This window comes from Flavobacterium flavipallidum (assembly GCF_038289905.1).
Taxonomy (GTDB): Bacteria; Bacteroidota; Bacteroidia; order Flavobacteriales; family Flavobacteriaceae; genus Flavobacterium; species Flavobacterium flavipallidum.
Window position 1 is genome coordinate 1 of sequence record NZ_JBBYHU010000035.1, and the last position, 43,350, is coordinate 43,350.

The 43,350-nt window shown below is 33.5% G+C and carries 43 protein-coding genes and 1 tRNA gene; 14 read left to right on the forward strand and 30 right to left on the reverse strand.

Annotated features, from left to right (window positions below):
• The first annotated feature begins 111 nt into the window (after positions 1-111).
• The 6 genes from AAEO59_RS13935 to AAEO59_RS13960 all read left to right on the forward strand — a co-directional run bounded on the left by AAEO59_RS13935 (position 112) and on the right by AAEO59_RS13960 (position 6,512).
• Complete coding sequence (locus AAEO59_RS13935) at positions 112-615, forward strand: energy transducer TonB (RefSeq protein ID WP_341701360.1); 504 nt, start codon at positions 112-114, stop codon at positions 613-615.
• 115 nt (positions 616-730) lie between these two features.
• The gene (gene rpsO, locus AAEO59_RS13940) at positions 731-1,000 is read left to right on the forward strand and encodes a 30S ribosomal protein S15 (protein WP_341701361.1); all 270 of its coding nucleotides are present in this window, start codon (positions 731-733) and stop codon (positions 998-1,000) included.
• Between the two features lie 261 nt (positions 1,001-1,261).
• Entirely contained in the window at positions 1,262-3,406 is a 2,145-nt protein-coding gene (locus tag AAEO59_RS13945) for a polyribonucleotide nucleotidyltransferase (protein WP_341701362.1), read from the forward strand.
• 151 nt (positions 3,407-3,557) lie between these two features.
• Positions 3,558-3,950: a hypothetical protein gene (locus AAEO59_RS13950; RefSeq protein ID WP_341701363.1), complete on the forward strand. Its 393-nt coding sequence runs from the start codon at positions 3,558-3,560 to the stop codon at positions 3,948-3,950.
• Between the two features lie 89 nt (positions 3,951-4,039).
• A complete protein-coding gene (locus AAEO59_RS13955; RefSeq protein ID WP_341701364.1) occupies positions 4,040-5,773 on the forward strand; it encodes a tetratricopeptide repeat-containing sensor histidine kinase in 1,734 nt (577 codons plus the stop codon).
• Positions 5,766-6,512 (forward strand): LytR/AlgR family response regulator transcription factor, encoded by a 747-nt coding sequence (locus AAEO59_RS13960; protein WP_341701365.1) that lies wholly within the window; start codon positions 5,766-5,768, stop codon positions 6,510-6,512. Before AAEO59_RS13955 ends, AAEO59_RS13960 begins: the two co-directional genes overlap by 8 nt.
• A 530-nt stretch (positions 6,513-7,042) precedes the next feature.
• On the opposite strand, the gene AAEO59_RS13965 is transcribed toward AAEO59_RS13960, so the two are convergent.
• A complete protein-coding gene (locus tag AAEO59_RS13965) occupies positions 7,043-7,528 on the reverse strand; it encodes a hypothetical protein (protein WP_341701366.1) in 486 nt (161 codons plus the stop codon).
• Positions 7,529-7,754: 226 nt separating this feature from the next.
• Here AAEO59_RS13965 and AAEO59_RS13970 point away from each other — a divergent pair, with 226 nt between their 5' ends.
• Positions 7,755-8,618, forward strand: a complete 864-nt coding sequence (locus AAEO59_RS13970) for a sigma-70 family RNA polymerase sigma factor (RefSeq protein ID WP_007804760.1) — start codon at positions 7,755-7,757, stop codon at positions 8,616-8,618.
• Positions 8,619-8,767: 149 nt separating this feature from the next.
• The gene (gene rpe, locus AAEO59_RS13975) at positions 8,768-9,430 is read left to right on the forward strand and encodes a ribulose-phosphate 3-epimerase (protein ID WP_341701367.1); all 663 of its coding nucleotides are present in this window, start codon (positions 8,768-8,770) and stop codon (positions 9,428-9,430) included.
• 60 nt (positions 9,431-9,490) lie between these two features.
• Here the strand turns inward: rpe and AAEO59_RS13980 are convergent, their stop codons facing one another.
• The 17 genes from AAEO59_RS13980 to mraZ form a co-directional block, all read right to left on the reverse strand.
• The gene (locus tag AAEO59_RS13980; RefSeq protein WP_341701368.1) at positions 9,491-10,309 is read right to left on the reverse strand and encodes a zinc-dependent peptidase; all 819 of its coding nucleotides are present in this window, start codon (positions 10,307-10,309) and stop codon (positions 9,491-9,493) included.
• An 88-nt stretch (positions 10,310-10,397) separates the two neighbouring features.
• Positions 10,398-10,471, reverse strand: a tRNA-Arg gene (locus AAEO59_RS13985).
• 1 nt (position 10,472) lies between these two features.
• The gene (locus AAEO59_RS13990) at positions 10,473-10,721 is read right to left on the reverse strand and encodes a GIY-YIG nuclease family protein (protein WP_341701369.1); all 249 of its coding nucleotides are present in this window, start codon (positions 10,719-10,721) and stop codon (positions 10,473-10,475) included.
• Positions 10,722-10,814: 93 nt separating this feature from the next.
• Positions 10,815-11,264, reverse strand: a complete 450-nt coding sequence (locus AAEO59_RS13995; RefSeq protein ID WP_341701370.1) for a GatB/YqeY domain-containing protein — start codon at positions 11,262-11,264, stop codon at positions 10,815-10,817.
• Positions 11,265-11,449: 185 nt separating this feature from the next.
• Positions 11,450-13,462 (reverse strand): cell division protein FtsZ, encoded by a 2,013-nt coding sequence (gene ftsZ / locus AAEO59_RS14000; RefSeq protein ID WP_341701371.1) that lies wholly within the window; start codon positions 13,460-13,462, stop codon positions 11,450-11,452.
• Between the two features lie 49 nt (positions 13,463-13,511).
• On the reverse strand, positions 13,512-14,906 hold the full coding sequence (gene ftsA, locus AAEO59_RS14005) for a cell division protein FtsA (protein WP_341701372.1): 1,395 nt from the start codon (positions 14,904-14,906) through the stop codon (positions 13,512-13,514).
• 6 nt (positions 14,907-14,912) lie between these two features.
• On the reverse strand, positions 14,913-15,638 hold the full coding sequence (locus AAEO59_RS14010) for a cell division protein FtsQ/DivIB (protein ID WP_341701373.1): 726 nt from the start codon (positions 15,636-15,638) through the stop codon (positions 14,913-14,915).
• A complete protein-coding gene (murC, locus tag AAEO59_RS14015; RefSeq protein WP_341701374.1) occupies positions 15,622-16,974 on the reverse strand; it encodes a UDP-N-acetylmuramate--L-alanine ligase in 1,353 nt (450 codons plus the stop codon). The genes AAEO59_RS14010 and murC overlap by 17 nt, the downstream gene beginning before the upstream one ends.
• 21 nt (positions 16,975-16,995) lie before the next feature.
• The gene (murG, locus tag AAEO59_RS14020; RefSeq protein ID WP_341701375.1) at positions 16,996-18,090 is read right to left on the reverse strand and encodes an undecaprenyldiphospho-muramoylpentapeptide beta-N-acetylglucosaminyltransferase; all 1,095 of its coding nucleotides are present in this window, start codon (positions 18,088-18,090) and stop codon (positions 16,996-16,998) included.
• Between the two features lie 11 nt (positions 18,091-18,101).
• Positions 18,102-19,394 (reverse strand): FtsW/RodA/SpoVE family cell cycle protein, encoded by a 1,293-nt coding sequence (locus tag AAEO59_RS14025; RefSeq protein WP_341701376.1) that lies wholly within the window; start codon positions 19,392-19,394, stop codon positions 18,102-18,104.
• Between the two features lie 104 nt (positions 19,395-19,498).
• Positions 19,499-20,830 carry a UDP-N-acetylmuramoyl-L-alanine--D-glutamate ligase gene (gene murD, locus AAEO59_RS14030; protein ID WP_341701377.1) on the reverse strand — a complete coding sequence of 444 codons (1,332 nt, stop codon included), beginning with the start codon at positions 20,828-20,830 and terminating at the stop codon, positions 19,499-19,501.
• Position 20,831: 1 nt separating this feature from the next.
• Positions 20,832-22,061: a phospho-N-acetylmuramoyl-pentapeptide-transferase gene (gene mraY / locus AAEO59_RS14035; protein ID WP_341701378.1), complete on the reverse strand. Its 1,230-nt coding sequence runs from the start codon at positions 22,059-22,061 to the stop codon at positions 20,832-20,834.
• Between the two features lie 7 nt (positions 22,062-22,068).
• On the reverse strand, positions 22,069-23,529 hold the full coding sequence (locus AAEO59_RS14040) for a UDP-N-acetylmuramoyl-L-alanyl-D-glutamate--2,6-diaminopimelate ligase (protein WP_407934937.1): 1,461 nt from the start codon (positions 23,527-23,529) through the stop codon (positions 22,069-22,071).
• A complete protein-coding gene (locus tag AAEO59_RS14045; protein WP_341701380.1) occupies positions 23,529-25,532 on the reverse strand; it encodes a penicillin-binding protein in 2,004 nt (667 codons plus the stop codon). Before AAEO59_RS14045 ends, AAEO59_RS14040 begins: the two co-directional genes overlap by 1 nt.
• Positions 25,523-25,864, reverse strand: coding sequence for an FtsL-like putative cell division protein (locus AAEO59_RS14050; RefSeq protein ID WP_407934936.1), 342 nt, complete (start codon positions 25,862-25,864; stop codon positions 25,523-25,525). Before AAEO59_RS14050 ends, AAEO59_RS14045 begins: the two co-directional genes overlap by 10 nt.
• A gap of 15 nt (positions 25,865-25,879) precedes the next feature.
• Positions 25,880-26,788, reverse strand: coding sequence for a 16S rRNA (cytosine(1402)-N(4))-methyltransferase RsmH (rsmH, locus tag AAEO59_RS14055; RefSeq protein WP_341701381.1), 909 nt, complete (start codon positions 26,786-26,788; stop codon positions 25,880-25,882).
• Complete coding sequence (gene mraZ, locus AAEO59_RS14060) at positions 26,763-27,233, reverse strand: division/cell wall cluster transcriptional repressor MraZ (RefSeq protein WP_341701382.1); 471 nt, start codon at positions 27,231-27,233, stop codon at positions 26,763-26,765. Before mraZ ends, rsmH begins: the two co-directional genes overlap by 26 nt.
• A gap of 380 nt (positions 27,234-27,613) precedes the next feature.
• Between mraZ and AAEO59_RS14065 the strand changes: the two genes are divergently transcribed.
• Positions 27,614-28,378, forward strand: coding sequence for an alpha/beta fold hydrolase (locus AAEO59_RS14065; protein WP_341701383.1), 765 nt, complete (start codon positions 27,614-27,616; stop codon positions 28,376-28,378).
• 23 nt (positions 28,379-28,401) lie between these two features.
• Entirely contained in the window at positions 28,402-29,022 is a 621-nt protein-coding gene (gene yihA / locus AAEO59_RS14070) for a ribosome biogenesis GTP-binding protein YihA/YsxC (protein WP_341701384.1), read from the forward strand.
• 119 nt (positions 29,023-29,141) lie between these two features.
• On the opposite strand, the gene gldC is transcribed toward yihA, so the two are convergent.
• Complete coding sequence (gldC, locus tag AAEO59_RS14075; RefSeq protein ID WP_341701385.1) at positions 29,142-29,477, reverse strand: gliding motility protein GldC; 336 nt, start codon at positions 29,475-29,477, stop codon at positions 29,142-29,144.
• Entirely contained in the window at positions 29,477-30,439 is a 963-nt protein-coding gene (gldB, locus tag AAEO59_RS14080) for a gliding motility lipoprotein GldB (RefSeq protein ID WP_341701386.1), read from the reverse strand. The genes gldC and gldB overlap by 1 nt, the downstream gene beginning before the upstream one ends.
• 101 nt (positions 30,440-30,540) lie before the next feature.
• On the opposite strand from gldB, the gene nadE reads away from it, so the two are divergent.
• Complete coding sequence (gene nadE / locus AAEO59_RS14085) at positions 30,541-31,341, forward strand: NAD(+) synthase (RefSeq protein WP_341701387.1); 801 nt, start codon at positions 30,541-30,543, stop codon at positions 31,339-31,341.
• Between the two features lie 96 nt (positions 31,342-31,437).
• Positions 31,438-32,067: a response regulator transcription factor gene (locus tag AAEO59_RS14090; protein WP_341701388.1), complete on the forward strand. Its 630-nt coding sequence runs from the start codon at positions 31,438-31,440 to the stop codon at positions 32,065-32,067.
• 1 nt (position 32,068) lies between these two features.
• On the opposite strand, the gene dnaG is transcribed toward AAEO59_RS14090, so the two are convergent.
• From dnaG to rlmN, 6 genes are all read right to left on the reverse strand, one after another.
• Positions 32,069-34,123 carry a DNA primase gene (dnaG, locus tag AAEO59_RS14095; protein ID WP_341701389.1) on the reverse strand — a complete coding sequence of 685 codons (2,055 nt, stop codon included), beginning with the start codon at positions 34,121-34,123 and terminating at the stop codon, positions 32,069-32,071.
• 118 nt (positions 34,124-34,241) lie between these two features.
• The gene (locus tag AAEO59_RS14100) at positions 34,242-35,291 is read right to left on the reverse strand and encodes a hypothetical protein (RefSeq protein WP_341701390.1); all 1,050 of its coding nucleotides are present in this window, start codon (positions 35,289-35,291) and stop codon (positions 34,242-34,244) included.
• 31 nt (positions 35,292-35,322) lie between these two features.
• Complete coding sequence (locus AAEO59_RS14105) at positions 35,323-36,006, reverse strand: hypothetical protein (protein WP_341701391.1); 684 nt, start codon at positions 36,004-36,006, stop codon at positions 35,323-35,325.
• On the reverse strand, positions 35,993-36,562 hold the full coding sequence (locus AAEO59_RS14110) for an RNA polymerase sigma factor (RefSeq protein ID WP_341701392.1): 570 nt from the start codon (positions 36,560-36,562) through the stop codon (positions 35,993-35,995). Before AAEO59_RS14110 ends, AAEO59_RS14105 begins: the two co-directional genes overlap by 14 nt.
• A gap of 138 nt (positions 36,563-36,700) precedes the next feature.
• On the reverse strand, positions 36,701-37,678 hold the full coding sequence (locus AAEO59_RS14115) for a polyprenyl synthetase family protein (RefSeq protein ID WP_341701393.1): 978 nt from the start codon (positions 37,676-37,678) through the stop codon (positions 36,701-36,703).
• 64 nt (positions 37,679-37,742) lie between these two features.
• Positions 37,743-38,786 carry a 23S rRNA (adenine(2503)-C(2))-methyltransferase RlmN gene (gene rlmN, locus AAEO59_RS14120; protein ID WP_341701394.1) on the reverse strand — a complete coding sequence of 348 codons (1,044 nt, stop codon included), beginning with the start codon at positions 38,784-38,786 and terminating at the stop codon, positions 37,743-37,745.
• A 109-nt stretch (positions 38,787-38,895) separates the two neighbouring features.
• Between rlmN and AAEO59_RS14125 the strand changes: the two genes are divergently transcribed.
• Entirely contained in the window at positions 38,896-39,537 is a 642-nt protein-coding gene (locus tag AAEO59_RS14125; RefSeq protein WP_341701395.1) for an O-methyltransferase, read from the forward strand.
• 79 nt (positions 39,538-39,616) lie between these two features.
• Here AAEO59_RS14125 and AAEO59_RS14130 read toward each other — a convergent pair whose 3' ends face one another.
• From AAEO59_RS14130 to AAEO59_RS14145, 4 genes are all read right to left on the reverse strand, one after another.
• Positions 39,617-40,180, reverse strand: a complete 564-nt coding sequence (locus tag AAEO59_RS14130; RefSeq protein WP_341701396.1) for a phosphatase PAP2 family protein — start codon at positions 40,178-40,180, stop codon at positions 39,617-39,619.
• A complete protein-coding gene (locus AAEO59_RS14135) occupies positions 40,180-40,506 on the reverse strand; it encodes a Sec-independent protein translocase subunit TatA/TatB (protein WP_341701397.1) in 327 nt (108 codons plus the stop codon). Before AAEO59_RS14135 ends, AAEO59_RS14130 begins: the two co-directional genes overlap by 1 nt.
• 114 nt (positions 40,507-40,620) lie before the next feature.
• The gene (locus AAEO59_RS14140; RefSeq protein WP_341701398.1) at positions 40,621-41,373 is read right to left on the reverse strand and encodes a peptidase associated/transthyretin-like domain-containing protein; all 753 of its coding nucleotides are present in this window, start codon (positions 41,371-41,373) and stop codon (positions 40,621-40,623) included.
• Between the two features lie 199 nt (positions 41,374-41,572).
• Positions 41,573-42,310 carry a hypothetical protein gene (locus AAEO59_RS14145; RefSeq protein ID WP_341701399.1) on the reverse strand — a complete coding sequence of 246 codons (738 nt, stop codon included), beginning with the start codon at positions 42,308-42,310 and terminating at the stop codon, positions 41,573-41,575.
• Between the two features lie 132 nt (positions 42,311-42,442).
• On the opposite strand from AAEO59_RS14145, the gene pepE reads away from it, so the two are divergent.
• Positions 42,443-43,150 carry a dipeptidase PepE gene (gene pepE, locus AAEO59_RS14150; RefSeq protein WP_341701400.1) on the forward strand — a complete coding sequence of 236 codons (708 nt, stop codon included), beginning with the start codon at positions 42,443-42,445 and terminating at the stop codon, positions 43,148-43,150.
• Positions 43,151-43,350 lie beyond the last annotated feature (200 nt).

Here is a 43,350-nt window from a genome sequence, read left to right on the forward strand (position 1 = left end):
GGTACAACAGAAAAAGGAGACATCGCGCTTTAAATTACAAAACAATCGAGGAATTTAATAATCAAAATATCATTTACAAAAATGTAGCTTAACTTAGACTGTAATTTTTATTTGCATATCCATTTTTATGAAGAAACTAAAGATGGACTAACTGAAAAAGGTGAAATAAAAAACAACAAAAGACATGGGGTCTGGACTGGAAGTTCAAAATTAACTAAATCCACATTCGCAGAAACCTACGAGAATGGCGAATTAGTTTCAGGTATTAGTATTGACAACAATAAAACAGAACATCCGTACACAGTTCTTTATAAAAAACCGGAATATAATGGAGGAATGATCGCTTTTTATCAATTCGTTGGCAAAAATTACAGGACTCCACGTGGCATAGAGGCCAAACCCGGCGAAAAACCAAAATTATATCTTGCCTTTAATGTGGATATAGATGGAAAATTAACAAACATAAAGGTTGTAAAAGACCTAGGATATGGAACTGGGGAAGAAGCTATCAGGGTATTAAATAAATGTCCAAATTGGATCCCTGGAATCTATCGAGGAATACCTGCCAAAGCAAAATATACTTTACCAATTGTGATTCAAGGCTCAACAAACTAAATAAAAAAAGATGACTTTTTCAAATCCTATTGCCAATTCAAAATAATGTATTACTTTTGCTGCCGTCTTACAATAACTGTTGGACATACATAATAATCATTAAAATAATATTAGCATGTACTTATCTAAAGAAGTAAAAGCAGACATCTTCGCTAAACACGGAGGAAAAGCAGAAAACACAGGATCTGCAGAAGGACAAATCGCTTTGTTCTCATTCAGAATCAACCACTTGACTGAACACTTAAAAAGAAATCGTCACGATTACAACACTGAGCGTTCACTAGTGAAATTAGTAGGTAAAAGAAGAGCTTTACTTGACTATTTGAAAAAGAAAGATATCAACAGATATCGTGAAATCATCAAAGTATTGGGTATCAGAAAATAATCAATACAAAAAAGAGGTGCGCAAGTACCTCTTTTTGTTTTTTAACAATATTGTATTGTAAACCATTAAGAAATTAAGAAAAGTTAAGCTTTAAAACCTTAATAAAACTAAATATCTTAATGGTAAATTTTAAAAAACCTTAATTTTCAATTCAACTTTTAAGGTTCAAACAATAAAAAAAAGTTTGGTTTTTCATTGGACACACAACTACAACAACACAACAACTATCGTCCGTAGTATAACCAAAACAAAAGGAAATTTATGATTCCACAAGTAAAACAAGAAATTATCGATTTAGGAGATGGAAGAAGCATCTCAATCGAAACTGGTAAATTAGCCAAACAAGCTGATGGTTCAGTGGTTGTTCGTTCAGGAAACTGTATGCTTTTAGCAACTGCAGTATCTGCAAGAACATCTAACCCAGGCGTTGACTTTTTACCATTAACGGTAGATTACCGTGAAAAATTTGCTGCCGCAGGTCGTTTCCCTGGAGGTTTCTTCAAGAGAGAAGCACGTCCAAGTGACAGCGAAGTATTAACAATGAGATTGGTTGACCGTGTATTACGTCCTCTTTTCCCGGATGATTACCACGCTGAAACTCAGGTAATGATTCAATTAATGTCTCATGACGACAACGTTATGCCAGATGCTTTAGCAGGTTTAGCTGCATCAGCAGCCTTAGCGGTTTCTGACATTCCATTTTACAATTTAATTTCAGAAGTACGTGTAGCACGTATCGACGGAAAATTAGTAATCAACCCAAGCAGAGAAGAATTAGAAAAATCAGACATCGATATGATGATTGGAGCTTCTATGGATTCTGTAGCAATGGTTGAAGGAGAGATGAAAGAAATCTCAGAAGCTGAAATGATCGAAGCGATCAAGTTTGCTCACGAGGCTATCAAAGTTCAAATCCTAGCTCAACAACGTTTAAGAGAAGCTTTAGGAAATCCTGAATACCGCACTTACGAAGGTGAAGTTGAAGATGCAGACGTATATGCAAAAGTAAAAGCGGCTGCTTATGACAAATGTTATGCAATTGCACAAGAAGCTTCAGGAAAAAGCGAAAGAGGTGAAAAATTTGCTGCTGTAAAAGAAGAAGCTAAAGCTTTATTTACAGAAGAAGAATATGCTGAAAATGCTGATTTAGCAGGATTAGTTGGAAAATATTTCTACAAAACCAATAAAGAAGCCGTTCGTAATGTAATCCTTGAAAAAGGAATTCGTCTTGACGGAAGAAAAACAACTGAAATCAGACCAATCTGGTGTGAAACGGATTATTTACCTTCTGTTCACGGTTCGTCATTATTTACACGTGGAGAAACTCAGGCTTTGGCTACTGTAACACTTGGAACTTCAAGAGAAGCTAACCAAATCGACTCTCCATCAGAACAAGGAGAAGAAAAATTCTATTTACACTATAACTTCCCTCCTTTCTCTACTGGAGAAGCAAAACCTTTAAGAGGAACTTCAAGAAGAGAAGTTGGTCACGGAAACTTAGCACAACGTGCTTTGAAAAACATGATTCCTGCTGATTGTCCTTATACAATCCGTGTGGTATCTGAAGTATTAGAATCTAATGGTTCTTCATCTATGGCTACTGTTTGTGCAGGAACTATGGCTTTGATGGATGCAGGAGTTCAAATGGTAAAACCGGTTTCCGGAATTGCTATGGGATTAATTACTGACGGTGAGAAATTTGCTGTACTTTCAGATATCTTAGGTGACGAAGATCACTTAGGAGATATGGATTTCAAAGTAACTGGTACGGCTGACGGAATCACTGCCTGTCAAATGGATATCAAAATCGAAGGATTGCGTTATGATATTATGGAACAAGCTTTATCTCAGGCTCGTGACGGACGTATGCACATTTTAGGAAAATTAACTGAAACTATTGCGACTCCAAGAGAAGATGTCAAAGCTCACGCTCCAAAAATCATCACTCGTACTATTCCTGGAAACTTTATTGGAGCCTTAATTGGTCCTGGTGGAAAAGTAATTCAGGATTTACAAAAAGCTACAGGTACTACAATTGTTATCAACGAGGTAGACGAACAAGGAGTAGTTGAAATTTTAGGAACTGATCCTGCCGGAATTAAAGCGGTATTAGCTAAAATTGACTCAATTACCTTTAAAGCACAGGTAGGTGAAGCTTATGAAGTTAAAGTAGTTAAAATGCTCGATTTTGGTGCTGTCGTAGAATATACAGCTGCTCCAGGAAACGAAGTTTTATTACACGTATCTGAATTAGCTTGGGAACGTACAGAAAATGTTGCTGATGTAGTAAAAATGGGAGATGTATTCCAAGTGAAATACTTAGGAATTGATCCAAAAACCAAAAAAGAGAAAGTGTCTAAAAAAGCACTTATCGCACGCCCTCCACGTGAGGCTAAACAAGAGTAATCAGATCTTAGTTTACTAAAGGTTTATTATAAAAAATCCCGTTTACATCTGTAGACGGGATTTTTGATTTATAAAAAAAGAGCACCTCCACCAAAGTACAATTCTGATAAAAAAACTTATCTTTATTGGCAATAATTTTAAACTTTCCTCTATGCCTTTAAACGTTATTCAAATATCTCAAATCAATCAGGAACCTTTTGTTATTACAAATTCAGATGACTCCATTTACCCTCTATCGCCTCAGGTTTCTACAACTTTATTAACTTCAACTAATGGCGAAGAAATTTTAAAAATCAGAGTAACGCTCTATATCGATGCTGCTGACAAGCAATTACCATGGGTAGAGCCAAACCCTGAAGAAATTGAAAATTCTTTGCAATTGTATTTTGACTACAATTATCAAGAAGAAAAACCAGTAAGTTTAAATGTTTGGTACATGGAGTTGGATTACACATCTGACACTTTAACAGAGATTACAAGTATTACTTCTTTCTTAAAAGATATTGATCCGGAAACTTCAAAAGGTACTAAAACTCAAGTTTAAGTTCTCTTAAAAATCTTTAACTATACCTCTTTTTAAACAACAAAAGAGGTATTTCAGTTTATTAATTCGGTTAAACATCTTCATAAAAAATGATCAAAATTAAGCTATTTTTAATTGTATTATATTTAGTTTTCTCTACAAACACCTATTCACAATATTCAGGATTAAAAGACATTATAGTCAATTCATTTCAGAAAAAAGCAACTCAATATAAGGATGAAATTAATTTCTCTAAAATGACTTCTTTTTTTGAAGAAGACAAATGGGACTCTACACTCGTATACAGTACAAAACAACTAGCAAGTAAAAAACCTGAACTAAATAATTATTGCCATTATATTAGAGGAATCATTTTTTTCAACAAAAAGTTATACAGGAAATCAAAATCAGAATTACTCTTGATTAATGAAAATTTCGACTTGAAACCAATGAAAAATTTGGCATTAGGTAATGCGTCATTAGAATTATTAGAATTTAAAAATGCACTTCATTATTATAAAGAAGTTGAAAAACTACCGGACAATATCAAAAAACCTATTTTGAAAAACGTAAATAATGGTATTGGAACCACATTTATTTTTTTAAAAGAATTTGACAATGCTGAAAAATATTTTCTGAAAAACATAGCTGTTGACGAAGCTGAAAAAAATTATATTTCCTTAAATATTAGCTATACAAATTTAGCCAATTGCTATTACGAAGAAGATAAAAATGATCTCGCTTTTAAATATTTTGAAAAAACTTATTATTTATCTCAAAAAATCAATGATTATAACGCAAAACAACTTGCCAGCTTCAACATGGCTGTTATTGAAGAAGACAGAGGAAACCTCAAAAAAGCTTTAACCTTCAGAAAAGAAGCTGAGCAATGGAATGACTCACTCAACAATCAAAACAAAGTATGGGCGGTTGCTGATTTTGAAAAAAAGTTTGCCGTAGCTCAAAAACAAAAACAAATTAAAGTGCTTGAAGTAGAAAATGAACTTAAAAACAATCAACGAAACTGGTCGTTTTTCTCAGCACTAAGCTTATTAATATTATTAACCATCGGTGTTTATTTGTATGCTCAAAAAGTAAAGAATACCAAAACAATCTTACTTCAAAAAAACAAACTCGACGAACTCAATACAACCAAAGACCAACTTTTCTCCATTGTCAGCCATGATTTACGTTCTTCTGTCAATGCACTAAAAAACAGCAATTCAAAACTATTAGCAACATTAGAATCCAAAAATTATGAGGAATTAAATCAATTAATTGTTCAAAACAGTGGTATTGCTAATGGAACTTACAGTCTTTTAGACAATTTATTACACTGGGCAATGCTGCAAACTAAGCAATTGTATTTCAGTCAGGAATCTGTGCATTTATTTTCTATCATACAGCAAATTGAATACAATTACAAACCATTGTTACTTGAAAAAAACATTCATTTTGAAAATCTTGTTGCTAAAAGTTTTTTCATATACGTTGATCTTGATTCACTTAAAATCGTACTTCGAAACTTATTAGATAATGCCATCAAATTTTCGAATGAAAATGGGGAAATAAGCTTTTCCACTGCAGAAACTCAAAACGGATATTGGGATTTAATCATAAAAGATACTGGTATTGGGATGACTCAAAACACCATTGACACATTAGTTTGTGACAGCGAATTATTAGCAAAAAAAAATAATTCCGAAATCATTGGTACTGGTTTAGGTTTTCAGCTATGCAAACAAATGATTCAAAAAAATAACGGTAAATTAGCCATCGAAAGCCAAATTAACATCGGAACTACAATAACAATTTCATTTCCTAAAACTGTACAAAATGGATAATATCAACGTATTAATCATAGAAGACACACCTGAACAAAGTGAAGCACTCAACACGGTTTTACTTGCTAACAATTACAATGTTGTTGGTATTGCCACTAATTATAATGAAGCGCTGACCTTGTTTTACCAAAACAAAGTAGACATAATTGTTATTGATGTTTTTCTTAACGGAAATCCCGAAGGAATTACCTTTGCAGAAACGATTAATATCACCCCAAATGCCGCCAGACCATTTGTATTTTTAACAAGTTCCCAAGACAGACAGATATTCGAAAGAGCCAAATTAACTAAGCCTTTCAGCTTTTTGATGAAACCATTCAATGAACTGGAAATTCTTTATGCACTGGAAATGGCAGTAGAGAAATTCTATGAACAAACTAATGTTTTTTTAAGCGAAGACCAAAATACAGTTATCAGCAATGACTTTCTTTTCATCAAAAAGAAGAACAGTCTTAAAAAAGTTGCTTTGGATGATATTATTTACATTGAAGTAGAAGATCGATATTGCAACATCATTACTGATAAAGAAAAGTTTGTAATCCTGATTTCATTATCCAAAATCAGTACTTTACTTGATATCAATACTTTTGTGAGAACACATCGTAATATCATGGTCAATTCAAATAAGATTGAAGAAATATCACTAACCGACAACTATGTTGTACTAAAAGGTGATTACAGAGTAAATCTAAGCAATACCTATAAAGATTTTATCAAAAACATAAAAATCCTTTCATAAAGGAATTTTAGATACTACTGAAAATAAACTCTATTTCTGCAAAGAAAAATTTCATACATAAAAAAAACACTTTCATACCATTAAAAACAAACTTCATGACATATTAAAATTCAGTACGGGAGAAACAAGTTACTTTTGAACAAAGCAAAACCTTCTATTATGGTAACAACAAATCTCTTAGTCATGAAAAATTCAAGATCCGTATTTAAGAAAATAATTTCAAATCAATATTTAGGAATTGCCATCTCTTTATTATTAATTATACCTAATTTATACATTATTCTAGAAGATGTAACCATACTTAGAAAAGAATATTTTTTTCTGGCAATAGGAATAATAATCTACTTGGTATCGCTCAATAAAATATTTGATAATGTGATAAAATTTAACCGAAACTTTTTCAATAAAAACGACTAAGTTGGAAATTTAAATTTTATAATTCCCTATTTATTAAAACCATAAATCCTGCCTTTTTCTAAAATAAGACAGGATTTATCATATTATCATTTACCAGCTAAAAGCAAAATTAATTATTTATCAAGATAGGTTTTATTTCCATTTTTATTGATATAATATTTCCCTCCTTTTGGTCCGGTATACACTTTATGCCCGTTATAAGTTCCTGTTACTTTATCTTTTGCAGCAACCGCCTTTTCTTTCATCTTAGCCTCTTTAGCCGAAGCATTATCTTTAGCCACCTGCGCTTTATTAGCCGACATATTAACTCCTGCATCTTTCTTAGCCTTCATATCCTTTTTAGCTTTAGCAGTCATTTCCTCTTTTTTAGCCATCGAAGCATCTTTTTTAACTTTAGTTTCTTCGGTTTTCATCTTAGCCTCATCAGCTATTTTCTTTTTCTTATCCACAGCCATGGCAGCCTTTTCCTTAGCTTCCTTATCAGCTTTTTTCTTTTCAGCAGCCATTTTTTCTTTCATAACACTACTGGTTGTAGCTTCCTGAGCATAAAATTGAGTTGAAAAAACCAACATCAAACAAAATAAAAACACTTTTTTCATGACATATAAATTTTAAGTTTCTTTTTTAAAGTTACTAAACTTAACAACACAAAAACTCTATTCACAAATAATTAACTACTTAAAACAGGTAGCTAATCCTTTACAAGCCAACAACGTAGTATTAATCGAATAAAAAATACTTCAAAATTTTAAATTATTTTCAAATTCCTGTAACTTTTTTATTAATCCCTACGTATAACAAAATAAAAATTAGGACAACAAAATCATGAGACAACTTAAAATCACCAAGCAGGTTACTAATCGTGAGACCGCTTCATTAGACAAATATTTACAAGAAATTGGAAAAGTTGACCTTATTACCGCTGACGAAGAAGTAGAATTAGCACAACGCATTAAAGCTGGAGACCAAAGAGCCCTTGAAAAATTAACAAAAGCCAATTTACGTTTCGTAGTTTCGGTTGCTAAACAATACCAAAATCAGGGATTAACATTACCTGATTTAATTAACGAAGGAAATTTAGGATTGATTAAAGCAGCACAACGTTTTGATGAAACACGTGGTTTTAAATTCATTTCGTATGCAGTTTGGTGGATTCGTCAATCTATTTTACAAGCTTTAGCAGAACAATCTCGTATTGTACGTTTGCCTTTAAATAAAATTGGTTCTATCAATAAAATCAACAAAATGTATGCGTTATTAGAGCAATCTAATGAGCGCCCGCCATCTGCTGAGGAAATTGCAAAAGAATTGGATATGACTGTAAATGACGTAAAAGAGTCTATGAAAAATTCTGGTCGTCACTTATCTATGGATGCACCTCTTGTTGAAGGAGAAGATTCTAACCTTTATGACGTATTGCGTTCAGGTGAATCTCCAAATCCAGACAGAGAATTAATCCACGAATCATTGCGTACTGAAATCGAGCGTTCTTTAGAAACATTGACTCCAAGAGAAGCTGATGTAGTTCGTTTGTATTTTGGTCTTGGTGACCAACACCCAATGACTTTAGAAGAAATCGGAGAAACTTTCGATTTAACCCGTGAGCGTGTACGTCAGATTAAAGAGAAAGCAATCCGAAGATTAAAACATACTTCAAGAAGTAAAATCTTAAAAACTTATTTAGGTTAATCTTCGCATTAATCACCTTAAAAACTCCGGCTCATCACCGGAGTTTTTTTTATCCAATCTTCTCAAAAACAAAGCATAAAGCCACTTGGATAAAAAACATTTGATTTTGTACCTTTGCAAAAAAAATCACAACACACAACACAACCTAAATGAAAAACACACTTATTGCCCCATCAGTTTTAGCAGCTGATTTTGCAAATCTACAACGCGATATCGAAATGATCAATGCAAGTGAGGCTGACTGGTTTCACATTGACATCATGGATGGCGTATTTGTTCCAAATATTTCTTTTGGAATGCCGGTTCTGGAAGCTATAAAAAGACATGCTACAAAAACCATCGACGTACACCTGATGATTGTAGAACCGGATAAATACATCTCTACTTTTAAAAAACTAGGAGCTGATATTCTTACTGTACACATAGAAGCTTGTCCACATTTGCACCGAACTATTCAAGCTATTAAAACTGAAGGAATGAAAGCCGGAGTTTCCTTGAATCCACACACCAGTGTAGACTTATTGGAAGATGTAATTAATGATATCGACATGGTTTTGATCATGAGTGTGAATCCAGGTTTTGGAGGTCAGTCATTCATTGAAAACACTTACGATAAGGTTAAAAAACTAAAGGCTTTAATCGACAGAAAAGGAGCTTCAACTATTATTGAAATTGATGGTGGAGTTACTAACAAAAATGCGAAACAATTAGCAGAAGCCGGAGCCGATGTTCTAGTAGCTGGAAGCTATGTTTTTGGAGCTGCTGACCCAATCGCAACCGTAGCTGATTTGAAAAAAATCACTGCTCTATAAAAAAAACATATTTAATTTAAGCAATATAAAAACAGCCCGAAAAAATTTTCGGGCTGTTTTTTAAATAAAATATTCCTCTTTAATATTTATCATTTCTGCTACTATCGAAAAAAGTTCAGGATGCTCTTGCTTAAATCGAGAAGGAGTTTCAAAAAAATGCTCTAGCACAACTGCCATAAATTCGGCTTGATTGGTATACGCATAAATTCGAAAATAATTAGATTCAACAAGACCTTTCAAAACATCTGGTTGTTTTAAAAAATTCACAATCTTATCATAACCGTCCGCAAACACAACACTGCTTTGATCTCTTCCTTTTAAACCATGAAAATACAATGCGTGCGAGAACTCATGTAATCCTAAATTTAGATTATCATTCTCACATTTTATACCCTCATGAAAATCATTCCAAGAAAACACTAGGGCTTTTAAAGCAGGATTAAATTCTCCTTTATGATATTGCTTTGTTATAACCGAATAATAACTTTCGCAATAGATAATAATTTTATCAAAATTATTAATTCGATAATGTCGCATTCCAAAAGTCAACATGACATAAGTAGCTGCTAAGAGCAGTTTCACCTCCTCCGTAACTTCAAATCCTCCTTTCCCTATAAATTGATATTTAGTAACAAAAGACGCTACACGATGATTAAAATAGCTCTTTTTTCTATTGGTCAAATTTCTATAAAATGAAAAATTATACTCCAAGAGATTACTTTGCTCAATGCTCAATTTTCGTATCCTATAATAATAATGAATATAAATAGGCTTATTAAAAAGGGCTACATAGACAGGCTCCACAATAAATTTAAAAATAAAGACAACCGACAAAAACACCAACAAAAGCAGCACTAAAATCTGGAAAATAATATTCATTTAAGTCCACTTTACAAATTAACAACCTAAATATACTTATTAAAAACAAAAAAGCAACTAAAAGAAAATTCTTTAGTTGCTTAAAATGTGACCGCGGAGGGGTTCGAACCCCCAACCCTCAGAGCCGAAATCTGATATTCTATCCAGTTGAACTACGCGGTCATTATTTATTTAGCTTTTCTTTTAAAAAAGCTCTTCCAATTCCAGTTTTAAAATATTTCTCCCGAAGAACTGCTTCCTCCCTTGTTTCAAAAATTTCAAAATAAACTAATTTCCAAGGACGATAACCTTTTGTTGACTTTGTTTTTCCAGCATTATGTTCTTTTACCCTTTTTTCAATATCAACAGTATGACCTTTATAAAACCTTCCATCAATTTCACTTTCCAAAACATATACAACATACTCCATCATATCATTGAAATCTGATATTCCCTGCCTGTCGGCAGACAGGTATCCAGTTGAACTACGCGGTCAGTTTATTTTAAAAAGTAAAATCTATAGGTATTAAACTAATAATTTTTTAACAATCCCTGAAACCACTTTTCCTTCTGCAGCTCCTCCTAATTGAGCTGTAGCTAATCCCATCACTTTACCCATAGCAGCTATTCCAGAAGCTCCAGTTTCAGCGATAATTTTTGCAATTACAGCCTCAATCTCAGCTTCACTTAATTGTGCTGGTAAAAATTTCTCTATAACGGCTACCTGAGCTAATTCAGGCTCAGCTAAATCAGTACGATTTTGTTCTGTAAAAATTCTTGCACTTTCTTTACGCGTTTTCACTAAACGTTGCAACAATTTAATCTCTTCTTCTTCTGAAATTTCTTCTTTAGAACCAGAAGCAGTTTGTGCTAAAAGTAATTCTGATTTTATAGCTCTTAAGGCTTCTAATGCTACAGTATCTTTGGCTTTCATGGCTGTTCTCATTTCATCCATGATTTTTGCTGATAAACTCATTGGTAATATTTTTAATAATTAGCGAATAACGCTTTGTTTGACATCTGGTTATAAAATCAAATAAGTAAGCACAAAAAAATGCTCTCAAAAAGCATTATCAAAGTCCAAAACTCGATGCGAAGTTAAAAAAAATAACCCGAAAACGACATTCAATCTTCGGGTTATTATCTTTGAAATTAATTTAACTAATCTACATTATCATGTAAATAGGAGTTGTTAGAACGCAATTGTAAATCGTTATTACTATCTGTTCCTACTGAAATTCTTGAGTTGGCATTATTAGTTTGATTGTTTGAAATATCAATCCCTAATCTTTTATATGCAGGCTCTTTTTCGTACTCATCAATTTTAGAAACATTGTTATGAAACTTATAATTGAATTCTTTTAATTTTTTTCTTCTTTCATCTGCTCTTAAACGCAAAGTTTCTTCGATAGTCATTTCGATAGGAGAAATATCCTCAGCTTTAGAAAAATCTTCATGAGCTGGTTCTACTTTTTTCATTGTAATATTCAACTCCTCAGGAATCACTTCTTCAACAACTTTTGCAACTGGTTTAGCAGTTGAAAATTCATTTTCAGCATCCATATATTCTTCTAGAGAATATTTGATAATTCCATTATCAGATAACTCTGTTACAGGCACAAATTGTACTGCTTGATTTACCTTGATATCTTTTGTTTCATTTGTTAATTCAAATAAAACTCTTTCTTCATTTACTTGAACTGGCTCTACTTTTACTGGCTCTGGCTTTACAGGTTCCGACTTAAAAAGTGGTAAATCAAAAGAAATTGAAGTCTGCTCTTGTCTCTCAACCGCTTTTGGTTGTTCAACAACTGCTTTAGGCTCTTCAAAAATTGTTTGTCTTACTTCTTCAACTTTTGGTGTAGAGAAAGTAAATTCTTCTTCTTTAATTGGAGAAACAATTTCGAAAGTAACATCTATATTTTTAATAAATTCAGACATTGCCATCAATTCTTCGTTTCCCGGAACAGGAACTACAGGCTCAACAACCTGAGGCGCAACAGCAATTACTTCCTCTTCTTCATCGATTAATTCAAAAACAACTCTGTCCTCCGGAGTACTTACCGGTTTATCAATATTTACATCAAAACTGGCAACTGGAGTACTACTTAGATTATGAACAATTTTTTGCTCATCCTCTAAAGTATGAATGATTTTTTTTGGCTCTGTATTTACTATTCCGTTTTGTTGTTCAATATCAAATCCTGTAGCGATAATAGTTACCGCAACGGCATCTCCTAATGATTCATCTTCACCAACCCCCATGATGATATTAGCATTATAACCCGCTTCACTTTGAATGTGGTCATTAATTTCTCCAATCTCATCTAAAGTTATTTCATTAGAACCAGAAACGATGAGCAACAATACGTTTTTGGCTCCTGTAATTTTGTTATCATTTAACAATGGTGAATCTAAAGCTGCAATAATAGCTTCTTTAGCTCTGTTTTCTCCTGAAGCTACAGATGACCCCATGATAGCAGTACCACTATTTGCTAATACCGTTTTAGCATCACGTAAATCGATATTTTGAGTATAGTGATGTGTAATTACTTCAGCGATTCCTCTTGATGCAGTCGCTAAGACTTCGTCGGCCTTAGAAAAACCTGCTTTGAAACCTAAATTTCCATAAACCTCTCTTAATTTGTTATTATTGATAACAATTAAAGAATCTACTTGCTTACGTAATTTTTCAATTCCAATTAAAGCTTGTTCCTGACGCACCTTACCTTCGAAAGTAAAGGGCAAAGTCACAATTCCTACGGTCAAGATTTCTCTTTCTTTAGCCAGTTGAGCAATTACAGGTGCAGCACCCGTTCCGGTACCTCCACCCATTCCGGCAGTAATGAAAACCATTTTAGTATTACGATCTAACATTTTTTCAATATCAGCAATACTTTCAATTGCCGACTGTTGTCCTACGTCCGGATTAGCTCCAGCTCCAAGACCTTCAGTAAGGTTTACCCCTAATTGAATTTTATTAGGCACAGCACTATTTTGTAATGCTTGCGAATCTGTATTACAAACAATGAAATCAACTCCTTTGATTCCTTGTTTAAACATGTGGTTGATGGCGTTACTACCGCCTCCACCTACACCTATTACTTTTATTACATTTGATTGATTTTTAGGTAAATCAAATGAAATACTTCCAAATTCTGAGTTGCTCGTCATATTATTTGGTTTTGATATTAATATATTTTGTCTTTCTTCTTCTTTTTTACTATTCAGCGTTATCTAAAAAATCTTTAATCTTATCTACATATCGATCAAAGAAAGAACGCTTGATTTTATCACCTGTAGATTCTTCTTTTTTAGAATGCACTGGTACTTGCTCCAGCTGTTCTACTACTTGCTGTTGTTGCTGTTGAAAATGTTCTACAGGCTCAACAACTGGCTCGCGGTAATAAACAGTTCTATGCTGAACTATTTCTTCTTTTCTGATAGCACTTTGCGTATTATTAGCAATACTATTCATCACTAATCCTACAGCCGTAGCGTATAATGGACTTGAGAATTCTTCATCCGAATTACCTGCTAAATGCTCATTTGGATATCCAATTCTTGTATCCATTCCGGTAATGTACTCTACTAATTGCTTGATATGTTTTAATTGAGCACCACCACCTGTAAGTACAATTCCGGCAATTAATTTTTTCCTTGGATCTTCATGTCCGTAGGCTTTAATTTCATTAAAAACCTGTTCAATAATTTCAACTACACGAGCATGAATAATTTTTGATAAATTCTTCAATGAAATTTCTTTCGGCTCTCTACCTCTTAATCCAGGAATTGAAACAATTTCATTGTCTTTATTTTCTCCTGGCCAAGCCGAACCAAATTTCACTTTCAACAATTCTGCTTGTTTTTCTATAATGGAGCAACCTTCTTTAATATCATCAGTGATTACATTTCCTCCAAAAGGAATTACAGCCGTATGACGAATAATCCCATCTTTGAAAATAGCAAGGTCAGTTGTTCCTCCACCTATATCAATCAGTGCTACACCTGCCTCTTTCTCTTCCTGACTTAAAACGGCATCTGAAGAAGCTAAAGGCTCTAAGGTTAATCCAGATAATTCAATTCCTGAACTCTGAATACAACGCCCTACATTACGTATTGACGAAGCCTGTCCTACTACCACATGGAAACTTGACTCTAAACGTCCGCCATACATTCCGATAGGCTCTTTAATTTCAGATTGACCGTCAATTTTAAATTCCTGAGGTAATACGTGAATAATTTCCTCACCTGGCAACATCGCTAATTTATTAACCTGATCAATCAGCAACTGAATATCAGCTCCACCAATCACTTCTTCAGGATTCGTTCTACTGATGTAATCTGTATGTTGAATACTGCGGATATGCTGACCTGCAATACCTACAACAACATCTTTAATTTTATAACCTGAATTCGCTTCTGCATCATTTATTGCTTGCTGGATAGACTGAATGGTTTGTGTGATATTATTAACCACACCTCTGGCTACACCCAAACTTTTGGATTTACCCACTCCCAAAATTTCTAACTTTCCATACTCATTTTTCTTGCCTATCATGGCAACGATTTTGGTTGTCCCTATATCTAGACCTACTGCAATATTCTCTTTTTCCATTATCTATTATTTAGTGCAAACTACTTGTTTTGTAAACCTCAGGTCAATCTTTTTATATTTATTCAAAGTACTATCTAAAACTGCTTTTTGAAAAAAAGCTTTATAGTTCTTAAATTTTGTTTCAAAATTCCTCAAACTACCAAAATCTATCTGATAATCGTAATTCCTGTTGAACATTTTTAAGCTAGCATTAGGCATAATTTGAATCGCAATGATGTTTTTTTTCAAAAAATCATCTTCATAAATCACACGCAACAACTGAGCTAATTTCTCTTCATTCTTACCATTTACATTTCCGGAAACCAAAGGAACTCTGGCCGTAAAATTATCAGATAATGGCATCTTACTGCCTTTATAATCAATATAGAAAGAATCAAATTCATCGACCACTCTGGCTACAGGAGTCTTTTGCTTCACAACCGCCTTTAGAACACCATCAATACTTACAAACACATCTGATTCGTCAATCATTGCGTTTGAATCTAATATTCGCTCCAGCTTATTCAAATCTAAATTATCTTTTTCAATAGCTAAACGGTTGCTCATATTTTCTATTAACAATTTATTAACCGTTTCAGATTTAATAAAAAGATTGTTTTCTCCTACAAAAACAACGTCTATTTTTGCTATTTTTCGTTGTTCATTTCGCTTTGATGTAAAAGAAAACAGAAAAATAACGAGACCAAACATCAGAATTAACCTAATATTTGTTAAGTTAAATATCCTTTTCATTTAAAGCATTTTTTATATCTAATACCATTTCTCCAATATCACCAGCTCCAATCGTAACCATTATAGACGCATCATTTTTCAACATCTCTGGAATCAAATCTTCTTTTGAAATAATTCTCTTTTTTGAATTATCTATTTTAGACAACAACCACTCAGATGTAACCCCTTCCATAGGCAATTCTCTTGCCGGATAAATATCCATTAAAAACACTTCATCAAACTGCGAAAGACTTTTAGCAAAATCATCGACAAAATCTCTCGTTCTACTAAAAAGATGCGGTTGAAAAACAGCCAAAACTTTTTTACCCGGATACAATTCACGCACCGCCTGATGCACGGCATTAATCTCGGTAGGATGATGCGCATAATCATCAATATAAACGAAGTCTTCTTTTCTAATCTGATAAGAAAAACGTCTTCTAATCCCTTTGAAGGAAGATAAGGCTCTTGCAATGGAAGCGGTTGGGGTACCGAAACTTACAGCCATTGCAAGAGCCATTAAGGCATTCATAAGATTGTGTCTTCCCGGTAGTCCAAAGCGAAAATCTTTCAAAATTCCACCAGGTGTTTTTACATCAAAAACATAACTGCCATCTTCTATTCTTATATTAAAAGCATTATAGGTAGCTTCTTCATTCACTCCTACAGTCACTCCCGAAAGGGGCAACTCAGTTGTGACAAACAATTTATTTTTGTCTTCTATTTTATCAGCAAATTCAGTAAAAGATTCTTTTATAGCATCACTCGTTCCATAAATATCCAAATGATCAGCATCCATTGACGTCACACAAGCAATATCTGGATGCAAATGCAGGAAAGAACGATCAAACTCATCAGCTTCTACAACAGTAACCGTTTTTCCACTTCCTATCAAGTTAGAATTGTAATTTTCAACGATCCCTCCAATAAAAGCCGTAACATCAGCTCCGCTTTCATGCAATATATGTCCAAGAATACTTGAAGTTGTTGTTTTTCCGTGTGTTCCAGCAACAGCAAAACAAAAAGTATCTTTAGTGATTATCCCTAAAACCTCTGCTCTTTTTTTAACCTGATAATTTCTTTCCAAAAAATAATTCCATTGCGAATGATTTTTAGGTACAGCCGGAGTTATAATTACCAATGTATTCTCGATAAAATAATTTTTAGGTATTAGATTAATATTATCTTCAAAATGGATATCAATTCCACTTTCGATTAACTCAGAAGTTAAAATAGTTGGCGTTTTATCATAACCAGAAACTTCTTTTCCAATGTATTTAAAATAACGCGCCAAAGCACTCATACCAATACCTCCGATACCGATAAAAAACACATTTTGTATTTGGTTCAAGTTCATAACTACTTAATTTATTTCTGATTATTTATGTCTAATTAATTTCACAACTTCGTCGGCGATTTGCTTAGTTGCTTCTGGCAAAGCTAATTCCTTGATATTCTCACTCAATTGTTTTTGCTTTTCTGAATCTTTCAATAAAGCTTCAAAAACCAAACTAAATTCAGCATCTAATTGTGTTTCTCTAAGCAAAATAGCACCTTTTTTATCCACAATTGCTTTCGCATTTTTAGTCTGATGATCTTCAGCAACATTGGGAGACGGAATAAAAATCACCGGTTTACCCACAATGCACAATTCCGACACCGAAGACGCTCCGGCTCTGGATATGATAATATCAGCAGCAGCATAAACTAAATCCATTCTTTCGATAAAAGAAAGTACCTGAACGTTTTCTGAATGGTATTGTTTATACTCTTCAAAATACAATTTCCCACATTGCCAAATAAGCTGAACTTTTTGATCCTGAATTTTTTTCAGTTCTTTTTCTATTAACTGATTCATTCTTCTGGCACCTAAGCTTCCGCCAAGGATTAAAAGCGTCTTTTTATTAGGGTCCAATTTAAAATATTCAATTGCTTCGGCTCTTTTATCATCAATAGCAATTAAATCCTGACGCACCGGATTCCCAGTTAGAATCATTTTTTCTTTTGGAAAAAAACGTTCCAAATTCTCATATGCCACACAAATTTTGTTGGCTTTTTTACTCAATAATTTATTAGTAATTCCCGGAAAAGAATTTTGCTCCTGGATTAATGTTGGCACTCCCAACATATTTGCCATTTGCAATAATGGTCCGCTGGCAAATCCTCCGGTTCCAATAACCACATCAGGTTTGAATTCTTTGATAATTTTTCTTGATTTCCACAAACTGCTCATTAATTTCAACGGAAACATTGCGTTTTGCAAGGTTAATTTTCTTTGCAATCCTGCAATCCACAAACCTTTTATAGCATAACCCGCCTGAGGTACTTTTTGCATTTCCATTTTATCTTCCGCACCTACAAACAAAAACGCAGCATCCGGATATCTGGATTTTAATTCATTTGCAATTGCAACAGCAGGATAAATATGTCCTCCTGTTCCACCACCACTTAATATGAATTTATATTGTTTCATGACAATCAAATTTATTTATTCAAAACAGCATTCATCGGATTAGACATTTTATCTTCTATCGAATAATTTCCATTCTGTTTTTCTTCTTCAGCAGCCAATTCAGCATCAATTAAACGTTGTAATGCTTCTTCTCTTTTAGCCGCTTCTTTTTGTTCCTGCTCAATCTCCTCTTCTTTTTTGGTTACACCAATAATGATTCCCAAAGCTATACAGGTCATCCAGATTGAAGTTCCTCCACTACTAATTAAAGGCAAGGTTTGTCCTGTAACCGGAAGTAATTCTACCGCTACAGCCATATTAATCATAGCCTGAAAAATCATTGGAAAACCGAGTCCGATAACTACTAATTTTCCAAAAAGCGTTGTGGCTTTATGAGAAGCAACCACAAAACGGAATAGCAATAGCAAATACAATCCTAAAACCCCTAAACCTCCTAACAAACCATATTCTTCAACAATAATGGCATAAATAAAATCCGAAGAAGATTGTGGCAAAAAGTTTTTCTGAACACTTTTCCCTGGACCTAATCCATATATTTTCCCCGAAGCAATAGCAATCTTGGCTTTTTCTATTTGATAATCATCTTCGTCCGGCTTATCGGTACTAAAATTTTCAATACGGCTTTCCCATGTTCTAACCCTGCTAAAGAATTTTGCATCAGGAAAAGCCTTGGAAATCAAAACGAAAAACGTCAAAAATAAAATCCCCGACCCCACAATGATTCCGATGTATTTCATTGGATATTTTCCAATAAAAACCAACATCAATATCATTGAAAAGATCAATGCCGTCGTGGAAAAGTTGGACGGAAGAATAAACATTAAAGTAATAAAAACCGGCACCCAAAGTTCTCTTAACGAATCGATAAACACAATAGGTTCCGTACGGGTTTTCGACAAATAACGAGCTACAAACACATAGAGCACTAAAGCTGCAAAGGCCGAAGGCTGAAACGAGATCCCCACAAAAGGAATCTGAAGCCATCTACTGGCATTTGCTCCACCTATCACTGTCCCTTTAATCATTGTGATACCTAAGATTATCCATACTATAGGCAACATCCATTTGGAAATCGAACGAAAATAATGAAACGGAACTTTATGAACATAATAAATAATTGCAAAACCACAGGCCACATGCGCCAAATGTTTTACTAGATAACCTAAAGTATTCCCTGTACCGTGACCCAAATAAGCCAAGTTACTACTTGCACTAAAAACAGGCATAAAGGAAAACAGGGCTAATAAGGCCACAAAAGACCAAATCCCTTTATCTCCTTTTAATCTGTTAATTAGTTTTTTCATCTCTTTTAAGTTATGGTTGTCAGTTATGCGTTATGGGTTGTGCGGATATAAAAGATAAACTTTCAATAAATGGAACACTTCTAACTCCTAACTTCTAACTTTTTTTACAAATTATGCACTGCTTCTTTAAATTGACGTCCTCTGTCTTCGTAGTTCTCGAATAAATCAAAACTCGCACAAGCTGGAGACAATAAAACCGTATCTCCCTTTTCAGTGATACGTTGTGCCATTTTTACAGCATCATTCATATTATTTACTTCCAGCATAATATCAACTACATTCCCAAATGCATCGATAATTTTTCTATTATCCACACCCAAACAAATAATTGCTTTTACTTTCTCACGAACTAAAGCCATTAATTCATTGTAATCATTTCCTTTATCTACCCCTCCTACAATCCAAACTGTAGGTGTAGTCATACTATCCAAAGCAAAAAAAGTTGCGTTAACATTCGTTGCTTTTGAATCATTTATATATTGAACATTTTGAATTTTCAATACTTTTTCAAGACGGTGTTCTACACCTTGGAAATTAGATAAACTTTCACGAATTGTAGCTTTTCTAATCTGCATCAATTTTGCTACAGAAGTTGCTGCCATGGCATTTTTAAAATTATGTTTTCCTTCTAAGGCAATTGATTCCGTTTCCATTTTGAACTCTTCTTGATTGATGATTGCTTCCATAGTATTATCTTTTATAAAGGCTCCTTCTTCAAAAGTTTTTGTCAATGAAAAAGGGATTAATTTTGCTTTTGTTTTATTATATTTTAACCATTCTGAAATCGCTTCGTCATCTGCGTCGTAAATGAGATAATCTTCTTCAGTTTGATTCATTGTTATCCTGAATTTCGAATCAATATAATTTTCATATTTATAATCGTATCGATCTAAATGATCAGGACTGATATTGGTAATTATGGCAATATGTGGTTTGTAATTTATAATTCCGTCTAGCTGAAAACTACTCAACTCCAACACATAACTATCGTACTTATCTTCAGCAACCTGCTCTGCAAAGCTTTTCCCAATATTACCAGCTAATCCCACATTCAAACCCGCCGATTTAAGCAAATGATACGTAAGCATCGTGGTGGTCGTTTTTCCGTTACTTCCGGTAATCCCTATGGTTAAAGCTTTAGTAAACGGAGCTGCGAATTCAATTTCAGAAATCACAGGAATCCCTTTCTCAACCAACTTTTTTACAATTGCGGCCTTTTCTGGAATGCCGGGACTTTTCATCACCACATCAGCATTTAAGATTAATGATTCTGTATGTTTTTCATCCTCCCAATCAATTCCGTTTTTTATAAGAACTTCTTTGTAACTGTCTTTTATTTTTCCAAAATCAGACACAAAAACATCGTATCCTTTTTGTTTTCCTAAAATGGCTGTTCCCACACCACTTTCGCCACCTCCTAATACTACCAATCTCATACTATCTTAATTTTAAAGTAACAATTGAAAGTATCGCTAACAAAATGGCTACAATCCAGAAACGGGTAACAATTTTACTTTCGTGGTAACCTTTTTTCTGGTAATGATGGTGTAAAGGCGACATTAGGAAAATTCTTCGACCTTCGCCAAAACGTTTCTTGGTGTATTTAAAATAACTTACTTGTAATACCACTGAGAAATTTTCCACCAAAAAGATTCCGCATAACAAAGGAATCAGCAATTCTTTTCGAACCGCAATTGCCAATACCGCAATGATTCCTCCGATAGTCAAACTTCCTGTATCACCCATAAAAACGGAAGCCGGATAAGAATTATACCATAAAAATCCGATAAGTGCTCCAGCAAATGCAGCTATAAAAACCGTCATTTCTCCCGAATTTGGGATATACATAATGTTTAAATAATTAGAGAAAATGATATTCCCCGAAACGAAAGTGAAAATCGCCAATGTGAGTACCGAAATCGCAGAAGTTCCTGCTGCAAGACCGTCGATTCCATCAGTTAGATTAGCCCCATTTGAAACCGCTGTAATGATAAAAATGACCACAGGAATAAATATTATCCAAGCCCATTTTTCATAACCATCTCCCATAAAGGAAAGCACTTCAGCATAATCAAATTCGTTATTTTTCACAAAAGGAATTGTTGTAGCAGTTGATTTTTCTTCAAGCGAAACCGGTGCTACTACTGTTTCTGTAGTTTGTTTAAAAATATCTGTTTTTCCGGTATCAGTACGAACAGTCACATGAGGATTGAAATACAAAACACTACCCACAATTAATCCTAATCCAACCTGACCTACAACTTTAAAAATACCTTTTAAACCTTGTTTGTCTTTTTTGAAAATCTTAATATAATCGTCAATAAAACCAATTGTGCCCATCCAAAGTGTAGTAACAATCAGTAAAACGATATAAATGTTATGCAATTTAGCAAAGAGTAATACCGGAATAAGAGTAGCAAAAATGATAATCAAACCTCCCATAGTAGGAGTTCCTGCTTTTTCATTTTGTCCTTCTAAGCCCAACTCTCTAATGGTTTCACCCACCTGTTGTTTTTGCAAAAACTTAATAACTCTTTTACCATAAATTGTAGACAACAACAATGATAGAATGAACGCTAATGACGATCTAAAAGTGATATATTGAAAAACTCCCGTTCCGGAAATATTTAATATTTTGTTGAAATAATCGAATAAATAATACAGCATAATTTCACTATTTATGTAGTTGTTCTAAAATCTCTTTTACAATTTTCATATCATCAAAATCAGTACGAATACCTTTTATTTCCTGATATGTTTCGTGGCCTTTACCGGCAATTAAAATGATATCATTTGGCTGAGCCAATTGACAGGCAATTTTTATAGCTTGTTTTCTATCAGTTACCGCGAAAACTTTTTTATGATTTTGAGGTGGCACCCCTTTTTCCATTTCGCTAATAATTTCTTCCGGATCTTCGTCACGTGGATTATCTGAAGTTAAAATGGCTTTATTACTCAACTCGGAAGCTATTTCTGCCATAATAGGACGTTTTGCCTTATCTCTATTTCCACCACAACCTACAATTGTAATTAATTGTTCGTTATTAGTTCGGACTTCATTGATGGTTTTCAACACATTTTCAAGTGCATCCGGAGTATGAGCATAATCAACAATGGCTGTAACATTCGAATCTGAAACGATATATTGGAATCTTCCTGAAACACTTTCTAATTCAGACAATAAACGTAATGTCTCTAGCTTATCCAATCCTAATTCGATTGCAGTGCCGTAAATTGCTAACAAATTATATGCATTAAAAACACCAATTAATTTTACCCAAACTTCATTTCCGTCAATCTTTAACAACAAACCTGACAACTGATTTTCAAGAATTTGAGCCTTAAAATCAGCATAAGATTTAAGTGCATAAGTTCTTTTTCTGGCAGCTGAATTTTGCAACATTACTATCCCATTCTTATCATCAATATTTGAAATTGCAAAAGCAGTTTTAGGTAAATGGTCAAAAAATGATTTTTTAACATCTCTATATTCCGCAAAAGTGGGATGATAATCCAAATGATCATGAGATAAATTGGTAAAAACACCTCCGGTAAAATGTAAAGCTTCTGTACGTTTTTGATGAATTCCGTGTGAACTCACTTCCATAAAACAATATTCAACTCCGGCATTAACCATTTCGTTTAAATAATGATTTATTGTAATTGAATCCGGAGTGGTATGTGTTGCTTTGAATTCTATATCATCCACTAAAATTTTAACCGTAGAAAGCAATCCTACTTTAAATCCGGCTTTCTTGAATAATTGATACAATAAAGAAGCTATTGTCGTTTTTCCGTTAGTTCCGGTTATACCTACCAATTTTAATTTTTCAGAAGGATTTCCAAAATAATTGGCTGCCATAAAGGCAAGCGCTTTGTTTGTATCATTCACCTGAACATAAGTCACATCGCTCACAAATTGCTCCGGAAAAGCATCACAAATAATAGCTTTCGCTCCTAAATCAATTGCTTTCTGAATATAATCATGTCCATCCGAAACAGTTCCACGAATAGCCACAAACACATCGTTAGATTGAATTTTTCTGGAATCAAAATCCAATTTTCCTATGGCAATATCAGTCGAACCATGAACGGCTTCGATTGCTACTCTATATAATATATCTTTTAATTTAATCACAATAATTCTAAGGTTATAGTTGTGTTTTTTCTAATATTTTGTCCCGCTTGTAAGGATTGATTTTTAACTTTCCCAATCCCTTTTGTCCTGACTTTTAAACCTAAATTTTCCAATAAAGCAATTGCATCCATCCCCGGCATTCCTTTTACGTTAGGAATAAACTGCTTTGATTTTTCAAGCTTTGCAAAATATTCGTTATAATGTTTCTCTTGTTTAGGCACTTTTCGGTCTAACTTTTTAATCTCATTAGTTGAAGGAACCTCAGTAAATATTTTTTGTGCAATTCGTTTAAAAACAGGACCGGCAACATCTGCTCCGTAATAATTATTCTTAGCTGTATTAGGTTTATGTACCACTACAATACAAGAATATTTTGGCGCATCAGCCGGAAAATAGCCTACAAAAGAAGAAGCATAATACAAACCTGTGCCGTCTCTTTTTCCATAATTTACCTGAGCTGTTCCCGTTTTTCCGGCCATAGGAAAATCTTTAGAATACAATTTGGAAGCCGTACCTTTCTTAACTACATTTTTAAGCACTGCTTTTAATTTAGCCAAAGTAACATCTGAACAAATTCTTGGATTAATAATCTCAGGTTCCATTTTTTTAATGGTTTTGTTCCATTCTTTGATTTCTGAAACAAATTGTGGTTTTACCATTACGCCATCATTGGCAACAGCATTATAAAAAGCCAAAGTTTGCATTGGAGTAACTGAAACTCCGTATCCAAAAGCCATCCATGGCAATGAAATATTAGACCAGTTTTTATCTGAAGGCTGCGGAATAAATGGACGTCCTTCTCCTTTGAAATCCATGTTCAAACGTTTATTCAAACCATAGGAATTAACGTGATTAACGAATTTAGAAGGATTATTTTTGTAGTTATTATAAACAGCTTGTACTAAAACGGTATTAGAAGATACTTCAAATCCTCTTGCCAAAGAAATTTTGCCATAACCGCCTTCATGTGAATCTCTCACCGATTTACCCGAATATTTGATAACACCTCCATGAGAATCATATACAGTAGTTGTATCGGCTACTCTGTCTTCCAAAATCGTCATTAAATCCACCAATTTGAAAGTAGAACCTGGTTCGTGCGATTCAGCAACCGCATAATTGGTAGTCTCATAATAACTGCCATCACTAGCTCTTCCTAAATTAGATATTGCTTTTACCTGACCGGTATGTGTTTCCATTACCACCACACAACCATGATCTGCCTGGTAATCCTCTAATTGTTTTAATAGCGCATGATGCGCAATATCCTGAATATAAACATCAATGGTTGAAATTACATCGTAACCATCCTGAGGATCTACCTCATTCATGTCTCGTATAGGTTTCCATTGCCCTTTGGCTATTTTTTGTTTTAAAATACGACCATCTTTACCATTTAGATATTCCTTATAAGCCCATTCGATACCTTTACCATCTGAATGTCCTGCATCGTATTTTCTTTCGTAACCAATAGTTCTCTCGGCAATTTTACCAATGGGATGTTCACGCACCGTTTTTTGATCAATAATGATTCCTCCTTTATAAGGACCTAATTCGAATAAAGGAAAACCCTTAATCTTCATATAATCGGTGTAACTTAAATCTCTGGCGATTAAAAAATAACGATTATTATTAGCTCTTGCTTTTCTTAATTCATTTTCAAAAAAATAAGACGATTTACCAAGAACAGTAGCCAAAGAATCAGCTAATGCATTTACATTTTTTTCAAAATTTTCTTTGGTTGGAGCCAAAGCATCAAAACGAATAATGTATTTAGGAATTGAAGTCGCCAGTAAACTTCCATCAGAAGAATAAATATTCCCTTTATTAGCAGGAATAACAAAATTCTTAACAGTTCTTTCTTTAGCTAATTCGCGGTAATAATCCCCTTCAACCCACTGAATATTAGTTAACTTAACAGCAATTGCTATTGCCATTAAAAAAATAGCACAAGCAACCAGATAAATTCGGTACGATATGTATTTATCATCTACTGCCATAATTTCTTAAGGAAACTTTTTTCTTCTTCTTTTTTAACTTTAATTTTTACCGGTGGTACAGTGGAAGGAAAGATTTGTCTTTCTTCCATTTTTTTAGAAACTGTTGACTCCATTCTTAGTTTCATCAATTCAGAACGTCTGTCTACAAACTCAGATCGTAATTCTTTCACTTCTGAAGTTAGTTCAGCAATTTTGAAAACTTTTTGTTCATACTGTTGTGTATTAGCAATCATGATAATAGCCAGAACAATTAAAAAAACAATAAAACGCCAATTCTTTATTGCATCGTCATCGATTAAAAATCTTGCTTTTAAAAGATTGTAAATACTCATTTTTATTGTTGTTTATTATATTTTTTCGGCAATTCTAAGTTTAGCACTTCTTGCTCTGTTATTCAATTTGATTTCTTCATCAGAAGGAACTATCAATTTTCCTATCAATTTAAATGGAACTGAAAAATTCCCATAAAAATCACGTTCCGGTTCTCCTTCAAACATTCCGTTTTTCATAAATCGCTTCACCAAACGGTCTTCTAAGGAATGATAGGAAATCACACTTAATCTTCCTCCCGGATTCAGAATTTCTAAAGATTGCTCTAAAAATTCTTTCAAAACATCCATTTCCTGATTTACCTCAATACGGATAGCCTGATAAATTTGAGCCAAAACTTTATTACGTACTTTTTCAGGCAAATATTTAGCTAAAGCTTCTTTTAACTCATCAGTAGTTTTTATTGGTCGGTGTTGTCTGGCCTCGATAATCGTTCTTGACAAAGCAGGTGCATTTTTCAACTCACCATAATCATAAAACACACGTCTTAAATTAGCATCATCATAATCATTAACAACCTTATAAGCATTAAGATCGTTTTTTTGACTCATTCGCATGTCTAATCCTGCATCAAAACGGGTTGAAAAACCTCTCTCAGGCACATCAAACTGATGCGAAGAAACGCCTAAATCTCCAAGAATTCCATCCACGGTTCTCGCTCCATAGAATCGTAAAAAACGTTTAATATATCTAAAATTCTCATTAATCAAAACAAAACGTTCGTCATCAATAGCATTTGCTAAAGCATCTTCATCCTGATCAAAAGCAAATAATTTCCCATTAGGACCTAAACGTCTTAATATTTCTCTGGAATGACCACCTCCACCAAAAGTCACATCTACATAAACACCATCAGGCTTAATATTTAAGCCATCTACTGTTTCCTTAAGTAAAACCGGATTATGATATTCCATTGTCCTCATCATTTATATTACCCATTACCTCTTCGGCCAAATCTGCAAAATCAACTCCATCATCCATCGACTTTTCATACAACTCTTTATCCCAAATTTCCACAATATTCACTGCTGATGAAAAAACAACATCTTTAGCAATACTAGCAAAACTCACCAAATCCTTTGGAACCAATAATCGTCCTAAAGCATCAATCTCAACCACTTTAACTCCAGCTGTAAACTTGCGGATAAAGTCATTGTTCTTCTTCACAAATCGATTTAACTTATTGATTTTTTGCATCATCAAATTCCATTCTTCCATTGGATACAACTCCAAACATGGCTGAAACACCGAACGCTTCAAAACGAATCCGTCCTGAAGTGAAGCAGCCAATTGCTTTTTCAAAGGAGAAGGTAACAAAACCCTTCCTTTGGCATCGACTTTACATTCATATGTCCCTACAATTGCATTCAAAAGAATCTTCATTAAATGATACTGAGCAAAAATATAAAAAATTTTACCACCTTTTACCACTTTTTACCACTTTGTTGATAAGTTTCCCCACTTCACCCCCAAAACCCCTAATTTTTAGACTATCAGAATATTAACCCAAATATCAATTCGAACACTGAAACAAATTCAAATCAAAAAAACACACAAAAAAACAAACCATTATTTACTTGAAAAACCTTAGAAATGACCCCAAAAAAGCCCCTCCACTGAACAACTTAAGAAGCAAGAATCATCAAAAACCGAGTAAAACCAAGAATTTATCTTCAAAAAATCTTTTCATAAAGTCTTTTTAACTGATTAAATCCTATATTTGTCGAAATTGAAATTCGCATTCAAAACGCATGGACAAAAACTATAAAAAAGAAGGCAAATACAGCTATTATGAGGCTGGCGAAGGTACTCCTATTGTCATATTACACGGCTTAATGGGAGGCTTAAGCAATTTTGATGGCGTTGCCAGTTACTTCTCTGACAAGGGATATAAAATTGTAATTCCGGATTTACCTATATACACCCAAAGCTTACTAAAAACCAATGTAAAGGCCTTTGCAAAATACGTCAAAGATTTTATCACTTTTAAAGGTTTTGACCGCGTAATTCTTTTAGGAAACTCTCTAGGAGGACATATTGCATTATACCATACTAAGATGTATCCTGAAAAAGTAGCTGGACTTGTAATAACAGGCAGTTCAGGACTTTACGAAAGCGCCATGGGTGACAGTTATCCTAAAAGAGGCGATTATGAATATATTAAGAAAAAAGCAGAAGACGTATTTTACGACCCTAAAATAGCTACTCCAGAATTAATTGATGAAGTTTATGCAACAGTAAATGACCGCATCAAATTAATTAAAACTTTGACGATTGCTAAAAGCGCAATCCGTCATAATATGGCTAAGGATTTACCAAAAATGCATGTGCAAACTTGCATTATTTGGGGAAAAAATGACAAAGTTACTCCTCCAGATGTAGCAACCGAATTCAATAAATTATTACCAAATTCTACTTTATACTGGATAGATAAATGCGGACACGCAGCCATGATGGAACATCCGGACGAATTCAATAATTTACTGGAAGAATGGCTTAAAAAAACAAATTTATAAGCCTTTTTTAAACAAAATATAAAATGAAAATCAATACCGCCGAATTTATTATCAGCAACTCCGAAGTAAGCAAATGTCCTAAAGACTTCTTGCCGGAATATGCTTTTATAGGCAGGTCCAATGTAGGAAAGTCATCATTAATCAACATGTTGACTAACAACAAAAATTTAGCAAAGACATCTTCAAGACCTGGAAAAACCCAACTAATTAATCATTTTTTAATCAACAAAAACTGGTTCTTAGTCGATTTACCGGGTTATGGATATGCTAAAGTTTCTAAGAAAACCAAATCGGTTTTTCAGCAATTTATTACCGATTATTTTGAAAAAAGAGAACAGCTTGCCTGCGCCTTTGTTTTAATCGATATTCGTCACGAAGCTCAGGCAATTGATATCGAATTCATGAGTTATATGGGTGAAAGCGAAATTCCTTTTTGCATTATTTTCACCAAAGCTGATAAAATTGGCAAGACCAAAATCGACTCCCATATTGCTGCTTACAAAAAACAAATGTTCAAAAACAACTGGGCTGAGATTCCTCCCTATTTTATTACTTCTTCTTCGGAAGGAACAGGAAAAGAAGAACTTTTAAACTACATCGACGAAGTAAATCAGGAAATTTTTAAAAACAACAGCGGGTTTTAAACTCCAATTTTAGAAATTCCAAATCCCAAAAATAAAATACAAAAAATCCCAAATTCCAGTTGTTATATTGTTGGAATTTGGGATTTTTGCTATTAGAGTTTTACCCCCTAACTTGAGTATTATTGTGTCAACTCTAATTTTTCTGCAAAATACTCACAGAAATCTTTCATAGTGGCCGACATTTTTTCATCACCCGTAGCACGATGAAAAGTATCCGACATAGCTACTAAAGTTTGATGAAAGAAAATCTTCATTTCATCCACCGGCATATCTTTGGTCCACAAATCGATACGCATGCTTTCTTTCGCCTTACTATCCCAAACCGATAACATGATCGCTTTTGACTCTTCCATTTCTACTCCGCCGTCTTTTGCCGTCCAATATAATTTTTCCGGAATACGGTTTTCATCTAATTCTACTAGAAAATTAATTTCTGATTTATGTGTATTTGACATTATTTCTTAGGTTTATAATTTGATTTTTCGAAAATTTCTTTTGCTGGTGTTTTCATTAATTGCGGCAAAGATACTTCATTATTTTTCATATACGAACGAACAATTTGCCATCCTATCCAAGCACCTACTCTTCCCGGAGATTCATTATCGATTTCTAAATAAAATTTAGAAAATGGCGCAGGACTTATAAATCGCGGGTTTAATTTGGAGTCATCATCATACAACAATTGTCCTTCAATAAAATAACGCCAAATATAACTTTCATTTTCCTGACACCACTTTAACTGCTCCAATGTATATCCCATTTTTTCTTCATCGGTATATTCTTCATCCAAAAGCGCATCTTTAAGATACAAGCCTTTACCGGCATAAATCATCGCTGCTAAAAAATTATTTTCCCGACTTGGCATAACTTGCTTTCTGGCAAAAGCTTCCACAGCATCCGGCAACAACTGCCTTGGTTCAAAATTCTGTTTGATATAATTAGGAAACTGATAAAATTTATGCTCCTTACCTAAATACATTTCTAAAGAAACAATCATCAAACTATCAGCATAGATTACTTTATTAGTATAATCCATTTCAGAAATAACCGTATATACTTTCTTAGGAATTTGGACTTTAGGAAAGTTATATTTAATTCGTTTTAAAACATCAACTAGCTCTGCTTTATAGGGATTAAAATCTGAAAATTTCTTTTGAACTTCTGCATACAATTCTCTCCATAAAGGATTTTGCATTTTATCTAACCAAACGCTATCATCATTTCCTTGAGGAAAGAAAAAAGGAAACTCTTTTTTAACTTTAGACAAGTCCTTAGGGGCAGTTTCGAAGAAAATTTTATCAAAACGAATCACCTCAATATCTAAAGGAACAGCTTCAACAGCTTTCATTTTATTATTTTTTTTGTCACAAGAGAAAAAAAAGAACAATAGTACTAAGGAAATTACATATGTTTTCATTTTATTTTAATTAAATTTGCAGCATTATAACAGGACAATCAACACATTACCTAAAAATCCTGCGCAAAGATACGTCCCTGATAGCTAAAATTTGAATTATTATGAGTAAAAAAAGCACCATTAAAGTTGAAGAAGTAAACAACCAAATTGTGAACTGGCTAAAATCTTATGCCGAAACTTCAAAAGTAAATGGTTTTGTTGTGGGAGTTTCTGGAGGAGTTGATTCTGCTGTTACCTCAACATTATGTGCTCAAACCGGCCTTCAGGTTTTATGTGTAGAAATGCCTATTCATCAACATCAAAGTCATGTAAGCCGTGCTCAGGAACATATAGCACAACTTAAAAAACGTTTTTCTAACGTTAGCAGCATCCATACTGACTTAACAACTGTTTTTGAAGCTTTCAAAAAAGAAGTTCCTACCAATTTTGAAGAAAACAAACTCAACCTGACTCTTGCAAATACCCGTGCCCGATTAAGAATGACTACTTTATATTATCATGCCGGAGTCCATGGTCTTTTAGTAGCCGGAACAGGAAACAAAGTAGAAGATTTTGGTGTTGGTTTTTACACTAAATACGGTGACGGAGGAGTTGATTTAAGCCCGATTGCCGATTTGATGAAATCAGATGTTTTTGCTTTAGCTGCATATTTACAGGTTCCTGAATCCATTTTAACCGCACAACCTTCGGATGGTTTGTTTGGGGATGAAAAAACAGACGAACAACAATTAGGTGCTTCCTACGACGAATTAGAATGGGCTATGCTCGAAGATGAAAACAATAACTCATCAGAAAACTACTCCGAAAGAGAAAAAGAAGTCTTTAAAATCTACAAAAGACTCAACAACAATAACAAGCACAAGATGAATCCTATACCAGTTTGTGCAATTAATCGGAATTAATACGATTTTATCTATAAAAAGTAGCTTCATATATTTTTTTTGACTATTTTTATTATAGAATTCATACAAAAACAACAACCCTAAAAAAAAAGAATTATGATTAAAGTTTGTCTTGCCGATAATTTTCCGGTAGTACATTTTGGAGTAAAGTCCTATTTCAAGGACCATGCAGACATATCAATTGCTGCCAATGTTGGTAGTTTTTTGATGATTAGAGATATCCTTTTGACAAAGGAAATTGATATCCTAATCTTAGACTTAGAACTTGAAGGACTTTCAAGTATTTTCGAGGTAAAATCGCTTTTAAAAGATTTTCCAAAAACTAAAATCATGATTTTCAGTGGACTTTCTGAACAAATTTATGCACCAAATGCAATTAAAGCAGGTGTGTCTGGATATGTTCATAAAAAAGAAAAACTGGAAACTTTGGGACAATCTATCATTAAGGTTCACCAAGGTAAAATTATCATGAACGAAACAGTTAAGAAAAACCTGGCTTTGATTGCAAAACAAAGCAAAAGCGAGCGTTTGTACCGTAAATTATCTAACCGTGAGGTAGAAGTTTTACGTTATTTAAGTGGTGGAAAGAAAAACCACGAAATCGCAGAAATTTTAGGCCTTAACGAAAAAACTATTAGTACTTACAAACTACGTTTATTAACAAAATTAAATGTTACAAACTTAGTTGATTTAGTAAACAAAGCTAAAAGTTTAGAAATCGTTTAATCTAGAAACGAGACATAACTCGACCGAGTTTTTTAGAAAAAGCACGAGTCAGTTCGTTATAGTCTCTTATCATCATCAAAGACTCCATATTATCCTGATCAGGAGATATGGAGTTTTTTAATTCCTCAATAATTCGCCCCACCAAGTACCATCTCATGGTTAGAATAGTTTCTGAAACATTTTGGGCAACCGTTTCCTGTTTGGTCTTAGGAAAAATATTCTGTCCCTCCCAATTATGCATTACCAAACGTTCATCTTCCATTAAAATATCTGTAACTTCCTGAGCATAATCTGGAGACAGTTGCATCAAATACTGCTCTAAACTGAATTTCTCGTTTTGTAAATAATAATTAATCAAGTCATTAAAAATCCCACGAAACAAAGGATTTGCTAACTCAACCTCATCTTCTTGTAAACTTAAATAAATGCGCTGAAAAACTTTATAGGATTTCATCTCAGTTACATTGACTATTTCACCTTCTTCATTAGTTTTCATCAAAACATCTTCAAACTCTTCCGTTTTATTTCCATAGAGAAGTAAAATCTCTATTATTTTACGTTCTAAACGATATAATACATCTACTTTCCCTGAAGGTTCACTTTGAAAACTTGGTTCTCCCGGATAATCCTCTGGAGGTCCAAATCGAGGATCTTCAGGATCTCCTCCTGCATAGCCAACATTATTTGGATTTTGATTTCTATGAACTTCAAATGGTTTTTGTTCTTGCTTTTGCTTTTTAGCAGCATCAGCAACATCTTTTTGAATCAACTGAGCTAAAGTACTCGTAAGCACCTGCTCTGAAATATCCATAATACGGGAACATTCCTGAATATAAACCTCGCGCTGAATTCGATCTGGAATTTTAGAAATACTTCCTACCATATCCCGAATCAAATCGGCTTTTTTGATAGGATCGTTCTTAGCTTCATCCATCAAAAGTGAAGCTTTGAACTGGATAAAATCTTTGGCGTTATTTTCTAAATAAGCTACCAAATCGTCATGCGGTGTTTTTTTGGCAAAACTATCCGGATCCTCTCCATCAGGAAAAGTACAAACTTTAACATTCATCCCTTCCTCCAAAATCAAATCGATTCCACGAACAGAAGCCCGAAGTCCGGCTGCATCCCCGTCAAAAAGTACCGTAATATTTCTGGTCAATCGGTTAATTAATCGAATCTGGTCAGGAGTCAAAGCAGTTCCCGAAGAAGCTACCACATTTTCAATTCCTGCCTGATTGAACTGAATTACATCGGTATATCCTTCAACCAGATAACAATTATTCAGCTTAGCAATAGACTGCTTGGCCTGAAAAATTCCATATAAAACCTTACTCTTATGATAAATTTCACTCTCAGGCGAGTTTAAATATTTTGCTGCTTTTTTATCGTTCGTTAAAATTCGGCCTCCAAAACCCAAAATCCTCCCGGACATACTTTGAATAGGAAACATCACGCGACCTTTAAATCGGTCAAAAGGACGGTCTTCCCTCGGAATAGTCAAACCTGTTCCTTCTAAAAATTCCATCTTATATCCTTTACCTAAAGCTTCTTTTGTAAAAGCATCCCAGGTTTCAGGCGAATATCCTAAACTAAACTTTTTAATCGTATCGGTAGTAAATCCCCTTTCTTTAAAATACGAAAGTCCAATTGCTTTTCCTTCTTCAGTATCTAAAAGAGTTTTATGAAAATAGTCTTTTGCAAATTCAGAAACAAGATACATACTTTCACGAGCATCCATATTGGCTTTTTCAGCATCTGTTTGCTCGGTTTCTTCAATTTCGATATTGTATTTTTTAGCCAGATAACGAATGGCCTCCGGATAGGTGAAATGCGAATGCTCCATTAAGAAAGCAACGGAATTCCCTCCTTTTCCCGAGCTAAAATCCTTCCAAATTCCTTTAGCCGGCGACACCATAAACGACGGAGAACGCTCATCAGAAAACGGACTCAATCCTTTAAAATTACTTCCGGCTCGTTTTAATTGCACAAAATCACCAATAACCTCCTCTACGCGGGCAGTTTCGAAAACAGTATCTATAGTCGCTTTTGAAATCAATTTTTAAAAGGATAAAGTTGGAAAGCGTCAAAGATACAAAGTTAATTTTGGATTATTAAAATGAAAAAGTGCTTCATTTCTGAAGCACATCTTCAAAACTATAGCTAAATCACAACGTCTAATTAAAATCAAATCGTAATCCTAAAGAAACATTATTTTGCTTTACAGGATTGTCTTTAAACAAAGGATTCAAATCATATTTTAAATACAGACTCGTTGCTTTGTAACCTATATAAGTACTTAATCCATAAATAAAAGTGTTCACGTTAAAATCTCCTCGCGTTTTTTCGATTCTATGATAATCATTTTGATCATATTCAAGGATTTGTTTTGACTTCAAATTAGCTCCAAAATAACCGCCTAAACCAAAACGAAAACTATTATGGGATTTAAAATAGGTCTTACCGTCTTTTACAGTTGGTTTAGTAAAATCAAATTCCAAATGCAGTGGAAAAACCAAATTTACATTTCTAAATCGAGCATCTTTTTGAGGGATTGTATTAGTCATTAAATCAGTTTGATTGCCATTAACTACAAAATAACGATTATCAGTAGGACGTAAATCATTATACATCAAAGAAAAACCATATTTGGCATGCAACAAATTGTGATTAGGGAATATTCTTGAATTAAGCGTCAAACCCCATTCGTAAAAACGAGATTGCATATATCTAAATTTTGAATTCGCCACTGCTCCATCTGTTAAGAGATTATTAACTCCTGTAGCGAAAACTAGTTGAGAGTCTGTTCTACTGTATTTTTTGATAGAGTCATTATGTTTTTTAAATTTTTCATGGTTTCTACCATCAGAGGTATGAAACAGTAAGAAATGAAAATCCTTGTCTGATTTCATATTTCCATCAACCTTTTCTTGAACCAAATTGTTTAAAGCTTCTTGTTCTTTTGCCACTCTGGATTCAATGTTTCTTGCTCGTACTTCTGCCAAAACTTTCTTTTTAGCCTCTGCATCATCTTTTGTAATTGATCCGTCTATCAACTGATTATTAAGAGCCTCCACTTCTGATTTCAAGGCTTCTTTTTCCTCTTTGGTAATAGCTTCAATTCTTGAAGCAATATCTTTTGCTCGTTTTTCAAATGTTTCCTGTCCTAATATTTCATTCACAAAAAGACATAGTAACAACACTAAGTAAACGTTTAAATTTCTCATGATAATTGAATTTAAAATGTAATTAATGATTTTATTCTTTGTTTCGATTTACAATTGCCTCCTTCACTTTAGAATAATTTTCAGCTACCTTACTGAAAACTTTTTGACGGAAAGTAGGCTCTAAATCGGTTTCAATTTGTTGTAATAACTGATTAGGATCGACGTGCACTTTCAATTCTGAATCATGATTATTACGCATTCTTGCCGATTTATCTACTCTGGCTAAGAGTTCTTCAACTGTAACAGCATTGGTTTGTGTGGAAATTGATTCTTGCCTTGCTTCTTGATTGATAACTACAACATCATCCACTTGATTAAGATTGTTTTTAACCGCAATTGTTTCTTGTTTCAACTTATAAGATGGATTGTTTTTTAAAACTGATTGTTGGACAACATTCTTTTTAGATTCTTTTTCACCTTTTATTAAATCCACATAATCCACAACTACACTTCCCGTTTTAGGAGCTACCGGATGCTTAATTACCACTCCATTTTCCTGATTCTCAATTGGATTTTTTTGCAAATCATAATAGGCTGTGCCAATCAATAACAAAGCAGTAAAACCTGCAGCTACATACAACCAGGGAAATTTAGTTTTTGGCTTTTCTGTTGCCGAAAGCATTGCATCTAGTTTATCCCAAGCATTTGCTGATGGCTGGATTTCCCGAGCATTCAACTGTGTTCTGAACTGCTTTTCAAATTTATTCGGTTCCATACTCATAATTTTTCAAAGTTGTAATCTGTTTTTGCAAAAGCTTTCTGGCATGCGATAATTGCGATTTTGAAGTCCCTTCATTAATTTGTAACATCTTGGCAATTTCCGGATGTTTATAACCTTCAATGGCATATAAATTAAAAACCATTTTATAGCCATCCGGCAAGCTGTCAATTAAAAACTGAATATCGGCTACTGAAAACTGACTCTCAATGGGACTAAAACTTTCTTCATCCTGTCCAATAATCAAATCATCTTCAATATATTTCAGCTTTTTGTGAACCCGGATAAAAGAAATACATTCGTTTACCATAATTCGCCTGATCCAGCCTTCAAAACTTCCTTTATGCTGAAAATTTTTCAAATTAGTAAACACCTTCATAAAAGCGGTAATCATGATATCTTCGGCTTGATGTATGTCTTTTATGTATTGACGGCAAACGGATAACATTTTTGGAGAAAATTGAGTATAAATCTGTTGTTGCGCCTGTCGATTATTTTCGACCGCTAAACGGATTAGTTCGTTTTCATCCTGATGTAAATTAATTACTTTCAAAGTTTTTATAAAGTGTTTCTATTAGCATAGACGATTTACAACCCGAAAAGGTTGTATGAAAGGTAAATTTATTTTAGATTTTATAAATTAAAAATCAAAAAAACGAATAAAATAAGGAGTTAAGAAAACGAATTAATATTATTTTTTTCTTTCAATAACGTAATTAACCATGATGGTTAGTGACGTTTTAAATTCAGAATCTGGGTAATTCTCTAGCAATTGTAACGCTTCTTGTTGGAATTCGATCATTTTATTTTCGGCGTAGGCCAAACCATTATTGTTTTTGACAAAAGCAATCACTTCTTTGACACGCTTTTTATCTTTATTATGGTTTTTAACCGAATTAATCAGCCAGGATTTTTCTTTAGAAGTACAATTATTTAAAACATGGATTAAAGGCAAAGTCATTTTCTGCTCTTTAATGTCGATTCCTGTTGGTTTTCCAATTGCATCATCGGTATAATCAAATAAATCATCTTTTATTTGAAAAGCCATACCTATTAATTCACCAAACTTGCGCATATTTTCTACCTGAACTGCATCTTCCGAAACCGATTTGGCTCCTAAAGCACAACAAGCCGCAATCAATGTAGCGGTTTTTTTTCGGATAATTTCGTAGTAAACTCCTTCGGTAATATCTAATCTTCGAGCTTTTTCTATTTGCAATAATTCGCCTTCACTCATTTCGCGAACAGCGACAGAAATAATTTGAAGCAAATCAAAATCACCGTTATCTATAGAGAGCAGCAAACCTTTAGACAACAAATAATCGCCAACTAAAACAGCAATTTTATTTTTCCAAAGTGCATTTATCGAGAAAAAACCACGACGACGGTTACTATCATCCACTACATCATCATGCACTAAAGTAGCTGTATGAATCAATTCAATTACCGATGCTCCGCGATAGGTTCTTTCATTAACTGTTCCTTCCGAAACCATTTTAGCCACTAGAAAAACAAACATCGGACGCATTTGTTTTCCCTTGCGATTAACGATATAATACGTAATTCTGTTTAACAACGCCACCTGAGAAGACATTGATTCATAGAACTTTTTTTCAAAAAGTTCCATTTCTTTAAATATGGGCTGTTTTATTTGAGAAGTAACATTCATTTAGGTTTCAAATATAGTGTTTTTCGAATAAAACAAAAGCCAATTTAGCATCTGAATATTGTTTTTATGCTTCTTTATTTGCCAATTGTCCGCAGGCGGCATCGATATCTTTTCCCCTACTTCTTCTTACTTTTACAACAACACCAATAGATTCCAATCCTTTGATGTAAGCATTAATTGCTTCTTCAGAGGCTTGCTGAAATTCCCCGTCATCAATAGGATTATACTCAATCAGATTCACTTTACAAGGAACATATTTACAAAACTTAACCAATGCCTCTACAGCTGCCTTGTTGTCATTAATTCCTTTCCAAACTACATACTCGTATGAAACTTTACTTCGTGTTTTTCTGTACCAATATTCCAATGCTTCACGTAAATCGGCTAATGGAAAGTTTTTTGAGAAAGGCATAATACGGGCTCTAACCTCATCAATTGCAGAATGTAAAGAGACTGCCAATTTGAATTTTACCTCATCATCAGCCATTTTCTTAATCATTTTTGGAATACCAGAAGTCGAAACCACAATACGCTTAGGCGACATCCCTAATCCTTCTTCCGAAGTAATCATGTCAATTGCTTTGATTACATTATTGTAATTCATCAATGGTTCACCCATTCCCATAAAAACAATATTAGACAACGGATGATTAAAATACAAGCGACTTTCTCTGTCAATAGCCAACACCTGATCGTAAATTTCGGCTGGTTCCAGATTACGCATTCTTTTTAAACGGGCAGTTGCACAAAAATTACAATCTAAACTACATCCCACCTGACTGGAAACACAAGCTGTTGTACGGGTTTCTGTTGGAATCAAAACCGATTCCACTACCAAGCCATCATGCAATCGAACTGCATTTTTAACCGTTCCGTCATCCGAACGCTGCATAGTGTCAACCTTAATATGGTTGATTACAAAATGTTCTTCCAGCATATTACGGGTAGCTTTTGAGATATTGGTCATATCTTCAAAACTGTGAGCTCCTTTGCTCCACAACCATTCATAAACCTGATTTCCGCGAAATGCTTTATCTTTATTAGCCACAAAAAAATGGCGTAATTCTTCTTTAGATAAGGCTCGTATGTCTTTTTTATCGATTTGCATGCTGCAAATTTAATCACTATTTGTTGATTTATAACATCAATTCATATAAATGCTCAGGTGTTGTTTTTATAATTTGATAACTTTGTTCAAAATTGAAAAAAGATCTAAAATGCATTTCATATCACCAGAACTCGAAGATTACGTTGAACAACATTCAGAAAACGAACCAGAATTATTAGCGGCTTTAAATAAAGAAACCTATCAAAAAATTCTTCTACCAAGAATGTTAAGTGGTCATTTTCAAGGACGGGTTTTAAGTATGCTATCAAAACTGATACGCCCAGTAAACATTCTTGAAATTGGGACTTACACCGGTTATTCGGCTTTATGTTTATGCGAAGGAATGCAGGAAAGTGGCGTTTTACATACTATTGACATCAAAGAAGAATTAGTTGATTTTCAGAGAAAGCATTTTGATAAATCGCCTTGGGGCAAACAAATTGTGCAACATTTAGGAGAAGCTATTGACATCATACCTACTTTGGACATCAAATTTGATCTGGTTTTTATTGATGCCGATAAAGAAAATTATTTGAATTATTTTGAATTAATTGTCCCAAGAATGAACAAAGGCGGTATCATTTTATCAGATAATGTTCTTTGGAGCGGAAAAGTTCTGGAACCTCTTAATCCAAAAGACATTAGTACTAAAGTTTTACTGGAATACAATCAATTATTAAAAAATGACCCAAGGGTTGAAACCGTTTTACTTCCAATTCGTGATGGATTAACAGTGAGTAGGATTCTTTAAAAATAATCAATTATATAGAAAAGCGCATATTCAAAAAAACTAATGAATATGCGCTTTTTGTATGTCTTTTGTTAAAAAATTAAAGCGGAAAATATTTAATTTGAGTGTATTGATAGATTCTGTAAATAATTAAACCTGTCATTGTACCAAAAAGGTAACCACACAAAATATCTATAGGATAATGCAACCCTAAATAAATACGACTATAAGCAAAAATCAAAGGCCATAAAAACAATAAAAATGCATACTTAAAATAAGGCTTTAATAAATGATACACAAACATTGCCACCGCCATACTATTTGCTGCATGTCCAGAGAAAAAGCTAAATGATTTTGAGGATTTTACAATTCGGATAATGGAATGAATATCAGGATTATTACACGGACGTAATCTTTGAAATCCATACTTAAACAAATTTGTACATTGGTCTGTTATTAAAACCAAAACAGCAATAAACAACAATACCTGAAGTGTTTTTTTTCCTCCTATTTTTTTATAAATAATATATAGTAAAATCAAAAAAAGCGGAGTCCAATGCGTTTGCTTGGTAATAAAAAGCCAAAGTCCGTCATAAGACTCTGAACCAAGCCCATTTAAATAAACAAATAGCTTAACATCTAAAGAAAGGAGCTTTTCTAACATTAGAGACTACGTTTTACTGGACCTGCAATATCTTCAATATCCTCCTTCAGTTTTGTTGCCTGAACAACTGAATCACCTAGAAGATCTTCTTTTACTTTATTGATTTGAGTATTAATTCCACCTGTCATTTCAGTTAAAGATTTTGCATCTAAACCATTTTCTTCAGCACCTTTTTGGATTTCGTTCTTTATATCATTAGTTGCATTTTTTAATTGCGCCATAGCTTTCCCCATAGTACGTGCTATTTCTGGTATCTTATCAGAACCAAACAACAACAAAACCACAAACATTATAAAAACTAATTCACCTCCTCCAATACCAAACATATTCTGTATTTTTTTTTGGCAAATATACCAAATTTAAAAAAAGTCTTCCTTTAATTTTTTCATAAAATAAGACAAGCTTCCTACTTACAAATTATCGTGTCTCACACTAATATTTCACCTATACTGAGTGATTTTTTTGTATTCTTCATTTTTAGTAATTAGGAAATCCATCAACTTAAACTCTTGATTTGGTTGCATTAACACTCTTGATTTCGAATCATTTTCACAATAAATCAAAAACAATTTAATTTCATCATCCTTAAGATGTAATGTATTTGAAAAGAAGGAATAATTCACTTTATTCATCACCACTTCTGAAAAACTGGTGTCTTTATAGAAATCTGTTTTTTGCGGATTATTTTTTCTTAAAACTCCAATAACATCTTTATAAATTCTAACAAAATCCACTCCATTTTCAAATGATCCGTTTGGAGGCAACAGCCTGTTTTTTGGTGATGACTTTTCATCATCAAAATATTTCAAATCCACATATTTCTGAGTATTCCCTTCAATAGGACTTAATTCCCTCTTCGCTAAAACAAGTACTTCGGCTAACTCATTTGTAAAAACATCTAGTTCAACTACAAATTTTGATTCTATAAAATCCTTTGCTTTAAGCACTATTTTTTTAGACTTAAACATCAAACTTGAAATGACTAAAGTATCATTTGCTTTAGCCTGGATTTTAAAAGAACCATATTGATTTGCTAAAGTTCCCGTATTTGAATTGGCATTAAAAACAATAACATTTTCTACAGGAACCAAATCATTCCTAACCTGACCTTGCAAAATTATTCTAGCTCCTATTTGACCCCATGAAATCTGACCGAATAGAATAAAAAACAGAAGCATTATTTTAGTTTCCATATACAGCTATTTTTATTACGACTTTAAAATCAATGAAATAAAAATTAATGTTCCATTTAGAAATAAACTTTCCAAAACAGAAACAAACAATCTTTTTAGGTAAAGTTACAAGATTTACTGCACAAAAATTAAACAACTCCTGATTTTTACACAAGAATAAAATACAATTTTCAAAAATTAACTGTAGATTTAACCGACTTTATTTATTCTCAACCGCTATAATCTCTTTGTATTTCACAGCCAATTCTCCAAGCAAAAATTCAATTGAGGTTTTATTCTTAGTATCCAGAATTTTAGTGAATTTTTGATTGTCGACCACATAAAATTTAAAACCGTTTATATAATCAACAGGAAGATGCAACGTATTAATAAAATGCTCTTTTCCAAACATTTTTTCTAACAAAGCCATGTAAGATTCTTTCTTCTCAACGGCAATTTCTTTTTTCAACATAGCCGTTCGCCCAGAAATTAAATTCAATACCGGATCTAAACCCAGAGGATTCATTTTATACGAAGCAGCTGTTGCGTATTTCCTTTCAGCTGGAGTGTATGTTCTAATATTGGGAGATACAATCCTAAGAGAAACAGCATTGATATTATTGTAATTTCGAACCAATACCTCATTTAATTCATGAACAACAGCTACCAAATGAACATTTAAAACTTTACCTTCAAAATCTTCAGGACACAACACCACTTCTTTTCGTTTAAATTGCAAACCTGAAAATACTAAGGTATCGCCAGCACTGGCTTTTATCTCAAAATCCCCAACCTCATTTGTAAAAACTGTCTGCTCTGTCTTCAAATTAATTACATATATACCCTCTAAGTTTGAAACATACGCATTTACTTTTCCTTTTAAGTCATTAGAAGTATTATTTTGACCAAAAGAAACAACAACAAATAAAATTAAAAAAGCGACAATAAATTTACGCATCTTACTGTATTTCAAAAGGTAAAATTAATCTAAGCTTATCCCAATTTATTACTAAGGAGCTGATAAAAATTTGTTAACAATCACTACCTTTTCAACCAGCAATCATTAATTTTAATTTCAAAAATAATACGAATGAAAAATTTACTCTTAGCCAGCACTTCAACTTTACACAAAAGTGACTACCTGGAATATTTATCAACCGAGTTAAGACAGCATTTTAAAAATTGCAAAACAATATTATTTATTCCTTATGCGAGACCTAACGGCATCACTCATGAAGAATATACTCAAAAAACAGCTTTGGCTTTTGCCAAAATAAATATTAATGTCAAAGGAATCCATGAATTTGAAAATCCGACTTTAGCTATTAAAGAAGCAGATGGAATTTTTACAGGAGGCGGAAATACTTTTTTACTGGTTCAGCAACTGTATCACCATAAAATCATGACCGTATTAAAAGAAACGCTAGAAAAAGGGACACCATATTTAGGTACAAGTGCCGGAAGTAATATTGCCGGACTTAGCATGCAAACCACCAATGATATGCCTATAATTTACCCACCAAGTTTCCAAACACTAGGATTAATACCTTTCAATTTAAACGTCCATTATTTAGATAAAGACGAACAATCCTCACATATGGGAGAATCTCGTGAAACAAGAATAAAAGAATTCCATGAGTTTAACAATTTTCCGGTTTTAGGATTAAAAGAAGGAAGTTGGCTGGAAATAAAAAATGGCGAAATCAATTTAAAAGGAGGCCTTACAGCTAAATTATTTAGAAAAAATCACTCTCCAATTGAAATTACATCAGAAACCGAACTTAGTTTTATTCAATAAACATGAAAAAGCCGATACTAAAAAGTTTCGGCTTTTTCATATCTTATGCTTAATGTTCTAAAATACGCTGGTAAAAAAAGGATCAATCTCAAAACCTGGGGGCAAATATTTAAAAAAAAAGAAGAACTTTGTCTTTATAAGAATTATTGATGACTTCTATAGAACTTTTAAAATTTATGCTGCCTGATTTTTTAGTAGAA

Excerpts from the sequence above, each read along its gene's own strand:
- AAEO59_RS13970 (WP_007804760.1), top strand. The coding sequence starts at position 7,755 with ATGAGACAACTTAAAATCACCAAGCAGGTTACTAATCGTGAGACCGCT.
- yihA (WP_341701384.1), top strand. The coding sequence starts at position 28,402 with ATGAAAATCAATACCGCCGAATTTATTATCAGCAACTCCGAAGTAAGC.
- AAEO59_RS14145 (WP_341701399.1), bottom strand. The coding sequence starts at position 42,310 with ATGCGTAAATTTATTGTCGCTTTTTTAATTTTATTTGTTGTTGTTTCT.
- rpe (WP_341701367.1), top strand. The coding sequence starts at position 8,768 with ATGAAAAACACACTTATTGCCCCATCAGTTTTAGCAGCTGATTTTGCA.
- nadE (WP_341701387.1), top strand. The coding sequence starts at position 30,541 with ATGAGTAAAAAAAGCACCATTAAAGTTGAAGAAGTAAACAACCAAATT.
- AAEO59_RS13990 (WP_341701369.1), bottom strand. The coding sequence starts at position 10,721 with ATGATGGAGTATGTTGTATATGTTTTGGAAAGTGAAATTGATGGAAGG.
- gldB (WP_341701386.1), bottom strand. The coding sequence starts at position 30,439 with ATGAAAACATATGTAATTTCCTTAGTACTATTGTTCTTTTTTTTCTCT.
- AAEO59_RS14130 (WP_341701396.1), bottom strand. The coding sequence starts at position 40,180 with ATGTTAGAAAAGCTCCTTTCTTTAGATGTTAAGCTATTTGTTTATTTA.
- AAEO59_RS13995 (WP_341701370.1), bottom strand. The coding sequence starts at position 11,264 with ATGAGTTTATCAGCAAAAATCATGGATGAAATGAGAACAGCCATGAAA.
- AAEO59_RS14125 (WP_341701395.1), top strand. The coding sequence starts at position 38,896 with ATGCATTTCATATCACCAGAACTCGAAGATTACGTTGAACAACATTCA.
- AAEO59_RS13965 (WP_341701366.1), bottom strand. The coding sequence starts at position 7,528 with ATGAAAAAAGTGTTTTTATTTTGTTTGATGTTGGTTTTTTCAACTCAA.
- murC (WP_341701374.1), bottom strand. The coding sequence starts at position 16,974 with ATGAACTTGAACCAAATACAAAATGTGTTTTTTATCGGTATCGGAGGT.
- AAEO59_RS14105 (WP_341701391.1), bottom strand. The coding sequence starts at position 36,006 with ATGGAACCGAATAAATTTGAAAAGCAGTTCAGAACACAGTTGAATGCT.
- ftsA (WP_341701372.1), bottom strand. The coding sequence starts at position 14,906 with ATGGAAAAAGAGAATATTGCAGTAGGTCTAGATATAGGGACAACCAAA.
- AAEO59_RS14050 (WP_407934936.1), bottom strand. The coding sequence starts at position 25,864 with ATGAGTATTTACAATCTTTTAAAAGCAAGATTTTTAATCGATGACGAT.
- AAEO59_RS13950 (WP_341701363.1), top strand. The coding sequence starts at position 3,558 with ATGCCTTTAAACGTTATTCAAATATCTCAAATCAATCAGGAACCTTTT.
- AAEO59_RS14025 (WP_341701376.1), bottom strand. The coding sequence starts at position 19,394 with ATGAAAAAACTAATTAACAGATTAAAAGGAGATAAAGGGATTTGGTCT.
- ftsZ (WP_341701371.1), bottom strand. The coding sequence starts at position 13,462 with ATGACGAGCAACTCAGAATTTGGAAGTATTTCATTTGATTTACCTAAA.
- mraY (WP_341701378.1), bottom strand. The coding sequence starts at position 22,061 with ATGCTGTATTATTTATTCGATTATTTCAACAAAATATTAAATATTTCC.
- murD (WP_341701377.1), bottom strand. The coding sequence starts at position 20,830 with ATGAGATTGGTAGTATTAGGAGGTGGCGAAAGTGGTGTGGGAACAGCC.
- rsmH (WP_341701381.1), bottom strand. The coding sequence starts at position 26,788 with ATGATGAGGACAATGGAATATCATAATCCGGTTTTACTTAAGGAAACA.
- AAEO59_RS14100 (WP_341701390.1), bottom strand. The coding sequence starts at position 35,291 with ATGAGAAATTTAAACGTTTACTTAGTGTTGTTACTATGTCTTTTTGTG.
- AAEO59_RS14045 (WP_341701380.1), bottom strand. The coding sequence starts at position 25,532 with ATGGCAGTAGATGATAAATACATATCGTACCGAATTTATCTGGTTGCT.
- AAEO59_RS13960 (WP_341701365.1), top strand. The coding sequence starts at position 5,766 with ATGGATAATATCAACGTATTAATCATAGAAGACACACCTGAACAAAGT.
- pepE (WP_341701400.1), top strand. The coding sequence starts at position 42,443 with ATGAAAAATTTACTCTTAGCCAGCACTTCAACTTTACACAAAAGTGAC.
- AAEO59_RS13980 (WP_341701368.1), bottom strand. The coding sequence starts at position 10,309 with ATGAATATTATTTTCCAGATTTTAGTGCTGCTTTTGTTGGTGTTTTTG.
- murG (WP_341701375.1), bottom strand. The coding sequence starts at position 18,090 with ATGAAACAATATAAATTCATATTAAGTGGTGGTGGAACAGGAGGACAT.
- AAEO59_RS14090 (WP_341701388.1), top strand. The coding sequence starts at position 31,438 with ATGATTAAAGTTTGTCTTGCCGATAATTTTCCGGTAGTACATTTTGGA.
- AAEO59_RS13945 (WP_341701362.1), top strand. The coding sequence starts at position 1,262 with ATGATTCCACAAGTAAAACAAGAAATTATCGATTTAGGAGATGGAAGA.
- rpsO (WP_341701361.1), top strand. The coding sequence starts at position 731 with ATGTACTTATCTAAAGAAGTAAAAGCAGACATCTTCGCTAAACACGGA.
- AAEO59_RS14115 (WP_341701393.1), bottom strand. The coding sequence starts at position 37,678 with ATGAATGTTACTTCTCAAATAAAACAGCCCATATTTAAAGAAATGGAA.
- AAEO59_RS14140 (WP_341701398.1), bottom strand. The coding sequence starts at position 41,373 with ATGGAAACTAAAATAATGCTTCTGTTTTTTATTCTATTCGGTCAGATT.
- AAEO59_RS14065 (WP_341701383.1), top strand. The coding sequence starts at position 27,614 with ATGGACAAAAACTATAAAAAAGAAGGCAAATACAGCTATTATGAGGCT.
- gldC (WP_341701385.1), bottom strand. The coding sequence starts at position 29,477 with ATGTCAAATACACATAAATCAGAAATTAATTTTCTAGTAGAATTAGAT.
- AAEO59_RS13955 (WP_341701364.1), top strand. The coding sequence starts at position 4,040 with ATGATCAAAATTAAGCTATTTTTAATTGTATTATATTTAGTTTTCTCT.
- AAEO59_RS14135 (WP_341701397.1), bottom strand. The coding sequence starts at position 40,506 with ATGTTTGGTATTGGAGGAGGTGAATTAGTTTTTATAATGTTTGTGGTT.
- rlmN (WP_341701394.1), bottom strand. The coding sequence starts at position 38,786 with ATGCAAATCGATAAAAAAGACATACGAGCCTTATCTAAAGAAGAATTA.
- AAEO59_RS14010 (WP_341701373.1), bottom strand. The coding sequence starts at position 15,638 with ATGAAAAGGATATTTAACTTAACAAATATTAGGTTAATTCTGATGTTT.